Below are 55,551 nucleotides of genomic sequence, written 5' to 3'. Positions count from 1 at the left end.
CTGTCTTCCGTCGTCATTCTCGGGCGTAGCGAAGCGAAGACCCGAGAATCTCAGGACGGTAAGGCGCTGGTTTCCGAGATGGCCGGGTCAAGCCCGGCCATGACGCCAATCCATTCACTTCATCATGGTGAGCCACAGCCGCGGCTTGTTGTCCGAGGCCTGCACGGTGGAGGTGACCGTGCTGCGCATCGCCCAGGCCATCGGCTGCTGGTGCAGCGGGATGAAGAGCTGCTCGGCCTTGGCGATCTTCAGCGCCTCTTTCATCAGCGCGATGCGCTTTGGCGTATCGAGCTCGACGCCGGCCTTGTCGACCAGCGCGTCGATGCGCGGATCGCCCCAATTGCCCCAGTTGAACACGCCGCCCGTGCCGCTCTTGGAGCGCAGCACCTGCACCAGGATCGAATAGGCGTCGATCATCGGCTCATTGGCCCAGCCGAAGGAGATCACGTCGAAATCGCCCTTGACCCGCTTCGGCGTCTGCTGGCTGCGCGGCGCCAGGCTGAGATTGGGCTTGAGGCCGGCGCGCGACCACATCGCCGCCACCGCCTGGCAGAACTCCTCCTCGTTGACGAGCGAGTCGCTCTGGCAGTTCATCAGGAAGGAGAAGCCATTGGGATAGCCGGCCTCGGCCAGCAGCTTCTTGGCGCCGGCGAGATCGAAGGGCAGGCGCTCATCCTGCGAGGGCTCGTAGCCGGGGATCGCCGGAGCGACGAGCGCGCCGGTGTTGCGCGAGAGGCCGCGCATCGCCCGCTTCTGCACGGCGTCGATGTCGATGGCGCGGTAGAGCGCCTCGCGCACCTTGATGTCCTTGAGGGGGTTCTTGTCCTTGACGTCGCTCTCGACCAGCTTGTCGGTCAGGTTGAAAGCGAAGAAGACCGAGCGCAGTTCATTGGTCTGCAGCACCTTGACCTCGTTGGAGGCCGAGAGGCGCGGCAGATCCTGCAGCGGCGCGACATTGGTGTAGTCGATCTCGCCGGAGAGCAGCGCCGCGACGCGGGTCGAGGACGAGGTGATCGGCGTGAACTCGATCACGTCGATATTGTGCTGCGGCTTGTCCCACCAGTCCGGGTTCCTCGCGAAGACCGTCTTGGCGTCGACGCGGCGGCTCTCGATCTTGAACGGACCGGTGCCGTTGGCGTTGTCGGTGGCGTAGCCCTTCACGCCCTTGCCGGAATCGGTGGGGAGCAGCGAGTTGTTCGCCTCCATCCACTCCTTGTCGAAGATGAAGATGTTGGTGAGGTCGTTCAGCAGCAGCGGATAGGGGCCGTTGACCTCGAGCTCGACCGTGTAGTCGTCGATCTTCTTCGAGCTCTTATAGGCTGGCAGATTGCCCTTGAGCGGCGAGGTGTCGTGGGTGACCCGCGCCAGCGAGGCTATGACGTCGTCGGCCGTGAACGGATTGCCGTTGTGGAACTTGACGTTCTTGCGCAGCTTGAAGCGCCAGGTCGTCGGCGTCACCGTCTCCCAGGATTCCGCCAGCGCCGGCTCGATCTTGAGATCGCCGGTATAGCGCACCAGCCCTTCATAGACGTGGTTCAGCACGGCGAGCGTGAAGGTCTCGCCATAGGAATAGGGGTCGAGCGAGGCGATCTCGCGCGACGCGCCCCATTTCAGCGTCTTCGCTTCGACCGCGCCATTCAGCGCAAAGGCGGCAACGGCCGCCAGCAGCCAGGCCTTCTTCATCGAACTCTCCCCTTTTTCGTTGCTCGCCGCCGGCCCGCGCTGCGTACCGGGGAATGCCGTTTCGTTGCCGCCTCTGTGACCATCGTGGCGCTTTCCGCGCCATCTCGTGTGCGATAATTCATCAAACTTGCATACGATACAAGAACCGTATTGTATGCGATTATTGAAGACAAGCGGAAACTCGATTCATGCCGCGCCCTGCCCGCCCGCTCGCTGCGAACAAGTCCGACCCCAACGGCAAGATGCCCGAGAAGGGCGCGCCGGTGCCGCGCGCGCAAGCGGTCTACAAGGCGCTGCGCCGAGCCATCATCGAGCAGGCGCTGAAGCCCGGCATGAAGCTCCCCGAGGATTCGATCGGCGAGCAGCTCGGCGTCAGCCGCACGCTGGTGCGCGAGGCCTTCGGACGGCTGGCCGTCGAGGGCCTCGTCGAGCTCAAGCCCAATCGCGGCGCCAATGTCGCCTATCCGACACTGGAGGAGGCGCGCGACGTCTTCGAGGTCCGTCGTGGGCTGGAGCGGCTCGTCGCCGAGAACCTCGCGGGACGGCTGACCGCGGCGCAATCGGCCGAGCTCGAGGCGCATGTGCGGCTGGAAGAAAAGGCGCATGAGCAGGACGGGCCTGAATCGATCCGCCTCTCCGGCGAATTCCACATCAAGCTCGCCGAGATGACCGGCAATGCGCTGCTGCTGCGCTATGTCCAGGAGGCGTCGTCGCGCTGCTCGCTGATCCTGGCGATCTATGGCCGGCCGCACTCCTCCGAATGCGCCGTCTCTGAACACCGCCAGCTGATCGAGGCGCTGCGCGCCGGCGACGCCGGCCGCGCTGCGGCACTGATGGACCACCACCTGCAATCCGTCGTCACCCGCGCCCTGCTGGCGCCGCGCGGCGAACGCGACATCCGCGACGTGCTCGCACCCTATGCCTTGAGTGAAGGATTGACCCCATCGTGACCCAGCCCCTCACCCAGGACCGGTCGGCCGCCGCCGAGATCGTCACCTTCGACTTCGCTGCGCTGACCCCGCGCGAGCGCTACAAGCTGTTGATCGGCGCGGTGGTGCCGCGCCCGATCGCGCTGGTGACCACGATCGACGCCAACGGCGTCGTCAACGCCGCGCCGTTTTCCTTCTTCAACTGCCTCTCGGCCGATCCGGCGATCCTGGCGCTCGGCGTCGAATACCGCCAGACCGGCGGGCAGAAGGACACCGGCCGCAATGTCCGCGAGAGCCTCGCCTTCACCGTCAACATCGTCTCCGACGCGCTGCTCGACGGCATGAACGCCTGTGCCGTGCCGTTCGAGCCAGGCACGGACGAGCTCGCTGAAGCCGGCCTCACCGCCATGCCCGGCGTCAAGGTGCCCTGCCCCTGGATCGGCCAGGCGCCGGCCGCTTTCGAATGCCGCCACCACACCACGCTCGGCATCGGCAATTCGCGCGAGATCATCCTGGGCGAGGTCGTCTACGCGCATTTCCGCGCCGATACGGTCGATCAGGTGAAGCACTATGTCGACCCGGTCGCGCTCGACGCGATCGGCCGCATGGGCGGGCATGGCTATGCGACGACACGCGACTATTTCGACCTGCCGACCATGTCGGTCGCCGATTGGCGCGGCGACCGCTCGAAGGCGCGGCGTACCCGGCCCGGCAAGCGCTGAGCGAATGCGTCACCCGCAACGGAGCGGTTGACCCGGACAGCATTTCGGCCAGCAATGCGGCCTCTTAAAATCACTTCGACGAGGCCCCATGAACAAGCACGTCTCCGGCATCGATGCCACCAAGCTCGATCGTTTGGCCGAGGTCGCGATCAAGGTCGGCCTCAACCTGCAGCCGGGGCAGGACCTGTTCCTGACCGCGCCCGTCGCGGCGCTGCCGCTGGTCCGGCGTATCGCCGAGCACGCCTACAAGGCCGGCGCAGGCCTCGTCACACCGATCCTCTCCGACGAGGCGCTGACGCTGGCGCGCTACCGTTTCGGCCAGGATGCCAGCTTCGACCGCGCCCCGTCCTGGCTCTATGAGGGCGTCGGCAAGGCTTTTGCGGCGAACACGGCCCGCCTCGCCATCGTCGGTGACAATCCGATGCTGCTCGCCGAGCAGGATCCGGCCAAGGTCGCGCGCGCCAACAAGGCGAACTCGATCGCCTACCAGCCGGCGCTGGAGAAGATCGCCAATTTCGACATCAACTGGAACATCGTGTCCTATCCCGGCGCGGCCTGGGCCCAGCAGGTTTTCCCAGGAGATGCCGAGGACGTCGCGGTTGCCCGTCTCGCCGAGGCGATCTTCGCGGCCTCGCGCGTTGACCGCGACGACCCGATCGCCGCATGGGCGGAGCACAATGCGGCACTGGCGCAGCGGACCAAATGGCTGAACGGCCAGCGCTTTTCCGCACTGCACTTCACTGGCCCGGGCACCAACCTCACCATCGGGCTCGCCGACGGCCATGAATGGGAGGGCGGCGCCTCCACCGCGAAGAACGGCATCACCTGCAACGCCAACATCCCGACCGAGGAGGTCTTCACCACCCCGCATGCCCGCCGTGTCGACGGCCATGTCTCCTCGACCAAGCCGCTTTCCTACCAAGGCACGCTGATCGACAACATCCAGGTGCGCTTCGAGGAAGGTCGCATCGTCGAGGCCAAGGCGAGCCGCGGCGAAGAAGTCCTGAACAAGGTGCTCGACACCGACGCGGGCGCGCGCCGGCTCGGCGAGGTCGCGCTGGTGCCGCACTCCTCACCGATCTCGCGGAGCGGCATCCTGTTCTACAACACGCTCTTCGACGAGAACGCCTCCTGCCACATCGCGCTCGGCCAGTGCTATTCGAAGTGCTTCATCGACGGCACCAAGCTGACGCCGGAGCAGATCGCAGCGCAGGGCGGCAATAAGAGCCTGATCCATATCGACTGGATGATCGGCTCCGGCGAAGTCGACATCGACGGCATCAAGCCGGACGGCAGCCGCGTCGCAGTCTTCCGCAAGGGCGAATGGGCCTGAGGAGAGCTCGTCTTTCCGGGGCTTCGCGGAGCGAAGAGCCCGGAACCCAGAACCGAGGCGGATCCGGAAAGGTGCTGCCATGGCCGCGCCCTAGTACCGACACGCATCGGTTCTGGATTCCGGGCTCGCTGCTGCGCAGCGCCCCGGAAAGACGGCGAGGTTCAGGAGCGCAGGCTTTAGTCGATCTGCCCGAGCGCCTGCTCGATCGCGGCGAAAATCTCCTCGATCTCGGCGGGCGCGATCACCAGTGGCGGCGACAGCACCAGCGTGTCGCCGGCATTGCGGATCAGCACGCCGGCATCGAGGCAGAGTGTGTTCGCCTCGGTGCCTCTTGCGCCATCCGCACCGGGACGCGGCGCAAGGTCGATCGCGCAGAGCAGGCCGGCGGTGCGGATATCGACGACATGGGGCGCCCCCTTCAGCCGGTGCGCCCGCTCCTCCCAGAGCGTCAGCACCTTGGCGAGGCCGCCCAGGATGTCCTGCTCGGCGAAGACGTCGAGCGTCGCAAGACCAGCGGCACAAGCGAGCGGGTGGGCCGAATAGGTATAGCCGTGTAGGAGCTCTATCGCCTCGGGCGGCCCGGCCATAAAGGCATCATAGACATGGCCGGCGACGAGGACGCCGCCCATCGGCACGGCGCCATTGGTCATGCCCTTGGCGCAGCTCATCAGATCCGGCCTGACGCCATAGGCCTGCGCCGCGAAGGGCGCTCCCAGCCGGCCAAAGCCGGTGATGACCTCATCGAAGATCAGCAGGATGCCGTGCTTGTCGCAGATCGCGCGCAGGCGTTCGAGATAGCACAGCGGCGGCGGATAGACCCCGCCCGAGCCGGTCACCGGCTCGACGATCACGGCTGCAACCGTCGCGGGATCGTGGATCTGCAGCAGGCTCTCCAGCGCTTCGGCCGCAGCGAGCCCGCCTTCCGGCCGGCCGCGCGAGAAGGCCATGCTGGCGCGATCATAGGGCGAGGGCAGATGCGCGACATCGGGCAGGAGCGGTCCGAAGGCGGCCTTGTGCCGGCCGATGCCTGAGACCGAAAGGCCGCCCCAGCCCATGCCGTGATAGCCCTTGGCCCGGCCGATCAGCTTGGTGCGTCCGGCCTGGCCGCGGGCCTGATGATAAGCGCGGGCGATCTTCAGGGCGGTATCGACCGCCTCAGAGCCGGAATTGACGAAGAAGACATGGTCGATGCCCTCCGGCGCGAAGTCGCAGAGCCTGGCAGCATAGGCCTGCGCATCGGGATGGCTCATCTTGAAGGAGGAGACGAAATCGAGCCGGCCCGCCGCGGCACGGATCGCTTCGGTGATCTTCGCCTGGCCGTGGCCGGCATTGACGCACCAGAGCCCGGCCATGCCGTCGAGCACGCGCCGCCCGTCCGGGGTGATGTAGTGCATGCCCTCCGCCCGATCGAACAGCAGCGGCGCCTGCCGGAAGGCCCGCATCGGCGTGAACGGCATCCAGAACGCATCGGGAGCGTTGTCGCGGCGGCTTTCAGCGGCAGATGCAGGCGCGGTCATCGGCGGGTCCTCGCTATGGATCGCCGCATAATGTCTTTCTTAAATTCAAAAGACAACAGCGAGGGTACCGATCAGTTTCAGTCCAGCCCATCCGGCCGGCGCAATTGCATGGCGCGCTGGAGATGGCTGCGCATCAGGGCGCTGGCGAGCTGATGGTCGCCAGCCTCCAGCGTCGCGAGCATCTGCAGATGCTCGCGACTGTTCACCACGACGCGCTCATAGCCATAGGTCCAGTCGTAATTGGAGAGCCGGCGCATCTGGTTTTGTCGGCGGATGGCGGAATGGATGAAGCGGTTGCCCGAGGCCGCCGCCAGCCCCTCATGGAAATCGGCGTTCATCTCGTAGAAGCCGATCGCCGAGCTCTCTTTCCAGGGTTGCGACAGGGTTTGCTCGTGGCGGACCCGCATCTCGTCGATCCAGCCTTGCTCCAGCGAAAAGCCGGGCTCGAGGAAGACCATCGGCTCGATCAGCAAGCGAAAGCGGTAGCGCTCGTCATGCGCCGACTGGTCGCGCGCCTCGTGCAGGAAGCGCCAACCATAGCCGCGCTTGCGCTCGACCATGTCGAGATCAGCGAGCCGCGCCATCAGGCGCTGCACCTCCGGCCGACCAAGCTCGTAGCGCCGCATCAGCTCCAGCTCGGAGATCTCGTCAGGCAGGCGCCCGCCATGGCGATCCTGCGCCACCTTGACCATGGCGAGCTCGGTCGCATCTGCGCCGGCGCCAGTATCGGTAGACGCTTCGGGCGCGCTCAGCAGTTCGACGCCCTTGTTCGGATGCCGACGCACCAGCCCCTGCCGGGCGAGATGGTCGATCGCAGCCCGCACCGGCGTGCGCGAGACGTTGAGGCGGCGCGCCGCGCTGTTCTCGTTGAGCCAGGCGCCAGCCCCGAGCCCGTCCTCGCGGACCATGCGCAGGATCCGGTCGGCGATCTCCTGCTGCAATCGTGTCGGCGTCGCCATGAAAAGACTCTTGATTGTCTTAGTTTGAAATGAAATACATCATGACTTGACGCGGCGCCAGCGCCAACACGGAGATCCGGTCATGGTCGAACCCTTCCCTTTCGTCGATGTCTCGGGCACGCCCTATGAGCGTGGCCGCCAGCATGGTGCGGCGGTGCCGGGGCGCGTCAAGCGCTCGATCGAGCTCTATGGCGGACAGCTCGGTGATCTCGGCTATGACGCCGCGGCCAAGTCGCGCCTGATCGGCGAGTTCGCCCGCGAGATCGAGGCCTTCGGCACGCACTACATCGAGGAGATGCGTGGCATCGCGGATGGAGCCGGCGTCACGCTCGAAGACGTCATCATGATCAATGCCCGCACCGAGGTGATCGCCAAGGCGAAGCTGGAAAAGAGCAAGCCGGTCGGAGCGGAAGAAGAGCTCGACGACGGCTGCACCGGCGCGATCATCCTGCCCGAGCGCAGCGCCTCGGGCGAACTGATCCACGGCCAGAACTGGGACTGGAAGGCCGAATGCGCGGAGACGGCGATCGTGCTGCGCGTGCGCCGCGAGGACGGCCCGGACTTCCTGACCTTCGTCGAGGCGGGCGGCCTTGCCCGCTGCGGCATGAACGCCGCTGGCATCTCGATCACCGCCAACTATCTCGAAAGCGAGCGCGACTTCACGCAAGTTGGCGTGCCGCTCGCGCTTATCCGCCGCAAGGTCTTGGAGCAGGAGCATTTCGCGTTCGCGATCAAGGCGGTCGCGACGACGCCCAAGGCCTGCTCGAACAACATGATGCTCTCGACCGTCGCCGGCTTCGGCATCGACTTCGAATGCGCCCCCGACGCCGCCTTCCCGCTCTATCCCGAGGACGGGCTGATCGTGCACGCCAATCACTGGGTCGGCCAGGTCGCGCTGGCCAAGATCACCGACACCGGCATCCCGCGCGTGCCCGAGAGCTTCTACCGCGACTGGCGCGTCAAGAAGCTGCTGAACGAGGCCGGCCGCAAGCTCACTGTCGATGACCTCAAGCAGGCCTTCTTCGACGATTTCCTGACCCCGCATTCGGTCTGCCGGCCGCCGCGCCTCAACGACACCGGCAATCTCTCGGCCACCGTCTCGATGGTGATCATGCAGCCGGCCAAGGGCACGATGGAGGTCGCCCCGCTCCCGGCCCTCAACCGCATCTTCACCCGCTACAGCCTCACCGATGAACCAATGACGCTCGCGCAAGCCGCCGAATAAGGCGGCAGCGACGCGTCCAGATCATAAAACAAGGGGAACCTGCCGATGCACAGCCGACGCCGCCTTTCCCTCGCCCTCGCCGGATTGGGCCTTGCGACCGCAGCCATAATGCCGGCCGCGGCCGCGACGCTGAAGGTGCACCTCAATGCCGACATTCGCGGCATCAATCCGGGGGTCAACCGCGACGACAATACCGACTCGGTCATCCTGCATGTCGTCGAGGGTCTCGTCGCCTATGGCGAGGATTCGGCCGTGAAGCCGCTGCTGGCCGAGACGATCGCGGTCTCGCCGGACGGGCTCAGCTACACCTTCACCCTGCGCAAGGGCCTGAAGTTCCACAACGGCGCCGACGTGACCTCGGCCGACATGGTCTGGAGCTGGAACCGCTATATGGACGCGAAAGCCGACTGGCGCTGCCTGTCGGAGTTCGACGGGCGCGGCCGCGTCAAGGTCGAGGCGGTGACGGCGCCCGATCCGGCGACCGTCGTCTTCAAGCTGGACAAGCCGAGCTCGCTCTTCCTCGCCAATCTCGCCCGTACCGACTGCGCGATGACGGCGATCCTGCACAAGGACTCGCTCAAGCCCGACGGTTCCTTCGACAAGCCGATCGGCACCGGCCCCTACAAGTTCGCCGAGTGGAAACGCGGCGAGTTCGTCCGCCTGACCCGTAACGAGGCCTATGCCAGCCTGCCGGGCGCGCCGGATGGCTATACCGGCGGCAAGCGCCCGCTCATCGACGACATCCGCTTCATGGTCATCCCGGACGGCGCCACCGCCAAGGCGGCACTGCTGCGCGGCGATGTCGATGTGATCCCGGACGTCGCCAATGCCGAGGTCAAGGAACTCAAGAAGGACCAGCGCATCGGGCTCTCGATCACGCCGAACATGGGCCTGGTCGGCATCCTCTTGCAGACCCGCGATCCGCTGCTGGGGAACGTCAAACTGCGCCAGGCGATCGCGGCGGCGATCGACACCGAGGAACTCGTCGCGCAGGTCACCGACGGGCTCGGCAAGCGCAACAACTCGATCGTGCCGTCGATGTCCTCCTATTACGGCCCAGTCCAGGCCAAGGGCTACACATACGATCTCGCCGCTGCCAAGAAGCTGCTGCAGGAAGCCGGCTACAAGGGCGAGCCATTGGTGATGCTGGCCAATAAGCGCTACCCGCAGAGCTTCGACGCCGCCGTCGTCTCGCAGCAGATGCTGCAGGCGGCCGGCATCAACGTCCAGATCGAGGTGCTCGAATGGGCGACGCAGCTCGACCGCTATACCAAGGGCAACTACCAGCTCCAGGCCTTCCCCTATTCGGCCAGGCTCGACCCCGCTCTCAGCTTCGAATCGATGACCGGCCCGAAGGCGACGCAGCCGCGCAAGGTCTGGGACACGCCGGAGTCCCAGGCGCTGCTCGACAAGTCGATGGTCGTCTCGGACAAGGCCGAGCGCCAGAAGCTGTTCGACGAACTGCACCAGCGCTTCATCGCCGAAGTGCCGATGGTGATGCTCTATAACGGCATCGACGCCGGCGCCTACGGCAAGCGGGTCAAGGGCTACAAGTCCTCGATCCTGTCGAAGCCGCGGCTCTGGGAAGTCACCGTCGCGGATTAAGCCGCACCGCTGACCTCGATCAGGTCCTTGAGGATGTGCTGGCTGATCAGCTCGGCCAGCCGCTCGCCATCCCCGGCACGGATCGCCGCGACCATGGCGTGGTGGTCGGCGTCGCTGGCGAGCAGGGCCTGATGCGAAGCCCAGACCGTGACCGCCGAACCACGCGAGCGGTCGCGCAGGCTCCAGATCGTCTCCACCAGCACCGGATTGCCGCAATGGGCATAGATCAGGCTATGGAAGGCGCGGTTGATCTCGCTCTGCTCGACGCGCGTGCCGCTCTGCACCGCTTGGCTGAACTCATGGGCGAGTGCATCGAGCCGGGCGACGGCCTGGTCGTCCACCCTGCCGATCACCAGGCGGGACGCGGCGCTCTCCAGGATGATGCGGGTATCGCGGATCGCGCGGTAGGTGGCGAGATCGACCTCGATGACACGGTAGCCGCGATTGGGCACGTGCTCGATCGTCTTGCGTACGGCGAGCTCGTCGAGCGCGGTGCGGACGTCGAAGCGCGTCGCCTGGAAAGCCTCCTCGAGATCGATCTGCCGCAGCCACTCGCCCGGGCGATAGGCGCGGATATGGATCGCCTTGGCGATCTCGTTGGCGAGTTCGCCCTTGGCGCGCTGGCGGGTTTTTGGACGGCTGGCCATGACGGGTCTCTAGAGCATTGGAGCGATGCTTGCGAGCCGGTTCGCTTGCCTCGCGCACAGCCGGCGCTGCCCCTGTCGAATCCGGCTTGCAGGCCTGATCGTATCATGCAACAAAATTGGCGCCAATCTTATAGCCAATAAGGAACCGCCGCATGACTGCTCCCGTCGCAAGCCAGACCAAGCAGGACGATGCGGCCGCGATTGCGCGCGCGCTCTATGATCTCGGCCCGACCCCGGTGATCGCCTGCAAGGCCGATCCGCGCTTCAGCTATTGCCTCTACGTGCCGAAGACTCTCGGCAAGGGCGGACAGGCGCCCGAACTCGTCGTCACCATGCACGGCACCGGCCGCGGCTTCACCGGCTATCGCGACGCCTTCGAAGCCTTCGGCCGCTGGAACAACTGCATCATCCTCGCCCCGCTCTTCCCGATCGGCGTGATGGGCGACGGCAACCGCAACGGCTTCAAATACATGCGCGAAGGCGAGGTCCGCTACGACCACATCCTGCTCGCCATGGTCGAGGAGGTCGCCCAGCATTATGGCCTGCGCTTCGACCGCTTCGCCCTGTTCGGCTATTCCGGCGGCGGCCATTTCACCCACCGCTTCCTGATGCTGCAGCCGGACAGGCTCTGGGCCGCCTCGATCGGCGCGCCGGGCTCGGTGACGCTGCTCGACCCGACGCGCGACTGGTGGGTCGGCACCCGCAACATGGCCGAGCTCTTCGGCACCGCCCCCGACATCGAGGCGATCCGCAAGGTCGCGGTGCAGATGATCGTCGGCGCCGCCGATCTCGAAACCTGGGAAATCACCCATCAGCCCGGCAATGCCAGCTGGATGCCGGACGCCAACCACGCCGGCAAGAACCGCCCGGAACGGCTCGACAGCTTGCGCCGCAACTTCGAGGAGCACGGCATCAGCGTGCGCTTCGATCTGGTGCCGAACATGCCGCATGACGGGCTGAAGGCTGTCTCGCGGGTCGAGGACTTCTTCGCCGACGTGCTGGCCAGGCGCCGATCCGGGGCGGCCAAGGCCGCCTGAGGCCAGCGATCGCACGCACAACGACAAGACCGAGACAACAAGACAAAAAGGGGAATTGCCGATGAACCGCCTGCTCGCCTCCGCCTTCACTTTGCTGGCGCTCGCCAGCCCCGCCGCAGCACAATCCATCACCGTCGCAGTCGCCGCCGACATCCGCAGCAACAATCCCGGCGTCAATCGCGACGACAACACCGACGATTTTGCGCTGCAGCTGGTCGAGGGCCTCGTCGGCTACAATGAGGGTGGCGTCGCAACGCCGCTGCTCGCCGAGAAGGTCGACCTCTCCACCGACGGCAAGACCTACACCTTCACGCTGCGCCAGGGCGTCAAGTTCCACAACGGCGCCGAGCTCTCCTCGGCCGACGTGCTGTGGAACTGGACCCGCTATATGGACGCCAAAACCGACTGGCGCTGCACCTCGGAATTCGACGGCCGTTCCGGCCTCAAGGTCGAGTCCGTGACGGCGCCTGACGCCCGCACCGTGGTGATGCAGATCGACAAGCCGAACGCGCTCTTCCTCGACACGCTCGCCCGCACCGACTGCGCCATGACCGCGATCCTGCACAAGGATTCGGTCAAGGCCGACGGGTCATGGGACAAGCCGATCGGCACCGGCCCCTACAAGTTCGGCGAATGGAAGCGCGGCGAGTATTTCACCATGACCGCCTTCGAGGGCTACAAATCGCCGAAGGATGGCGCCAAGGCCGACGGCTATGTCGGCTCCAAGCGGCCCCTGCTCAAGGACATCAAGTTCCTGGTCGTCAAGGACCCGGCGACGGTGAAGGCCGGCCTGATCTCCGGCGCGCTCGACATGGCCGAGATCCTGCCGAGCGACGCGGCCGAACTGAAGAAGAACCCCAAGCTCTCGGTGGCGGCCGAGCCCAATGCCGTCAGGCACGTCTTCCTGATCCAGACCAAAGACGCCGTGATGGGCAACCAGAAGCTGCGCCAGGCGATCGCGGCGTCGCTCGACATGGATGAGATCGTCGCGTCCTTCTACAACGACCTCGGCAAGCCCAACACCTCGCCGATCTATTCCGGCTCGAGCTATTTCGGCGAGGTCGAGAAGAAGGGCCATGTCTACGACTTGGCCCGCGCCAAGACCCTGCTCAAGGAGGCCGGCTACAAGGGCGAGAAGATCGTCATCCTCGCCAACAAACGCCCGACCGTGCCGAGCTTCCCGGCTGCGGTGGTGGCCCAGCAGATGCTGCAGTCCGTCGGCGTCAATGCCGAGATCGAAGTGCTCGACTGGGCGACCCAGCTCGACCGCTTCAACAAGGGCAACTACCAGATGCAGTCCTTCTCCTTCTCGGCTCGCTTCGATCCCGCCATCGCCTTCGAGCAGTTCTCCGGGCCCAAGGACAAGCAGCCGCGCAAGACCTGGGACAACCCGGAAGCGCAGAAGCAGATCGACAAGCTCTACGTGACCTCCGACCGGGCCGAGCGGCAGAAGCTCGTCGACGAGCTGCACAAGCGCGTCATCGACGAAGTCCCGATGATCTTCGCCTTCAACGGCCTCGACATCATCGCCCATGCCAAGCGCGTCCAGGGCTTCAAGCCGTGGCAGTCGAAGCTGCGCATGTGGGAAGTGACGCTGGCGAACTGACGTCACCCCTACCGTCCGCACACCGGGAGGAAGCCGATGCTGCGCTTTGCGCTGACGCGCATTCTGATGTCCGTACCGACACTGCTCATCGTGTCGGTGTCGGTCTTCGGGTTGATCCGTTTGATCCCGGGCGATCCGGCCTCGCTGATGCTGGGGGATCTGGCGACCCCAGCCTCGATCGCCGATCTTCAGGCCAGGCTCGGCCTCGACCAGAGCCTGCCGGTCCAGTTCGGCATCTGGTTCGGCAACCTACTCAAGGGCGATCTCGGCCAGTCGATCAACTCGCAGCAGGCGGTGCTGCCGCTGATCCTGCAGCGCTTCTGGATATCGGCCCAGATCGTGCTCGTCGCGGTCGCGCTGGCGAGTCTCGTCGCGGTTCCCGCGGGCGTGCTCGCCGCCTGGAAGCAGGATACCTCGCTCGACTTCAGCCTCGTCGCCGTCGCGACGCTGCTGCTCTCGATCCCGACGTTCTGGCTCGGCCTTTTGCTGCTGCTGTTCTTCGGCCTCAAGCTCGAATGGCTGCCGGTGGTCGGCTACGTCTCGATCGCCGAAAGCCCCTTGGCCGGCATCCTCTACCTGATCATGCCGATCATGACGCTGTTCCTGCACGAGATCGGCGTGATCCTGCGCATGGCACGCGCCTCGACGCTGGAAGTGCTCCGGCTCGACTACATCACTCATGCCCGCGCCAAGGGCCTGACCGAGAGCGCCGTGCTCTGGAACCACGCCTTCAAGAACGCCTTCGGGCCGACCTGGACGCTGATCGGCCTCGTGCTCGGCAACCTGCTCGGCGGCATCGCGGTGGTCGAGACGGTCTTCACCATCCCCGGCCTCGGCCGCCTGCTGGTCGATTCGATCTTCGCCCGCGACTATCCGGTGATCCAGGGCTGCATGCTCTTCGTCGCCTTCACCTATGTGCTGGTCAATCTCGTGATCGACCTCTGCTATCCGATCTTCGATCCGAGGGTGACGGCGCAATGAAGCTCCCCGCTCCCAATGCTTTGGTCGGTGGCACGCTGATCGGCTTCCTCGCCATCGTCGCAAGCGTCAGCTCCGTCTGGACGCCCTATGACCCGTTGCGGCTCTCCTTCCGCGCCAAGCTCGCAGCGCCCTCGGCAATGCACTGGCTCGGCACCGACGAGTTTGGCCGCGACGTGCTCTCGCGGCTGATGGCGGGCGCCGCCACCTCGGTCTGGATCAGCCTTTTGACGGTCGCGCTCGCCGTCTCGCTCGGTACCGTGATCGGCCTGTTCTCCGGCTATGTCCGCGGCTGGGTCGACCGCACCATCATGGCTTTCAACGACGCCCTGCTCGCCTTCCCCGGCATCCTCCTGGCGCTCGGCCTGCTCGCCGTGGTCGGCGCCAACAAATATGGCATCATCCTGGCCCTCGGCATCGCCTATGCGCCCTCGGTCGCCCGCATCGTGCGCGGCACCGTGCTCTCGCTGCGCGAGCGGGAGTTCATCTCGGCCTCGCGAGTGATGGGCAATTCCGAGGGCTTCACCATGCTGCGCCACATCCTGCCGAACTGCATCGCACCGCTGACCGTGCTGGCGACCTCGATGTTCGGCTGGGTACTGCTGGCCGAGAGCTCGCTCTCCTTCCTCGGCCTTGGCGTACCGCCGCCGGCGCCGACCTGGGGCAACATGCTGGCGGGTTCGCGGCCCTATATCGGCCAGGCCGTCTGGCTCGGCATCTTCCCGGGTCTCGCCATCTCGCTGACGCTGCTCGGCATCAACCTGCTCGGCGACGCACTGCGCGACAAGCTCGACCCGCGGATGAGGGGTGCGCGATGATCTCCACCAAACCTCTGCTCGAGGTCGATGGCCTGACGCTCAGGATCGGCTCATCCGGCCGCACCGTCGTCAACAATGTCAGCTTTTCCGTCTCGCCCGGCGAGATCGTCGGCATCGTCGGCGAGTCCGGCTCGGGCAAGACGCTAGCGGCTCGTGCCGTGATGGGCTTCATTCCGCCGGCGGTGCGTCTGATCTCCGGCTCGATCCGCTTCGATGGCGAGGAGGTCACGACCATGGCCCCGAAGCGCCTGCGGGCGATCCGCGGCGCCAGGGTCGGCATGGTCTTCCAGGAGCCGATGACCTCGCTCAACCCCTCCATGCTGATCGGGCGGCAGCTCGACGAGGGGCTGGCGCTGCACCGCAAGCTCGACGCCAACGGCCGGCGCGAGCTCATCCTCGACATGCTCCGGCGCGTCGGCATCCGCGATCCCGAGGGCGCCTTCAACGCCTATCCGCACCAGTATTCCGGCGGCATGCGACAGCGCATCATGCTCGCCTCGGTCATGCTGCTGAAGCCGGCCCTGCTCCTCGCCGACGAGCCGACCACCGCGCTCGACGCCGTCGTCCAGCGCGACGTGATGGAGCTGATGGTCGAGCTGACCAAGGAGAACGGCACCGCCGTGCTCCTGATCTCGCATGATCTCGGCATGGTCGCGCGCTATTGCAGCCGCATCGTCGTGATGTGCCAGGGCGATGTCGTCGAGCACGGCAAAGCTGAGGACCTCCTCGCCCGGCCGCAGCACCCCTATACCCGCAAGCTGCTCGCCGCGATGCCGCATCGCGAGCCGGCGCGCGACCTGCCGGAGGCAAAGACACCACTCGTCGCGGTCAACGATCTCGTCGTCGACTATGGCGGCCGCCAGGGCTTCTTCCGCAAAGAACAGCCCAAGCGGGCGCTGCACGGCATCAGCCTCTCGGTGAAGCCCGGCGAGGTCGTCTCGGTCGTCGGCGGCTCGGGCTCGGGCAAGACCACGCTCGGCCATGCCATCGCCGGCCTGATCAAGCCGAGCGAAGGCGCGATCCTGTTCAACGGCAAGCCGATCGACAAGAGCGATGCCGCCTATTGGGACTATCGGTTGAACTGCCAGATGGTCTTCCAGGACCCCTATTCCTCGCTCGATCCGCGCATGACCATCGGCGAGCTCGTCGGTGAGCCCCTGCGGCTGGTCAAGGGCATGGGCTCGGCCGACAGGAAAGCGCGGCTCGCCGAGGTGCTGGGCGAGGTCGGCCTCGGCGACGGCTTTGCCGAGCGCTATCCGCACGAGCTCTCCGGCGGCCAGCGCCAGCGCGTCGCCATCGCCCGCGCCATCATCCGCCGGCCGAGCTTCGTCATCGCCGACGAGCCGGTCTCGGCGCTCGATGTGACGGTGCGCGCACAAGTGCTGGAGCTCTTCGCGCAATTGCAGAAGAAGCACGGCTTCTCCTGCCTGTTCATCAGCCATGATCTCGGCGTGGTCGAGCAGGTCTCCGACCGCGTCATCGTCATGCAGGACGGCCGCATCGTCGAGGAAGGCACGCGCGACCAGATTTTCGACGCGCCGCAGCACGACTACACAAGAAAGCTCCTCTCCGCCGTCCCCGGGCTGGAGAGCACGCAGGATGGCGGTGTCAGGCTGTTCTGGCGTCTGGCTGAGCCGGCGTGAGCGACTATCGAGAATGAGGCCTTCAGCATGAAGAACGGAATGATCGTCGCTCCGCAGCCGGAAGCGGTCGAAGCCGGTGCGGCCGTGCTGGAGCGTGGCGGCAATGCGATCGATGCGGCGATCGCCTGCGCCTTCATGCAAGGCGTGGTCGATCCGCTGATGTCGGGGATCGGCGGCTTCGGCTCGATGCAGCTCTACATGCCCGGCAAGGGCGTGCATGAGATCGTCGAGTTCTACGCCCGCGCCTCTTACTCCGCGAAGCCGGACATGTGGCTCGACAAATTGCGCGGCCAATCGCGCGACGGCTTCGCCTTCCTGCTCGAAGGCGGCATCAACGAGTTCGGCCATCTCGCCGTCTGCACGCCCGGCAGTGTCAAGGGCTATGACTACGTACTGTCACGCTTCGGCACGATGGACTGGGCGGATGTCATGGCGCCGGCGATCAAACAGGCACGCGAGGGCGTGCTGGTGCGCCCGCATATGCACTGGTTCTGGACGCAGGATCAGAGCGGCTCAGGCCAGGTCAACACATCGGACAAGCTGCGCTACAGCGAGGCCGGCAAGCGCCTCTATTTCCGCCCGGATGGCAGCGCGAAGCGCCCCGGCGACGTCATCGTCAACGCCGACATGGCCAACACGCTGGAGCGGGTGGCGAAGGGCGGCGCCGATCTGTTCTATCATGGCGAACTCGCGGAGGAGATCGCCGCCGACTTCGCGGCGCATGGCGGGCTGATCTCGCGCGAGGACCTCGCCAGATACGAACTCTCCGTCGCCAAGCCGATCTGGGGCTCCTATCGCGGCCACCGCATCTCGACCTCGCCGCCGCCGGCGAGCGGCATGTCGATGCTGCAGATCCTGCACATGCTGGAGGCCTTCGACATCGGCTCGCTGCCCCATGGCAGCGCCGAGCATGTCCGCCTGCTCGCAGAAGCCATGAAGCGCATGACCATCGACAAGGATCAGTTCATGGGCGACCCGGCCTATGTCGACGTCCCGGTCGAGCGCCTGATCTCGAAGGAGCATGCAGCGGAGCAGGCCGAGAGCATCCGCCGCGGCGAGCGTGCCGATGTGAAGCGGCTGGAGCGCTCCTCCTCGCGCGAGACCACCCACGTGACCGTGGTCGACCGCCATGGCAACGCGGTCGCGCTGACTCACACCCTCGGCAGCCCGTCGGGCGCGATCACCGAAGGTCTCGGCTTCATCTATAACGGCACGATGAGCCGCTTCGACCCGCGCCCCGGCCGCGCCGGCTCGATCGCTCCCGGCAAGCGCCGCTCCTCCTCGGCGGCGCCGACCATCGTCTTCAAAGGCGAAAAACCCTTCATCGTCATGGGCGCGCCGGGCGGCAGCTATATCGCCCCGGCCATGGCACAAGGCATCAGCAACGTCATCGATTTCGAGATGTCGATGCTGGAGGCGGTGGCAGCGCCGCGCGTCATGGGCGTCTCTAACTCCATTGACATCAGCAACCGCATCCGCCGCAGTGTCGAGGCAGAGCTCAAGTCCGCCGGCTACGACGTCAAGCGCTCGGCCCAGAGCTACCCCTTCGCTGCACTCCATGGCGTCAAGGTCGAGGATGGGCTCGCGACCGGCGGCGCCGACCCGCAGCGCGACGGCATGGCGATCTCGGTGCCGGCCTGAAGGCTGCTCAAACCGGCGCGATCTGCAGCGGGTCGACCGAGATCGCCCGCTTCAGCGCGCGCAGGCCGAAGGTCGTGCGCGACTGCCGCATGCCCGGCAGGCGGTAGATCTTCTCGCGCAGGAAGCGCTCATAGTGCTCGGTGCCGCTGACCACGGCCTTGACCAGATAGTCGTAGTCGCCGGTGACGAGATAGGCCTCGACCACCTCGGGAATCCGCGCCAGCGCCTCGCCGAAGCGGTCGAGGAGCTTGTCGTCATGCTTGTCGAGCGTGATCTCGATGAAGACGACATTGTCGAGCCCGAGCGCGCGATGGTTCAGCACCGCGACATACTTCTCGATCGCGCCGCTCTCCTCCAGCCGCTTCACCCGGGTCCAGCATGGCGAAGGTGAGAGCCCGACCTTCTCGGCCAACGCATTGATCGTCAGCCGGCCATCCTCGTTCAGGGCCGAGAGGATGCGCCGGTCGATCTGGTCTAGCTCCTCGCTGCGCCGCGCTTTGATCGCCATCGGGTGAATTTTCCGCACTAGGCCAAGATGGCAGAATAATCCTCCGAGCAGAGCCGATTCTCAAGGCCATTTCGGCAAGAAATCGATGTGTCACCACCCTAACATGCCCGAATAACGACGGCGTCTCGACGGACGCCCCTGCAAACGTGCCTTGCGGCGAGAGCCGCATGGCGAAATGCTGGGTCGGACTAGAGCCTAGGGAGCGTGGACATGACAGACCCCTCACCGCTTCGGTTCCATGTTCCCGTCCCGGCCAGTCGCCCCGGCGAGAAGCCCGACTTCTCCCATGTCGTGATCCCGAAGGCCGGCTCGGTGCAGCGCCCGCCAGTCGATGTCGACCCCAGGGAAATCCGCGACCTCGCCTATTCGATCATCCGCGTCCTCGACCGCGAGGGCGAGGCGGTCGGCCCCTGGGTGCCCGAGCTCTCCAAGGACGATCTGGTCCGCGGTCTGCGCCACATGCTGACGCTGCGCGCCTTCGACGCCCGCATGCAGATGGCTCAGCGCCAGGGCAAGACCTCGTTCTACATGCAGCACACCGGCGAAGAGGCGGTCTCCTGCGCCTTCCGCATTGCGCTCGGCAAGGGCGACATGAATTTCCCGACCTATCGCCAGGCCGGGCTGCTGATCGCGCACGATTATCCGCTCGTCGAGATGATGTGCCAGATCTACTCGAACGAGCGCGACCCGATGAAGGGCCGGCAATTGCCGGTGATGTACTCCTCCAAGGAGAACGGCTTCTTCTCGATCTCGGGCAACCTCACCACCCAATACGTCCAGGCGGTGGGCTGGGCGATGGCCTCGGCGATCAAGGGCGACAACAAGATCGCGGCTGCCTGGGTCGGCGATGGCTCGACCGCCGAGTCGGATTTCCACGCCGCCCTCGTCTTCGCCTCGACCTACAAGGCTCCCGTCGTCCTCAACGTCGTCAACAACCAGTGGGCGATCTCGACCTTCCAGGGCATTGCGCGGGGCGGCTCCGGCACCTTCGCCGCCCGCGGCCTCGGCTTCGGCATCCCGGCGCTGCGCGTCGACGGCAACGACTACCTTGCCACCTACGCCGTGGCGCAATGGGCGATCGAGCGGGCCCGCCGCAATCTCGGCCCGACGCTGGTCGAATACGTCACCTATCGCGCCGGCGCGCATTCGACCTCGGACGACCCTTCCGCCTACCGGCCCAAGCACGAATCCGACGACTGGCCGCTGGGCGACCCCATCGTCCGGCTGAAGCAGCACCTGATCGCGATCGGCGCCTGGACCGAGGAGCGCCACAAGCAGGCCGAGGCCGAGATTCTGGCGACCGTGATCGCCGCGCAGAAGGAAGCCGAGAGCTTCGGCACGCTGCATGCCGGCGGCAAACCCTCCTCGCGCGACATGTTCGAGGACGTCTATGCCGAGCTGCCGCCGCATCTGCGCCGCCAGCGCCAGCAGATCGGAGTCTGAGCCATGGCCCGCATGACCATGATCGAGGCGATCCGCTCGGCCCTCGACGTCTCGATGGGCCGTGACGACAACGTCGTCGTCTATGGCGAGGATGTCGGTTTCTTCGGCGGCGTCTTCCGCTGCACCCACGGCCTGCAGCAGAAATACGGCGTCAACCGCTGCTTCGACGCGCCGATCAGCGAGCTCGGCATCGTCGGCACCGCGATCGGCATGGCGGCCTATGGCCTGCGCCCCTGCGTCGAGATCCAGTTCGCCGACTACATGTACCCGGCCTACGACCAGATCGTCTCGGAGGCGGCGCGCCTGCGCTACCGCTCGGCCGGCGACTTCACCTGCCCGATGGTGATCCGCATGCCGACCGGCGGCGGCATCTTCGGCGGCCAGACCCACAGCCAGAGCCCGGAAGCGCTGTTCACCCATGTCGCCGGGTTGAAGACGGTGGTGCCGTCCAATCCACGCGACGCCAAGGGCCTGCTGATCGCTGCGATCGAGGATCCCGATCCGGTGATCTTCCTCGAACCGAAGCGGCTCTATAACGGGCCGTTCGACGGTCATCACGACCGCCCGGTGACACCCTGGTCGAAGCACGAGCTCGGCGAGGTCGACGAGGGACATTACACCATCCCGCTCGGCAAGGCCGCGATCCGCCGTGAGGGTCAGGCCGTCACCATCGTAACCTACGGCACCATGGTCCATGTCGCGCAGGCCGCCACCGAGGAGACCGGCATCGACGCCGAGATCATCGACCTGCGCACCCTGCTGCCGCTCGATCTCGACGCGATCGTCGCTTCGGTTTCGAAGACCGGCCGCTGCATCGTCCTGCACGAGGCGACGCTGACGTCAGGCTTTGGTGCGGAGCTGGCCGCGCTGGTGCAGCAGCACTGCTTCTACCACCTGGAGGCGCCGGTCGTGCGCGTCACCGGCTGGGACACGCCTTATCCGCACGCCCAGGAATGGGCCTATTTCCCCGGTCCGGGCCGCGTCGGCGCCGCGCTGCGCGACATCATGGAGAGCCGCTGATGGCCGAGCGCATCATCAAGCTGCCCGATGTCGGCGAGGGCATCGCCGAGGCGGAGCTGGTCGAGTGGCACGTCAAGGTCGGCGACATCGTCCGCGAGGACGATCTCATCGCCGCGGTGATGACCGACAAGGCGACCGTCGAGATTCCCTCACCGGTCGAGGGGGAGGTCACCTGGGTCGGCGCCGAGATCGGCGACACCGTCGCGATCGGCTCGGCGCTGGTGAAGCTGAAGGTCTCGGGCGGGACTGCGAGCGAGGAGCCGGCCAAGGCCGAGGCGCCTGTCGAGCCGCCGAAGGAAAAGCCCGCTGCTGCGGCTGCCCCGGCCACGCCGGCGGCAGCTCCGGAGCCCGCTCCCAAGCAGATGCCGACGCCAAAGCCGGCGGCTCCGGCCCGCCCGGCCCCTGTCATCACCACGCCCGCGCCGCGCCGTCCGGTCGGTGAGAAGCCGCTGGCATCGCCTGCCGTCAGGCTGAAGGCGCGCGAGGCCGGTATCGACCTGCGCCAGGTCCAGGGCTCCGGCCCGGCCGGCCGTGTCACTCATGAGGACATCGACGCCTTCATCCTGCGCGGCCCCGAGGCTCCGGCCAAGGGCGGGCTCGTTGCGAAGACTGCGATCACCGACGTAAAGGTGGTCGGGCTGCGCCGCCGCATCGCCGAGAAGATGGCGCTGTCGAAGTCGCGCATCCCGCACATCACGATTGTCGAGGAGGTCGACGTCTCCGCTCTCGAAGACCTGCGTGCCGCGCTCAACAAGAAGCCGACGGCCGAGCGGCCGAAGCTGACGATACTGCCCTTCCTGATGCGGGCCATGGTCAAGGCGCTCGGCGAGCAGCCCAACCTCAACGCGCTCTATGACGACGAGGCCGGCATCGTCCACCAGCATGCCGGCATCGATATCGGCATCGCCACGCAGGCGCCGTCCGGCCTGATGGTCCCGGTCGTCAAGCATGCCGAGGCCCGTGATCTCTGGGGCTGCGCCATCGAGCTCTCCCGCCTTGCCGAACGAGCCCGCGACGGCTCGGCGACGCGCGACGAGCTCACCGGCTCGACCATCACCATCACCTCGCTCGGGGCGCTCGGCGGCATCGCCACCACCCCGGTGATCAACCATCCCGAGGTCGCGATCGTCGGCGTCAACAAGATGATGGTCCGTCCGGTCTGGGACGGCACCACCTTCGTGCCGCGCAAGATGATGAACCTCTCCTCCAGCTTCGACCACCGCGTCATCGACGGCTGGGACGCGGCGGTCTTCGTGCAGCGGCTGAAAGAGCTGCTGGAGACCCCGGCGACGCTGTTCGTGGACATGTGAGCGGCGGGAGCAAGCCATGACCGACATCACCTGCAAGCTCCTCGTCATCGGCGCCGGCCCCGGCGGCTATGTCTGCGCCATCCGCGCCGGGCAGCTCGGCATCGACACCGTCATCGTCGAGAGCGGCAAGCTCGGCGGCAGCTGCCTCAATGTCGGCTGCATCCCCTCCAAGGCGATGATCCATGTCGCCGAGGAATTCGAGAAGGCCGCCCATGCCGCCGCCGGCAAGACGCCGTTCGGCCTCACCGCCGCCGAGCCGAAGCTCGACCTGAAGCAGGCCATCGCCTGGAAGGACGGCATCGTCCAGCGCCTCAACAACGGCGTCGCCGGCCTCTTGCGCAAGGCCAAAGTCAAGATCGTCCACGGCCAGGCCCGCTTCCGCGACGGCAAGACCGTCGCGGTCGAGACCGAGACCGGGCCGAAGACCATCAAGGCCGAGACGATCGTGATCGCGACGGGCTCTCATCCCGTCGAGCTGCCCTTCCTGCCCTTCGGCGGCAACGTCATCTCCTCGACCGGCGCGCTCGCGCTGACCGAACTGCCGAAGCGCCTCGTCGTGGTCGGCGGTGGCTATATCGGGCTCGAGCTCGGCACCGCTTTCGCCAAGCTCGGCGCCAAGGTCACCGTGGTCGAGGCACAGGACAAGATCCTGCCGCTCTACGATGCCGAACTGACCGCACCGGTCGCCAAGAGCCTCTCGGCCCTCGGCGCCGAGGTCCTGCTCGGAGCCAAGGCGCTCGGCCCGACCGCCAAGGGAGACGGCCTGCGCATCGAGACGGCCGACGGCAAGGAGCGCGAGCTGCCGGCCGACAAGATCCTGGTCACGGTCGGCCGCGCTCCCGCGACGGCCAAGCTTGGCCTCGACGAGCTCGTGCTCGACATGGACGGCCGCTTCATCCGGATCGGCGAGCGCTGCGAGACCTCGATGCGGGGCATCTACGCCATCGGCGACGTCACCGGCGAGCCTATGCTGGCCCATCGCGCCATGGCGCAGGGCGAGATGGTCGCCGAGATCGTCGCCGGCGAGCCGCGCATCTGGGACAAGGCCTGCATCCCGGCGATCTGCTTCACCGATCCCGAGATCGTCTCGGCCGGCCTGTCGCCGGCGGAGGCGAAGGCGGCCGGCTTCGAGACCAAGATCGGCCAGTTCCCGTTCCAGGCCAATGGCCGCGCCATGACCCGCCATGGCGAGGCCGGCTTCGTCCGTATCGTCGCCCGGGCCGACAACCATCTCGTGCTGGGCATCCAGGCGGTCGGACAAGGCGTCTCGGAGCTCTCCGCCGCCTTCGGCCTCGCCATCGAGATGGGCGCAAGGCTCGAAGACGTCGCCGGCACGATCCACGCCCATCCGACCTTGGGCGAGGCGTTCCAGGAATCGGCGCTGAAGGCGCTCGGCCACGCCTTGCACATCTGAGCCTTGCACATCTGAGGCGAACGCAGGCCGGGGTTCAACCCGGCGAGGGTTGACGTAGCGGCTGATGCCGCTTCGACTGGCAGGACGGGTCAGGACGGACCCGCCCTGACTGCCGGAGCTTTCTGCCGTGACCGAACCCTGCGATCTCGATGCCGTCACCGCCCGCCGCCTGATCGGCGAGAAGAAGCTCTCGGCGACCGAGCTGCTCGAAAGCTGCCTCGCCCGGATCGACGCCGTCGACCCGGCCGTCAACGCCATGGTGGCGCGCGACGACGAGCGGGCGCGAGCGACCGCGAAGGCCGCCGATGCCGCCACCATGCGCGGCGACGCTTTGCCGGCGCTGCACGGCCTGCCGATCGGCATCAAGGATCTCGAGGACGTCGCGGGCCTGCGCACCACCTATGGCAGCCCGCTCTTCGCCGATCATGTCCCGACGCAGGACCAGGGCATCGTCGCCTCCGTGCGCAAGGCCGGCGCGGTCATCGTCGGCAAGACCAACACGCCCGAATGGGGCGCCGGCGCCAACACCCGCAATGCCGTCTACGGCGTCACCGGCAACCCGTTCGATCCCTCGCGCTCGGCCGCCGGCTCCTCCGGCGGCTCGGGCGTCGTGCTCGCAACCAACATGGTGCCGATCGCGACCGGCTCGGACACGGGTGGCTCGCTGCGCAACCCGGCCGCCTTCAACGGCATCGTCGGCTTCCGGCCGACGCCAGGGCTGGTGCCCAGCGACAAGCGCCCGCTAGGCTGGAACCCGCTCTCGGTGCTCGGCCCGATGGCGCGCACCGTGCCCGATCTCTGCCTGCTGCTCTCGACCATGGTCAGCGACGACGCCGTCGACCCGCTGGCGACGACGATCCATGGCAAGCAGGTCAGGCGGCCCGAGGATTTCACCCGGCCGGACCATTGCGATCTCGCCTCGCTGAAGGTCGCAATCACCCCGGATTTCGGCTTCACGCCGACCGAGAAGCACATCCGCGAGGTCTTCGCCGACAAGATCGGCCGCTTCAGCAAGGTCTTCGGCCGGGCTGACGAGACTACGCCGAACTGCGCGGGCACCGATGAGAGCTTCGAGGTGCTGCGCGCCGTCTCCTTCCTCGCCAGCCATCACGACCGCTCGATCAAGACGCCCGACAAGGTCGGCCCCAATGTCCGCGCCAATGTCGAGGAAGGCCTGCGCTACAGCGCGCTCGACGTCACCCGAGCCCTGAAGCAGCAGACCGTGCTCTACCATGAATGGCAGCGCTTCTTCGAAAACTACGACGTCATCCTCTCGCCAGCGATGACGCTGTCGCCGCGGCCCTGGTCCGAGCTCTACCCGGCTGAGATCGACGGCAAGCCGACGCGGACTTACTTTCACTGGCTGGCGAATGCCTATGCGGTGACGATCGTCGGCCATCCCGCGATCTCGCTCCCGGTCGGGCTCGACCGCAACGGCATGCCCTTCGGCCTGCAGATCGTCGGCCCGCGCGGCGGCGACGCCAAGGTGCTTGCGGTTGCAGCGGCGCTCGAGTCACTCTTGGCCGGTGATCCGCTGACCGCGCGCCCCGTGCCCGACATCGCCAGGCTGAAGGCCGCGCCGAAGCTCGCGGACAGCCCGAATTTTCTTGGCTTCGACTAGGCTGTCATTCCGGGGCGACCCGAAGGGTCGAGCCCGGAACCCAGAACCGATGCCCGTTCAGGATGGACATACCGCTTCCGGAGGTTTCACGATCGACATCTCGGTTCCGGATTCCGGGCTCAGGCCTACGGCCTGCCCCGGAATGACGGAGAATTTCCGCACCAACCAATCATAAAAGGGGAGAGACCATATGAAGCGTCGTCAGTTCCTGCAGGGCACGGCAGCCGCCGCCCTGTTCGCTCCAGCGCTCGCCCGGGAGGCCTGGGCTCAGGCACCGAGCGCAGCCGTGCTCAAGATGGCGCCGCAAGCCAACCTCACCTCGCTCGATCCGATCTGGACGACGGCGACCGTGACCAACAATCACGGCTACTACGTCTACGACACCCTCTATGGCGGCGATCTCGACCTGAAGCCGCAGCCGCAAATGGCTGAGGGCCACGAGATCTCCGCCGACGGCAAGGTCTGGAAGATCAAGCTGCGCGAGGGCCTTGCCTTCCATGACGGCCAGCCGGTCCGCTCGGCCGACTGCATCGAGAGCCTGAAGCGCTGGTGCCAGCGCGACCCCTACGGCCAGTTGCTGGCTAAGGCGGTTGAGGCCTGGGGTGCGCCGGACGAGCGCACCATCGAGATCAAGTTGACCCGGCCCTTCCCGATGATGCTCGACTGCATGGCCAAGGCCGACAACCCGCCCTTCATCATGCCGGAGCGCCTGGCCAAGACCGAGGCGACCAAGCAGGTCACCGAGATGACCGGCTCGGGCCCCTATAAATTCGTCGCCAGCGAATATGTCTCGGGCAGCCGCGTCGTCTACGAGAAGAACGAGGCCTACAAGCCGCGCAGCGAGCCGCCGAGCCGCAATGCCGGCGGCAAGGTCGCGCATTTCAAGCGGATCGAATGGCCGATCCTGCCCGACCCGGCGACCGCAGCCGCCGCGCTGACCAAGGGCGAGATCGACTGGTGGGAGCGCCCGCTCGCCGACCTCCAGCCCTTGCTGGCCAAGAGCCCGGATGTCGTCCGCGAGGTCATCGACAAGAACGGCCGCGGCTCGATCATGCGGCTGAACCATCTCCAGCCGCCCTTCAACAATCCGAAGGTCCGCGCCGCGGTCCGCCTGGGCGTCAACCAGGAAGACTATATGCGGGCGTCGCAGGGCGACGACACCACGGCCTGGCAGGTCTGCCGGAACCTTTGGTGGCGCGGCACGCCCTATTACACCGGCGAGCTCGAGGACCTGATGCCGCAGAGCCTCGACAAAGCCAAGGCAGCGCTGAAGGAGTCCGGCTACAACGGCGAAAAGGTCGTCATCATCAACCCGACCGACTTCCCCGATATCGGCCCGCTCGGCGACGTCACCTACGAGCTGCTGAAGTCGATGGGCATGAATGTCGAGATGGCCGCCAGCGACTGGGGCACCGTGATCCAGCGCCGCAACAGCCGCGAGCCGGTCGAGAAGGGTGGCTGGAGCATCTTCCACACCACCGGCGCGGCCGTCGGCTGGGGCAACCCGGCGCTGTCAAATATCGTCCGCGGCCCGGGCGAGAAGGGCTGGTTCGGCTGGTGGACCAACGCCAAGGCCGAGGAGATGGCCGAGGAATGGCTCTACGCGCCGGACGAGGCCAAGCAGAAGCAGGTGGCGGTCGCGCTCGGGCGGCTGGCTCTGGAGGAATGCGCCACCATCCCGCTCGGCCAGTTCGTCATCAAGACGGCCTATCGCAAGGGCCTGACCGGCATGCTGCCGGGCTCGGCGCCGTATCCATGGGGGCTGAAGCGGGGGTAGCGCCCGCCGTCATTCTCGGGCGGCGCCCTCGGGTCCGGCCTTTGGCCGGCCCAAGGATAAACTCCGCGCCGACCCGAGAAACTCATAACGAGGAGGCTCCAGTCAGAGCCTCCTTCAGCCTGAGAGGCTCGGGTCAGGCCCGAGCATGACGCCTACCTCAATTCGCTGCCACCGCCGCCGACCAAGGCGAAGCGGCGTCGCTGATACCTTCCTGCCCGTCCTGCGCCGTCCGCACCATGTTCGGGCAGGCAAAGTTGAGCGGCAGCACGCCGTGCTCGACCACCGTCAGCGGTCCGGCAGCCGCCAGCGCATCGAGCGTGCCATCAGGCAGGCGCGCATCGGCGCTGGTCCCGTCGGGACCTGAGACGTCGATGCGCGGCTGGTGCGCGGCGTCCTCCAGGCTCATGCCACTGTCGAGGGTGAAGGCCAGCATCTGGTAGACGCTGGCGAGGATGCGCCGCCCGCCCGAGGCGCCGGCGCCATGGCGCGGAAAGCCGCCATCGGCGGGGGTCACCACCACCGGGCACATATTGCACAAGGGGCGAGCGCCCGGCGCGATGGCATTGGCGCTGCCCGGGCGCGGGTCGAACCACATCATGCCGTTGTTCATCAGCACGCCGGTCTCGGGCAGGACGAGGCGACTGCCCATCGAGGAGAGCAAGGTCGTGGTCAGTGCGACGATGGTGCCCTCGCCGTCGACCACCGTGAGATGCGTGGTGCAGGTCTCGCCTGGCTCCTTCGCAGCTTGCGCCGCGCCGAGCCCTTCGAGCCGGCTGGCATAGGCTTCGCGCATCACCTGCGAGAGCCTGGCGAACCAGGCCGAGTCCGGCCCGCCCTCCGGCGGCGGACTTGCCGCCATGCCCTCGACCACCGCCTGCAGGGTTGGCGCCGCCGTCAGCCCGCCGGCGGTATGGATGCGATGCGTGCCGCGCCAGTCGATCACCGGCGCCTCGCGTACGGTCGCGCGGCAACCGGCGAGATCCTGCGCATCGACCACACCGCCGACCGCGGCGATGTCGGCCGCCAGCCTCTTCGCCAGCTCGCCGCGATAGAAATCGTCGAGCCCGGCTTCGGCGAGGTGCTCCAGCGTCGCACCAAGATTGCCGAGCGTCCGGAAGCCCGGCACGCCCTGATAGGGCGGCACCGGCGGCAAGCCGCCGGGCAGATAGATGCGCGCGCTCTCCTCGTAGAGCCTGAGCACCGCGGCCGAGGAGGCGATCTTCAGCGTCGTGTACCAGTCCTGCGCCAGGCCGCGCTTGGCCAGGGCGATCGCAGGCTGAAGCAGCTCGGAAACGGGCATGCTCGTCCCGAACGTCTCCTTCAGCCTGGCGTAGCCGGCGACGGAAGACGGGATGCAGAAGGACAGCGGTCCATGGATGTTGCGATCGCCTTCGACCTCCGGCCAGGCGAACAGGTCGAACTTCATCGCGCCGGTCAGCGGGTAGTCGGCCGGATCGGCGCGGCGCGGCGCGACAGGGCCGAAATCGACGACCTGGGCTTTGCTTTCGCCGGCCTTGAGCACAACGCCGAAGCCGATGCCACCGAGCCCGCTGTTCCAGGGCTCGACCGCCGCCAGCGCGAAGGCGGTGGCGACTGCGGCATCAGCGGCATTGCCGCCGGCTTCCAGGATCGCCGCCCCGGCGGCGGCGGCCTCGTGGTTCTGCGAGACGACGACGCCCTTGCGTCCGCGCGCCGAAGGCTTGGTCAGGCTCCAGTTCTGGGTGCGATAGGCCTTCGCGCGGCTCGGCTCGGTCATCATTGGGCAGGATCCGGTCTCGATAGGGACGCCCATCGTGGCATGCCGCTATCCGGGCGTCACTTGAGGATGCCTCAAGCCTGCCCCGCGACCGGCGCTGGCCTTGCGCCCGAAAGCCGGCCCGGCAGCCACGGCGGATGCCGCACCGCCGGACCGGCCAAGTCGGCGTCACCAAGTCGGCGTCAGGCGGCCGACCGCAGCTTCACGCCCGGGAAGTCCACAGGCACGTCGAAGGCGACGTTGACGTAGTTGGTGAACAGGTTGAGCGCGACATGGGCCATGATCTCGACGATCTCGCCATCGTCGAAGCCGGCCGCCCGTAGCGCGGCGACATCGCCCTCGCCGATCGCGGCGCGGTTCTCGACGACCTTCAGCACGAAGGCGAGCGCCGCCGCGGTGCGTGGATCGCTGGAGAGACCAGCCTGCGCCTCGCTCATCTCGGCAGCGCTGGCACCGGCCTTGCGGCCGAGCGCAGTATGGGCGGCGAGGCAGTAGTTGCAGGCGTTGCGGTCGGCGATCGCAACCGCAATCTGCTCGCCGAGCTTGGCGCCGAGGCGGCCGCCGCCCAGCGCGCCGAAAGAGCCCCACATGCTCGCCAGCGCAGCCGGCGAATTGGCGACGGCGCGGAACATGTTCGGCGTCACGCCGAAGGCGTTCTTGATCTCGGCGAGGAGCGGAGCGGCCTCGGCCGACGCGGCGGCTGGATCGGTCAGGTTGATCCATGTCATGATGATGGTCCTTCTCTATCGTCTGGAGGGGGAAACCGGGCGGTGCGCCGATGGCAGTCGACGCGCCGCCCATCCGGTCGGATCGCCGGCGGATATCTGCCGGCGTCACTTCGCCGGCGCGACCTTGCCGGGCAGGCTGAGATTGCCCGAGGCGACCTTGAAGACATTGGCGACGCAGAGCAGCGGCGCATGCAGGTTGGCGTTGACGCGCAGGCCTGCGGTGACGCCGTCGAAGGAGGCGCCCTTCAGCGCCCCGAGCTTGTCGAGCGGCACATGGACCTCGACCACGCTGCCGGAAAGCGCGGTCTTGTAGGCCGGGCTGTCGATCAGGAGCGGCACGCCGGGCCAGGTCTCGGGCACACGTGGCTTTGCCCCATCGGGAATATCGCGCACCTTCAGCCCGCCACCGCAGGCCTTGTCCTCGGCCAGCACGACCCAGTGCGGGTGCCAGACGTCGCGATTCCTGGCACCCTTGGCGCCGTCGTCGAAATCGGGGTGGAAGGTCACGGCGAGCGCGACGATGCCCTGGCCCTTGTCGAAGCCGACCTCGGCGCTGTCGAGCGAGGTCGGCCAGACATAGGCATAGACCTCGGAGCCGGCGAACTTGCCGGTCGCGGCGGGCTTGGCGGCGCCGGCATCGCCACGCAGGCGGCTGCGGAAGATTGCATGGCCGTGATCGGTGGTGATCCTCGTCTCGACGATGTCGGACGAGGCCTGCACGGCCTGATTGCCGGCGCTCTTGATCTCATATGCCCCGGCGGCGCCGGCCAGGCACAGCGCGGCCGTTGCGGCGAGGCCGATGCCCCGCAGCCCAAAACTCTTCATGGTGTTTGATCCTTCCTAGCGGTTCGTCTGGAGGGGTGCGGAAGCCCTTGTGAAAGCCCGCCAGGTGGCAGCCTGGGCGGACGGCTCCGCGGTTTCATGCTCGCCGCAATCGAGCCGGAGATGCCGGGTCCCGAAAGCGGCGTTCGCGAAGGCGCAATGATGCGGCATGTCAGTGCCGGGATGGGCATTCGGCTGGAAATGGCGACAGGTCACGCATGTCCGTTGCTCCGGCAGGGCGCCTGCAATCTGCAGCGAGCGGATCAGCTTGACGACGAGCAGGAGCAGATCGGCCTGCTCGGCGGCGGACAGGCCAGCCAACGCAGTATCGGTCGCCATGATGGAAAGCCCGATCGCCTTGACCGCATCGCGTCCTGCCTCGGTGACCCGTACCGCGACGGCGCGCGCATCGCTGGCATCCGGCCCCTTGGTGATCAGCCGCTTGCGCTCCAACGCCGCGATCGAATCCGTCGCGGTCGGTTGCGTCACGCCGAGATGCTCGGCGATCGCCTTGACCCGCATTCCCGCTTCACCGCGACCGGCCAGGAATGAGAGGACATGGGCCTGGGTCGGGTTGAGCCCGGCCGCATTGGCCGCCGACCACTGATCAGCCTTCAGCACGCTCGCCAGCCGCTCCAGCCCATCCCGGAGACGGCGCGGCAGGGGTTCGGAGCTGGCATCGAAGAACGACATGTCTATTGAATAGGACTCCTATTTAAAATCGTCAAGCCGATTAGTAGCCCGCCCGCTCTCAGCCGACAGATTGCTCTAATGCGCCTGGCGATCCTCGCCCGGCAGATGCACAACCGCCTTGATCGGCAGGTGATCGGAGGCCAACCGCGACAATTCGGTGTCGTGCAGCTGGACCTGCGTGATCGTCTCGGCGGGATAGGCGACGATGCGGTCGAGCGCCCAGATCGGGAAGCGCGCCGGGAAGCTCGGGATCGCCGCCTGCAGCGGCCCGAACTTCGGCGCCAGCCCGTGCAGGCTCGACTTCTTGCCGATCCGCCATTCGTTGAGGTCGCCCATCAGGAAGATCGGGCGCCCATCCGTCGGCTTGGAGGCGTTGATCAGCGTCTCGACCTGGCGCGAGCGCGAATGGCGCAGCAGCCCGAGATGCGCCGCGACCACCCGGATCGGCGAGCCGCAGACCGTGAGATCGGCGATCAGCGCTCCGCGCGGCTCGACACCGGGCAGGACGAGCTGGCGCGTCGCGGTCACAGCCCCATCGCGGAAGAGCACGACATTGCCGTGCCAGCCATGGCCCTGCCAGGCGCTCTGTACCGGCACCGGCTTCAGGCCGGTGCGACGCTCGAGGCGGGCAAGGTCGAGCAGCCCGGAGCGCTCGCCGAAGCGCTGGTCAGCCTCCTGCAGCGCCACGACATCGGCGTCGATCTGGCGGATCACCTCGATGATCCGGTCAGGATCGAAGCGGCGATCGCGGCCCACGGCCTTGTGGATGTTGTAGGAGGCGATCCTGAGCTCCGCGGCCGGCGGCGTGCTGGCGAGCGCCGGCTGGCCAGCAGCCTCGCGCGTCCAGCTCGACATCTGCGGCGGCCGCAGCACCCTGATCCGACGCAAGCCGCGCCCTTCGAATTCCAGCATCCGGCCGGCATCTCCAATCGCTCGCCCAGGCTCGCTAGCAAGAGCCTTGCCAAGATCAATCCCCGAAAGGCGCGACGGTTCGATCGGTCCCGGGCAAACGACTCGCCTGACTGAGCGTTAGCGGAAAAGCCAGGCTGGCGCAGCATGTCGATCAACCAGTCTCGACCTGTTGATCGCGACCGAGATGGCAGGCGCTACGATACGGACAAAACGTCTGCGGTGATGAATTGCGCCGGCTCGCCTGCCGCCGGATTGCGCACCAGGCGCGGCGCGGTCGCATCGAGCAGCGGCAGAGCCGCCGCCCCGAGCGCAGCGGTCAACTGACCGGTGGTGCCGCGCTGGATACGCGGGATGGCGCGGTCGCCACGCCGGGCGACGGTGAGCGGCAGCGGTTCGGCCGCCGCGATCAGCGCGTCGATGACGCTGTCCGGCAGCGCACCGCCGAGGATGATCGTCTCCGGGTCGAACAGGTTTTCCAGCATGGCGAGCACCGGCGCGAGCAGCGGTCCGGCCTGGGCGATCCAGCCGATCAGGGCCGGGTGCCCCTCGGCATGAAGCCGCGCAATGCTGGCCGGGTCGACCTGAACGATACCGGCCTGGCGCAGGATCTCCTGCAAGGCCGAAGGCGAGACATAGCGCTCAAGGCAGCCTTCGCGGCCGCAGACGCAGGGCAGGCCCTGCGGTACCGCCGGAACATGTCCGAGCTCGCCGGCATTGCCCTGGGCGCCTCGATAAGGCTCACCCCCGAGCATCAGTCCGAGACCGAGACCGAGGCCGAAATAGACCAGGCAGAAATGCCGGAGATTGCGACCGACGCCATAGAGATGCTCGCCGACCGCCGCGGCCGTCGCATCGTTCTCGACCGTCACGGAGGTCGCGAGCGCAGCGCTCATCAACGCCGTCACGTCGCGCCCAGTCCAGCCCGGCAGCGCCGTCGAGCCGACTGTGATCGTCCCCTCGAAATCGAACGGCCCGGGCATGACGACGCCGCAGCCGAGCAGGCGCTCCGGCAGGCCCCTCGTCGCTCGCGCCCGCTCAAGCTCCGCGGCCGCCAGAGCCTGCACAGCCTCGACCGAAAGGTCCGGCAGGGGCACGACCCGCTGCGCCCTGACCTCACCGGCGAGGTCGACAAGGACCGTGGTGATATGGTCGGCGGCGATCTCCATGCCGGCGGTCACACCGCCATCGGCGTTGAGGGCGAACTCGACCGGCGGCTGGCCGCGTGCCGTGCGCCGGCGCCCGAGCTCGATCAGGAAGCCCTCTTCCAGCAGCTCGGCGACGATGTTCGAGACCGCCTGTGCCGTCAGCCGGGTCAGATTGGCGATGTCGGAGCGGCCGAGCCGGCCATGCTGGCGCAACGTCTCCAGCACGACCCGCCGGTTATGGCGACGCGCCCGCTCGGGGTTGGTGCCGAGGGCGGCGCTGTGCGCGGCCGGAGGCTTGCGATGCGGCATGGTAGGCGGCCTCTCCTGTTCGCACAGGCTGCGCCGGCCATTAAACCAATTCAAGTGAATTAATATGTTGACAGCGGATGAGCGCCGGGAAAGCATGCCCGCTGAACGTCCGGCAGCCGGGAGCGAGCATGCGGGCGGGCGTCGCAACCAGACGGGGAGGAAGATCCATGCGCGGCTTTCGCGGACTAGTCCTGGGCATTGCCATGTCGATCGGCGCCATTGCCGGCGCGCGCGCCCAGGCGGTCGAGATCGAGTATTGGCAATATGTGTTCGACGCCCGCATCAAGGCGATGAACGAGCTGATCAAGCGCTTCGAGGTCGCCAATCCCGGCATCAAGGTCAAGCACACGACCTTCCCCTATGCCGACTACCAGACCAAGATCGCCGCCGCCGTACCGGCCGGCCAGGGGCCGGACGTGGTCCAGCTCTATTATGGCTGGCTCGACAATTTCGTCTCGGCCAAGTTCATCCAGCCGCTGCCGCGCGACGCCTTCCCGCATGATGTGATCGAGAAGGAATTCTACCCGATCGTCCAGACGATGAAGCGCGACGGCGAGTATTACGGCCTGCCGACCGCGGTGCGCACCCTGGCACTGTTCTACAACAAGAAGCTGTTCCAGGAGGCCGGGCTCGACCCGAACAAGCCGCCGCAGACGCTCGACGAATATCTCGAAGCCGCCAAGAAGACGGTCAAGCGCGACGCCGCCGGCAACATGCTCTCGGCTGGCGCCGTGATCGACATGCCCGGCCAGGACCTGCACTGGTGGCGCGAGGTGCTGCTGCGCCAGATGGGCGGCAAGCCCTATTCCGACGACAACAAGACCGTCGCCTATGACAGCGAGGCCGGCGCCAAGGCGCTTAACTGGTATGCCGACCTGCAGCGCGTTCACAAGGTCGGTCAAGCCGGCTTCATGGATGAGGGCCAGGCCGCCTTCCGCGCCGGGCGCGCCGCGATGACGGTCGACGGCTCCTTCCGCCTCGGCGCCTTCGGCGGCATCAAGAATTTCGAATGGGGCGTCGCCGAGCTGCCGGCGAGCGCCGACGGCAAGCGCTCGAACTTCGCCAGCTACTGGGTCAACGCCATCACCGCCAAGCCGACCGGCGCCAAGCTCGATGCGGCCAAGAAGTTCATGGCCTTCACCACCTCGCCGGAAGCGATGCAGGTCTGGCTCGACATGGTCGGCGAGCTCCCCGCCCGCAAGGCTGCGGCCGAAACCGAGAAGAACCTCGCCCACCCGGTCTACGGCCCCTTCCTCAAGGCGCTGAACTACTCGCAGGCCACCATCTTCGTCGACGAATTGGCGCAGCGCCAGGTCGGCCTCGACATGGCCAACCGGGTGTTCATCCAGAACCAGGACGCCAAGGCCTCGCTCGCCGAGGCGGCCAAGGCCGAGCAGGCGATCCTCGACCGCTTCTACAAGAAGTGATCGCGCAAGACGCGATCGCGACAGCCTGAAGCATCCCAGCACGGCAGGACGCGCCATGACCGCCGACACCGACGTTGCCCGCTCCGGCGGGCGCCTCTGGCAGGGCCTCACCTTGCAGCAGAAGCAGGTGGTCTGGGCCTGGGGTTTCCTTGCCGTGCCGATCCTGTTCTACGGGCTGATCCGCTTCTACCCGACGGTCGAGGGTTTCATCATCTCGACCACGAACTGGAACCTGATGAATTCGCCGTCCTTCGTCGGACTGGCGAACTTCAAGCGGTTGATGGCCGATCCGGTGTTCTGGCAGGTGTTCCGCAACACCTTCCTCTACCTGATCATCGGCACGCCGCTCAGCCTCGTGCTCGCCTTCACCATCGCCTACCATCTCGACCGCGTCCGCTTCATGCACGGCTTCATCCGGGCGCTGTATTTCCTGCCCTTCCTGACCACGGCGACGGCGATGGCCTGGGTCTGGCGCTGGTTCTACCAGCCGGTGCCGATCGGCCTGATCAATGACCTGCTCTCCTCAGTCGGCCTGTCGCAGCAGCCCTTCCTGCGTTCGACCACGCAGGCACTGCCGGCGGTGCTGGCGCCGGCGATCTGGGCCGGCCTCGGCTTCCAGGTCGTGATCTTCCTCGCCGGCCTGCGCGCCATTCCGACGACCTATTACGAGGCGGCACGCATCGACGGCGTTTCCAACTTCGCCATCCTCAGAAAGATCACGCTGCCCCTGCTCAAGCCGACGATCATCTTCCTGGTCGTCTTCTCCTCGATCGGGTTCCTGCGCATCTTCGACCAGGTCTACAACATGACCAGCGGCGATCCCGGCGGCCCGCTCAACGCGACCAAGCCGCTGGTGCTGATGATCTATCAGACCGCGTTCTCCTCCTTCGACATGGGCTATGCGGCGGCGCAGACCGTCGTGCTCTTCCTTGTCCTGCTCAGCATCTCGCTGGTGCAGCTGCGCCTGCTGAGGGACCGTTGATGACCGGCGCCACCCTCTCCCCCCGCTTCGCGCCCGGCCGCGTCATCGCCTGGCTGCTGCTGCTCGCCGGCGGCCTGCTGATGCTGACGCCGCTGCTCTTCATGTTCTCGACCTCGCTGAAGGACTCCGCCGACATCTACGATCTCCGGCTGATCCCGGCGGCACCGACGCTCGACAACTACCGGACTGTGCTCTCGGACGGGCGCTTCCTGCGCTGGTTCTGGAACTCGCTGGCGATCGCGACGATCGTCACCCTGTCGAACGTCTTCTTCGACAGCCTGGTCGGCTACACGCTCGCCAAATTCCAGTTCCGCGGCCGCTATCTCGTCTTCCTGGCGATCCTCTCGACCCTGATGATCCCGACCGAGATGCTGGTCATCCCCTGGTACGTCATGGCCAAGAACTTCGGCTGGCTCGACAGCTATTGGGGCATCATGTTCCCGGGGATGATGACCGCCTTCGGCACCTTCCTGATGAAGCAGTTCTTCGAGACGGTGCCGACCGACTTCCTGGAAGCTGCGCGCGTCGATGGCCTCAACGAGTTCACGATCTTCTGGCGCATCGCCCTGCCACTGGTGACGCCGGCGCTGTCGGCGCTGGCGATCTTCACCTTCCTGAGCAACTGGACCGCCTTCATCTGGCCGCTGATCGTCACCACCAGCAAGGAGCTCTACACGCTCCCGGTCGGGCTCGCCTCCTTCGCGGTGGAATCGCAGATCCAGTGGGAGCTGATCATGACCGGCGCCGCGCTCGCGACGCTTCCGACGCTCGCCATCTTCCTGCTGCTGCAGCGCTACATCGTCCGCGGCGTCGTGCTCGCCGGGCTCAAGGGATGAACAGGATGACCGCCCACACCGATCCGCGCGTCAGCGACAAATCCGTCTTTCCCGATCCGGTCTACAAGGAAACGGTGCTGCGTCCACTCTTCGACGCAGTGAAGACACATCACGTGGCGGGCTTCCGCGCCGTCGACCGCGCCCATCTCGTCATGCTGGCCGAGACCGGCATCCTCTCCCGCGAGACCGCGTCGAGCATCGCCCGCGCCCTGATCGAGATCGAATGCGAGATCGACCCGGCGACGCTGACCTATACCGGCGAGGTCGAGGACTATTTCTTCCTGGTCGAGGCCGAACTGCGCAAGCGCCTGAAGCCCGACGATAATGGCCGCCTGCACACCGGCCGCTCGCGCAACGACATCGAGCACACCCTGTTCAAGCTCGCGCTGAAGCCCAGGCTCGACAAGCTTGCCGCCCAGTTGCGTGCGCTGATCGCGGCGGCGCTGACGCTGGCCGAGCGCGAGAAGGAAACCCTGATCGTCGCCTATACCCATGGGCAGCCGGCCCAGCCTTCGACGCTCGGCCATTACTTCTCCGCCGCGATCGAAGTGATGCTGCGTGACCATCAGCGCCTGGTGCAGGCGCGCGAGCTGCTCGATCTCTGCCCGCTCGGGGCCGCCGCGATCACCACCTCCGGCTTCCCGCTCGACCGGCACCGCACCGCCCATCTCCTCGGCTTCAAGGCACCGCTGCAGAACTCCTATGGCTGCATCGCCGCGGTCGATTACGTCACCGGCGTCTTCGGCGCGGTGGAACTCGTCTTCCTGCATCTCGGCCGGCTGATCCAGGACTTGCAGTTCTGGACCGCCTTCGAGGTCGGCCAGGTCTATGTCCCCAACGCCTTCGTGCAGATCTCCTCGATCATGCCGCAGAAGCGCAATCCCGTCCCGATCGAGCATCTACGCCATCTCGCCTCGCAGAGCGTGAGCCGTGCGCGCATGGTCCGCGACATCGTCCACAACACGCCGTTCACCGACATGAACGACTCGGAGGGCGAGACCCAGGAAGCCGGCTACCAGACCTTCGAAAGCGGCGGACGCGTGCTCGACCTGCTCGCGGCGCTGCTTCCGGCGCTCTCGGTCGACAGCCGCCGCGTCGCCGAGACCATCCGGCGCTCCTGCATCACCATCACCGAGCTCGCCGACACGCTGGTGCGCCAGGAAGGGCTCTCCTTCCGTGCGGCGCATGAGGTCGCCTCGGCGGTCGCCCGCGCCGTCGTCGCGAAAGATGGCGACCTGCCGCGTGACGGCTACGAGCCTTTCAGTGAAGCCTTCCGGCACGCCGCAGGCCGCGAGCCGCAGCTCAGCCGCGAGGACTTCGCCACCGCCGTCTCGCCGGAGAACTTCGTCGTCTTGCGCGAGCGCTTCGGCGGGCCGGGGCCGAAGGTGCTGGGCGAGGCCCTCGCCGGCTATCGCAACGAACTCGCCGCAGCCGAGGACGCAGCAGCCGCGATCGCCCAGCGCGAGGACACGGCACGCCGCGAGCTCGACGCCGCCTTCACCGCCCTCGCAGGAGCCGCCTGATGGCCGGGATCGCGATCGACAAGCTGGTCAAGCGCTATGGCACGACGCAGGTCGTTCATGGCATCGATCTCGACATCCAGGACGGCGAGTTCGTCGTCTTCGTCGGCCCCTCCGGCTGCGGCAAGTCGACGACCCTGCGCATGATCGCCGGCCTCGAGGAGATCAACGACGGCACGATTTCGATCGGCGGGCGCGTCGTGAACCGGCTCGAGCCGAAAGAGCGGAACATCGCCATGGTGTTCCAGAACTATGCGATCTACCCGCATATGAGCGTCGCCGAGAACATCGCCTTCGGCCTCTACACCTCGAAGCTCGACAAGGCCGCCAAGCGCAAGCGGGTCGAGGAGGTCGGCGAGGTGCTCGGCCTGACCAAGCTGCTGGAACGCCGCCCCTCCGCCCTCTCCGGCGGCCAGCGCCAGCGCGTCGCCATCGGCCGCGCAATGGTGCGCAACCCCGCCGTCTTCCTGTTCGACGAGCCGCTCTCCAATCTCGACGCGCAATTGCGGGCCCAGATGCGGCTGGAGATCAAGCGCCTGCACCAGCGGCTCGGCACCACCATCGTCTTCGTCACCCATGACCAGGTCGAGGCGATGACGCTCGCCGACCGGATCGTGGTGATGCGCGACGGCCATATCCTCCAGGTCGGCGCACCGATGGAACTCTACGAGAAGCCGGCCGATGTCTTCACTGCCCGCTTCATCGGCTCGCCAACGATGAACATCATGCCGGCCAAGGCTGGTCACGGCACGCTGCAGCTCGGCGAGAAACCGCTGGCATGGCCCGCCGCGCTCCCGGCCGATGTGCTCGTTGGCGTCCGGCCACAGGAGCTGCGCGTACTGGGCGAGGGCGAAGCCGCCGACCTCACCCTCACCGGAACAGTGGCCGTGGTCGAGCCGCTGGGGCCCGAGACCTTCGTTCATGTCGAGGCCGCGGGCGGGCTGCTGCTCGCCTCCGCCCCAGCCAAGAACCCGCCGGCCGTCGGCAGCGCCGTCAGGCTCGGCGCCTCGGCCTCAGGCTTGCGTCTGTTCGACGCCAAGAGCGAGCGCGCCCTGTGACCTCCAGGTGCTCCCGACCGGACGGGCTCGTGCTCAGCACCGGACGGCTCTATTGCGACCTCGTCTTCCGCGGGCTCAGCGCGATGCCGCGCCTCGGCGAGGAACGTTTCGCCGACGATGTCGCGATCGTTCCCGGCGGCGGCGGCTTCATCACAGCAGCCCATCTCGTCGGGCTCGGGCGGCCCGCTGCCCTGTTGGCGCGCCTCGGAGAAGACCCGCTTTCGCAATCGCTCCTGCCGGCGCTCGGCCGCAGCGGCGTCGAGCTCGCCTTCCTGGAGCGCGCCGCCGATGCCGGCCCGCAGCTCACCGTCGCGATGGTGCAGGACGGCGAGCGCGCCTTTCTCTCCCGCCGCGCCGGACCGGCCCGCCCGGCAACGCTCCCCACCGCGCTCGGCGATGTCCGTGCGGCCCATCTCCACATCGCTGAGTTCGCGACCTTGGCCGAGATTCCACATCTGGTGACCGATGCCCGGCATCACGGCCTCACCGTCTCGCTCGACCCGAGCTGGGACGATGCGCTGATCCGCTCGCCCGAGCTCGTCGCGCTCTGCAACGGCGTCGACCTCTTCCTGCCAAACGCCTCCGAAGCGCGTGCGATCGCCGATTGCGACGATCTCGACACGGCCGGCCGGCGACTCGCCCAGCACTTCGCGCTGGTCGTGATCAAGGATGGCGGCGACGGCGCCCGCCTCTACGAAGGGCGGGAGAGCCTCGCGCTCCCCGCCGCGCCCTGCCAGGGCGTGCTCGACACCACCGGCGCGGGCGATGCCTTCAACGCCGGCTTCCTTGCGGCCTGGCTCGGTGGAAGCTCCCCCGAACGCGCCCTCGCCGAAGGCATCGCCTGTGGTACGCTCTCGGTCCAGAGCGTCGGCGGCGCCGGCCATGAGCTCGATCCGCGCCAGGTCGCCCGTATCGCCGACCAACTGCTTGAAGAGCCCCTGCGCCACCATGGTTGAAGCCCTGCTCACTCGCGAGGCGGCCGAAGCCGCCGCCGTCGCACGCCGCCAGCATGCGGAGAATGGCGCAGTCATCGCCGATCTCGTCGCGCGCCTGCGCATCAAGCGCCCGGCCTTCGTCGCGACCTGCGCGCGCGGTTCCTCCGATCATGCCGCGACCTATGGCAAATACCTGATCGAGCGCACGCTCGGCCTGCCCGTCGCCTCGCTCGGCCCCAGCCTCGCCTCGGTCTATGGCGGCGAGCTCGACCTCTCCCGCGCCGTGTTCATCGCCGCCTCGCAATCCGGCCGCAGCCCCGATGCGTTGCTGCTGACCGAGGCAGCGAAGCGGGCCGGAGCGCTCGTCGTCGGCTTCGTCAACGACGAGGCCTCGCCGCTCGCCGGCATGGTCGATGTGCTCGTGCCGCTGCGGGCCGGCGCCGAGCGCAGCGTCGCCGCGACGAAGAGCTTCCTCGCGACTTGCCTCGCTTTCCTGCATCTGACGGCGGAGTGGGCACAGGACGAAGCCCTGAACACTGCCCTCGCGCAGGCTCCCGAGGCGCTCGACACCGCCGGGCGCTGCGACTGGACGCCGGCCCTGCTCTCCTGGCGCGAGGCCAGCAGCCTCTATGTGATCGGCCGGGGGCTGTCCTTCGGCATCGCCCAGGAGATCGCGCTCAAGTTCAAGGAAACCTGCCGTATCCATGCCGAGGCCTTCAGCGCTGCCGAGGTGCTGCATGGGCCACTCGCATTGGTCGGCCCCGGTTTCCCCGCACTCGCGCTCGACCCGGGCGACGAGGGCAGCGAAAGCGTCAGAGCTGCAGCAGCAGCGTTCACCAGGCTCGGCGCCGATCTGCGCTTTGCCGGCAGTCCCGCCACAGGCGAAGCCCTGCCGCTGCCGCCTGATCTGCCGGCCGCCTTGCTGCCGCTGGCACAGGTCCGTGCCTTCTATGGCGCACTCGCTGCGCTCGCGCAGAGCCGCGGCCTCGATCCCGACCGCCCGCCCCACCTCTCCAAGGTGACGCGGACGGTCTGATCCACCTCACGTCGTCGGTTATTTGCCGAGCATCAGGTTCGGCAGCCAGGTCGAGAGCGGCGGCCAGAGCGTGATCGCCACCAGCGTCGCCAGCAGCGGTACAAGCCAGGGCATGATCGCCTTCGACATCGCCTCGAAGCTGATATTGGCGATCTTGGCGGTGACGAAGATGACCACGCCGACCGGCGGGTGGATCGTCCCGAGGATCAGGTTGAAGATGAACATCATCCCGAAATGCACGGGGTCGATGCCGTAGGAATTTGCGGCCGGCACCAGGATCGGGATCAGGATCAGCATCGCCGCCAGCGCTTCCATGAAGCAGCCGACCACCAGCAGCAGAATGTTGCAGACCAGCAGGAAAACCAGCGGGTTGGTGATGTTCTCGACAATCGCAGGCGTCAGCGTCTGCGGCACGCGCGAGATCGACATGCACCAGCCCAGCGCTCCGGCGACCATGACTAGGCACATCACGACGCCGGTCGTCTCGACGGTGTCGACGATGATCTTCGGCAGCTCGCGCAAGTCGAAGTCGCGATAGACGAAGAGGCCGAGGATCAGCGCATAGACCGCGGCGACAGCCGCAGCCTCCGTCGGCGTGAAATAGCCGCTCATCATGCCGCCGAACAGGATGACCGGCGCCATCAGCGCCCAGAAAGCCTCGCGGAACGCCTTGACCACGCCCATGAAGCCCGGGAAGGGGTGACGCGGCAGGTTCCGCTTGGTCGCGATGTACCAGACCATCACCATCATCGCGCCGGCCATCAGGAAGCCTGGAATGACGCCGGCGAGGAAGAGCGCGCCGATCGAGACATCGGCGCTGACGCCGTAGATCACCATTGGCAGCGAGGGCGGAATGATCGGCCCGATCGTCGCCGAGGCCGCTGTGATCGCCGCCGCGGTCGGCCGGTCATAGCCCTCGTCGATCATCGCCTTGATCTCGATCGTGCCAACGCCGGCGGCGTCCGCCACGGCCGAGCCCGACATGCCGGAGAAGATCACGCTGGCGATGATGTTGGCGTGGCAGAGCCCGCCGCGCATCCAGCCGACGACCGCGGTGGCGAAGGCGAAGATCTTCTCGGTAATCCCGGCCGAGTTCAGGATGTTGCCCATCAGGATGAACAGCGGCGCCGCCAGCAGCGGGAAGGAGTTCGCCGCCTGGGCGATCTTCTGCGGCACGATCGAGAGCGTGAGGTCGCCGAAAAAGACGAAGGCGAAGGCGGCAAGGCCCATCGAGGCGAAGAGCGGAACACCCGCCAGCATGGCGAGGAGCCAGACCCCGCCGATCTGGAACATCAGCGTGGTCATTCGATCACCTCGCTGGCGACCGGCGAGACGAAACGGCGCCCGGCGAACGCGTCACTGCATTCGACCAGCGCCTGGAACACCACGTAGACGCCGACCAGCACCATCGGCGCGTAGATCCAGCCGACCGAGATCGGCATCGCCGTCGCCTCGAGATCGTAGTTGCGCTCGACCAGCTCGGCGCCCTGCCAGATCATCAGGAGACCGAACAGCGCGACCGCGAGCTGGATGATCACCTCGGCGAGGCGGTGCAGGCGCTCCGGCAGGAAGTCGATGAAGAAGGTGATGCGGATGTGGACGCGCCGACGCGAGGCCAGCACCCAACCGAGCGCCGCGGCCCAGACCAGGAGATAGCGCGAGAGTTCGTCGGTCCAGATCAGCGGGTCGTCGAGCGCCCGTGTGATCACGCCGAGCATGACCGCCGTCAGCATGGCGATGAGCACGATCACGGCGAGGGCTTCGATGGCCCGGTCGGACCATCGGGCGAGGTGCTGGAGCATGATGGTTGTTCCGGTGGGAGCGCGTTTGATGTCGTCCCGGGGGACCGAAGGAAGACCCGGGACCCATGCCGGAACGGTTCAGGCATGGGTCCCGGATCGGCGCCGCTAGCGCGGCTTGTCCGGGACGACCCGTCGTCGCAGGCAGTATGTCAAAGACCCTGGATGCGATCCCAGAGGCCCTTGCCCCATTTGCTCTCGAACTTGGCCGGCAGGGTCGCCAGCACCGGCTTGCGGAAGCTTTCGAGGTCAGGCGTGATCACCGTCATGCCGGCCTTGCCGAGGGTGTCGGCGAGGCCGCTCTCCTGGGTGATGATCTCCTTGTCCTGCCAGGCGGCGGAGGCGTCGACCGCAGCCTTCAGTACGGCCTGATCGGCGCCTGAGAGCTTCTTCCAGGCCGCCTCGTTCACGATCACCAGCCGCGGCGTGATGATGTGGGCGCTGAGGATCAGGTACTTCTGGACCTCGCCAAGCTTGGCAGAGGCGATGGTCGGCAGCGGGTTCTCCTGGCCGTCGACCGCCCCTTGCGAGAGCGCCAGATAGAGCTCGCTGAAGTTGAGCGGCGTCGGCTTGGCGCCCCAGGCCTCGGCCATCGCCTTGAAGGTGTCGACCTCCGGCACGCGCAGCTTGAAGCCCTTCATATCCTCGGCCGAGCGGATCTCCTTCTTGCCGCTCGTGATGTGGCGCACGCCGTAATAGTTGACGCCGATGACGCGCATACCGCGCTTCTCGACCAGGGCCTTGTTGAGCTCCTCCATCAATGGCGAGGAGAGCGCGCGGGTCATATGGGCCGGATCGCGCCAGATATAGGGCGCCTCGATGATCGAGAGCTGCGGCACGAACTGGCCGAGCTGGGCGGCGCCTTCCGTCACCATGGTCAGCGCGCCAGAGGCGACCGACTCGACCATGTCGCGGGACGAGCCAAGCTGGCCGCCCGGAAAGCTCTGGATCTCGATGCGCCCGCCGGTCTTCTCCTTGATCTCGGCGGCCGCCTTGAGCGCCGCCTGCGGCGAGGGATGCGTCACCGGCTGGCCATCGCCCCAGCGCAATACGGTCGCCTGCGCGCGCAGCACGCTCGGCATCGCGATCATGGCGCCGGCTGCGGCCGAGCTCGCGAGAAAGGCGCGTTTCGTCAGCTTAATCATCGTGTTCTCCTCCCTGAACGGCCGGTTTTCCGGCTCGCTGTCCCAGCGCCTTGGTCTCGATCGGCGCCTGATCGCTCGTCAGTAGCTCATCGCCCTCGTCCGGGCGTTGTTGATATGCGTGCTCATCTCCGCCGCAGCCGCCTCGGGATCACGCGACTCGATCGCGGCGATGATCTTGAGATGGTCCTGCATCACCGGGATCAGGATGTGATTCTGGATCCGCGTCTCGTATTGCCGGATCAGCCGGATCTTCAGCCAGGTGACGCGAAAAGCCTGGCTGACGATGTCGTTGTCGAGATGGTCGATGATCATCTCGTGCATCAGCCGGTCGACATTCTCCGCGTCCTCGATCAGCGTCTCGTCGCCACCGGCCTCGGCACGACGGATAATCGCCTCATGGCGCTGGCGCTGCTCGGCGACCTCCTCGTCGGTCGCGGTCCGCGTATAGGCGGCCGTCGCCTCCTTCTCGAGGAAGAGGCGGAACTGGAAGGCGTTGCGGATCAGGTTGAGGTCGACATGGGCGACCTGCATGCCGCGCTGCGGCACGGTCTTGATCAGCCCCTCCGCCTCCAGCCGCGGGATCAATTCGCGGATGGCGCCGAGCGGATAGCCCGTCATCGCGACGAGCTCGCGCTGGGTGACGAACTGGCCCGGCCGGATCTCGCGAGCGAGCAGCCGCTCGGTGAAGCTGGCATAGGCCCGCTCCCTGAGCTTCAGCGGTTCGCCGTCGCGGTCCGGCTCGGACTGGCTCATCGCATCCTCCTTCAGGCCGCCCTGGCGCGAGTGATCCGGTCGAAAGCGGCGAACAGCGCCTTGCGCTGGCCCTCGTCGAGCGCAACCAGCGGCGCCCGCATCGGGCCATAGCCGTCATCGCCATGGAGATGGCCGACCAGCGCCTTGACCGCCGGCAGCACCGGATAGGAGCAAATCTCATCGACCAGCGCGTTCACCGTCGCATCCTCGGCGCCCTCATAGACGATCGGGCGCAGCAGATGCGGCACCAGATTGGCGACGCCGCAGATCGAGCCCTGCGCGCCGGCACGAACGGCGCGGCCGAGCAGGCGCTCGTCGCCGACCAGGATGGCGAGCTCGCCATGCGCCTTCAGGAAAGCCTCGGTCGTCGGGTAATCGCAGGAGGAATCCTTGACGCCGGTGACGACGCCTGGAAACGCCTTCTTCAGCCGCTCGACCAGCCCGACGGAGATGTCGACCGCGGTTACCGAGGGGATGTGGTAGAGGATGGTATTGCGGGCGGAGGGGCCGAGCTTCTCGAAGAACTGCGAGAACCAGGCATAGAGCCCCTCGTCGCCGACGCCCTTGAAGTAGAAGGGCGGCGCGACCAGCAGGCCCTTGGCGCCGACATTGAGCGCCGTCTGCGCCTGGTCGACCGCCTCGTGCAGTGAAGACGCGGCGACGCCGGCATAGATCTGCCTGGCCGGGTCGATGCCGGCGCCGACCAAAGCGCCGAGCATGGCGGTGCGGGCCGGGCTGCCGAGCGCCGCGCCCTCGCCGGTGGTGCCGAACAGCGTGACGCTGTCGCAGCCATTGGCCAGCACATGCTTGGCATGGTGGACGAGCCGCGGCAGGTCGACGGCGCCGCCTTCCCGCATCGGCGTGGTGATGGCGCAGGAGAGGCCGAAGCGGTTGGGATTCAGAGCCATTTCGAAGTGTCTTTCCGTGAGATGTGCGACTGGGAGATTGGGCAGGCGATATCAGCCATCCTTGAGACCTCCGGCGGAGAGGCCGGCGACGATCTCGCGCTGGGCGAGGACGGTCAGCAGCAGGACGGGCAAGGTCACGAGCAAAGCGGCGGCCGCGAGCGGGCCCCAGGAGATCTGCTCGAAGGTCAGCGAGTTGTAGACGGCGGACGGCAGCGTGCGGCTCGCCTTGCCGCCGAGCACGACCGAGAAGATGAAGTTGTTCCAGGAGAAGATGAAGGCGAGGATGCCGCCAACGACGATGCCGGGCCGGGCCAGAGGCAGCGCGACATGGCGGAAGGCCTGCCAGGTCGTGGCGCCGTCGATACGGGCCGCGTCCTCCAGCTCCATCGGCACGTTCTCGAAGTACCCGATCATGATCCAGACGATGATCGGGATGGTGATGACGAGATGGGTGATCACCAGCGCCGTCACCGTGCCGACGAGGCCGGTGATCTGGAAGAGCAGGAAGAGCGGGATCAGGTAGGACAGCGCCGGCGTCATCCGCGCGACCAGGATCAGGATCGCGAACTTGTGGGCCTTGCCGCGGGCGATGCCGTAGCCCGCCGGCACGCCGACAGCCAAGCCGACCAGCACGGCGCCGCCCGTCACCAGGATCGAATTCCAGAGATAGAGCGCGAAATTGTTCTTCTCGAACACGTCGAGATAGTTGGCGAAGGTCGGCGGGCTCGGGATGAACACCGGCGGGAAGGCGGTGTTGTCGAGCTCGTTCTTCAGCGAAAGCGAGATCATCCAGAGGAAGACCAGCACCGCCGGCGAGACCAGCACGAAGACCGAGGCGTAGAAGCCGAATTTGGAGAGGAGCCGCTTCATCACGCGTTCCACTTCGACTTCTGGCGCGCATAGAGCAGCAGCAGCGACAGCATGATGATGATGACGAAGAAGATCACCACGACCGCCGAGGCGTAGCCGATCTTGTAGAACTGGAAGGCCTGCAGATAGAGGAAGATGTTGAGCGTCTCGGACGCCGTCCCGGGGCCACCCTGGGTGATCACGAAAATCGTGTCGAAGGCCTTCAGCGCATCGATGGTGCGGATCACGATCGCGACCATGATGAAGGGCCAGACCAGCGGCAGGGTGATGTGCCGGAACATGTGCCAGGCATTGGCGCCGTCGATCAGAGCGGACTCGTAAGGTTCTCGCGGCAGCCCGGCCAATCCGCCGAGCACGATCAGCATGACCAGCGGCGTCCAGTGCCAGACCTCGACCAGGATCAGCGTCGGGATCACGGTACCCGGCGAATAGACCCAAGCCTGCGGGCCGATGCCGACCAGCGAGAGCAGGTAGTTCAGCACGCCGAGCTGAGGATGGAACATCATCGTCCAGACCAGCGCGACCGCGACCGGCGTCGCCATCATCGGCATGACGAAGATGGTGCGCAAAAGGCCGCGGAACGGGAATTCGCGATGGAAGACCAGCGCCGCAGCCGTGCCGAACAGGATCGGCAGCACGACCGCGAGCACCGTGTAGTAGAAGGTGTGCCCCATCGACTCGATGAAGCGCGGATCGCGGGCGAGCTCGACGAAGTTCTGCAGGCCGACGAATTCCTGGCCGCCGCCGATCTTCCAGTCCTGCGTCGACATGTAGAGCGTGAACAGCCAGGGGAAGACGATCACGCTGGCGATGATCAGCACCGCCGGCAGGGAGAACAGCCAGTAGCGCGGCGTGAAATCCCGCGAATCCGCCGCAGAAGCTTGCGCCGGGCTCGTCAGGCTACTGGCTGGCAAGGTGGTGCTGGTCATGTGTTGGAACCGTCATGCTCGGGCTTGACCCGAGCATCTCTTGGAAAATGCACTCTGGTCACGTCATGGCCGGGTCAGGCCCGGCCATGACGTGCAATGACTAGCCCTCAGCCCTGCTCGCTCTTGGCCAGCACCGGCGCGAAGGCTTCCGTCGCCTTCTTCAGCTCGGCTGCGACATCCGCGCCGCCGATCGCATTGGTCAGCGCCACCCCGAAGACGTCACGGAACTCGGTGACCGGAACGATCTGCGGCAGCGCGGCGCGGGCGATCTTGGCCGAGTTCAGCAGGCAGTCGAAATACTGCTTGCCGAATTTCGAGGCCTCGATCGTTGCCGTGTCGAGATAGGCCGAAGAGCGGGCCGGAGCGCCGGCGCCGGCCTTCAGCATGGCGAGCTGCTGGACCTTGTTGGTGATGAACTGGATGTAGAGCCAGGCCGCCTCCTTCTTGGAGGAGCCGCGCGAGATGCCGATGCCGTCGCCGAACATGCCGGCATGATGCGCCTTCGGCCCAGGCGGAGTGACGCCATAGCCGACCTTGCCGACGATGCGCGACTTGCTGGGGTCCTCGAGCGGCGTCGCAAAGCCGATGCCGTCGAGCCACATGGCGGCGCGGCCCTGCATGAAGGTGGTCTGGCATTCGTTCCAATTGAAGCCGACCGAGCCGACCGGGCCGGTGTCCTTGTTGAGCTTCTTGTAGAGCTCGGCGGCCCAGATCGCCTCGGGCGTATCGGTCAGGAGTTTGCCATCGGCCGAGGTGGTCTCGACGCCTTGGCCGAGCAGCAGGCAGGCCCAGACCGGGACGTTGGCATTCTTCAGGCCGCGCGAGACGAAGCCGGCGACACCCTTGGCGGGGTCGTGCAGCTTGGCGGCGGCGACCGCCATCTCGTCCATGCTCTTGGGATAGGCGACGCCCTTCGCGTCGAACAGCTCCTTGTTGTAGTAGAGCATCCAGTAGTCGACGAAATAGGGCAGCGTATCGAGTGCCCCATCAGCCTGGCGGGCATAGGCCACCGCGCCGGCGCCGAAATCCTCGAAGTTGAAATCAGGCGAGGTCAGCGAGGCGTCCTTGATCATGGGCGAGAGGTCGGCGAACCATTTGCCCTTGGCCGCCATGCGCTTCTGCACATGCAGTGAGATCGCGCTGACGTCGAAGCTCGGCTTGCCGGAGGCGAACTCGATCACGGCCTTCTGGCGCTGCTGCTGCTCCGGCACCTGCTCGGAGGAGACCTTGATGCCAGTGAGCTCGGTGAATTCCTTCTCGGCGGCCTGGAACAGATCCGAGCGCGGGTTCTTGACCAGCAGCACGTCGATCGACTGGCCGGAGAAGCGCTTCCAGTTGAAGGCGGACTGGGCATGCGCCTCGCGCAGCACCAGCGGCGAGGCGATGGCGCCGGTCGCGCCGAGCGCGGCGGCGCCGCGCAGCAGGCCACGCCGCGTCGGCTTCAGAATCTCGGTCATGGATGTCCTCCCCTGGACTGATGCGCGGCTATTACGGGCCGTCTTGATCCGGTTCCGGCAGGCAGGCTCAGCATCGCCCGCACCCACCGGAATGGTGCGCACGCTAGTCCGGAACGAAGGCGGTTGCAAGCTAACATGTTGACGTGCACATAGTGATGCAACACGACCGAGCATCCGGGCTTCAATGACGACTTCCACGCTTCCCATTCGCCCTCTCGGCCGCTCCGGCCTGAAGGTCACGACGCTCGGTTTCGGCGGCGCGCCGCTCGGCGATCTCTATGGCCATCTCGACGAAGCCGGCGCGATCGCGACGGTCGAGACGGCGCTCGCATCGGGCATCAACCTGATCGACACGTCACCGCTCTACGGCCATGGCCTCTCCGAGCACCGGATCGGCGCTGCGCTGCGGCGCTCCGGCCGAAAGGACGTGGTGATCTCGACCAAGGTCGGCCGCGTCGCCGAGCCCTTCGCCGGACGCGGTAACGGTTCCGGCTATCTCGGCGGCCTGCCGCACGGCTTACGCTTCGACTATTCCTATGACGGCGCCATGCGCTCGCTGGAGCAGTCGGCGCTACGCCTCGGCATCGACCGCATCGATGTCGTGCTGATCCACGACGTCGATGTCTGGACCCATGGCAAGGACGCGATCGAGGCCCGCTTTGCCGAGGCCATGGGCGGCGCCTATCGCGCCCTCGAGAAGCTCCGCGCCGCCGGCGCGGTCAAGGCCATCGGCGTCGGCGTCAACGAAGCCGAGATGTGCGAGCGTTTCGCGAATGCCGGCGATTTCGACACGATGCTGCTCGCCGGGCGCTACTCCCTGCTGGAGCAGCCGGGGCTCGCCTCCTTCATGCCGCTGGCGCAGCAGAAAGGCATCGGCCTGATGCTGGGCGGCGTCTTCAACTCCGGCATCCTCGCCACCGGCCCGATCGCAGGCGCCAAGTACAACTACCAGCCGGCGCCGCCCGCCATCCTCGCGCGCGTGGCGGCGATCGAGGCGGTCTGCACCCGCCATGGCGTGCCGCTGCGCCGTGCCGCCCTGCAGTTCCCGCTCGGCCATCCCGCGGTCGCGAGCCTGGTCATGGGCGCGGTCAAGCCGGAAGAGGTCGCCGATCAGGTCATCGAGATCTCAGCCCCGGTTCCGGCGGCCCTCTGGACAGAGCTGAAAACCAAGGGTCTGCTTGGCGCCGATGTCCCGGTCCCGGCCTGACCTCATGCGCATCGACGCCCACCAGCACTTCTGGAGCCTCGCCCGCGGCGATTATGGCTGGCTGACGCCGGCGCTCGGGCCGATCTATCGCGATTTCGGCCCGGCCGATCTCGCGCCGCTCGTTGCTGCCCATGTCATCGAACGCACCATCCTGGTCCAGGCGGCCCCGACGGAGGCCGAGACCGTCTACCTCCTCGACATCGCTGCGAAGACGCCTTTCGTCGCCGGCGTCGTCGGCTGGACCGATTTCGATGCACCCGACGCAGCGAAGCGCATCACAGCCCTGGCCGGCGATCCGCTGCTCGTCGGCCTGCGGCCCATGGTCCAGGACATCGCAGACGACAACTGGCTGGCGCGCCCGGAACTGGCGCCAGCCTTCAAGGCGATGGTCGTAGACGGCCTCGTCTTCGACGCGTTGCTGAAGCCGCGCCATATCCCCGCGATGCTCATGGTGCTGGAGCGGCATCCCGATCTCGCCTGCGTCATCGACCATGGCGCCAAGCCCGATCTCGTATCCGGTGATCTCGCCGCCTGGCGCAACGGCATCAGCGCCCTTGCCGCGCATCCTGGCCTCTTTTGCAAGCTCTCAGGTCTCGTCACCGAAGCTGGCCCGGACTGGACGCTCGCGACACTGGCGCCGGTCGTCGAACACCTCCTCGCCAGCTTCGGTCCGGAGCGCTTGATCTTCGGCAGCGACTGGCCGGTGGTGACACTACGCGCCTCCTATGCGCATTGGGTCGAGGCGGCCGAAATTCTCCTCGCCAGCCTCACAGAAGCGCAGCGCATTGCCGTCTTCGGCGGCAATGCCGCAAAGCTCTATCTCTCGCAGCGCGGACGTCAGTGACATGCTTAGGGATATCGACCCGGTCCTCTCCGCCGACCTGCTCTGGGTCCTCGCCGCCATGGGCCATGGCGACGATCTCGCCCTCGTCGACGCCAATCACCCAGCCGAAAAGATCGCCCGCGCCACCACCAGCGGTCGCCTGGTGCGCCTGCCCGGGCTTTCCATGGCACGGGCGGCGCGCGCCATCCTCTCGGTGCTGCCGATCGACGACTTCGAGCCGCAGCCGGCACGGCGCATGCTGGTTGTCGGCGATGCCGCGGCGATCCCCGAAGTGCAACATCAGGTCCAGGCCGAGCTCGACCGCGCGCTCGGGCGTCCGGAGCCGCTTGCCGGCATCGAGCGCTTCGCCTTCTACGAGGCGGCGAAGCAGGCCTTCGCCGTGGTGCAGGTCGGCGACCCCCGCCCCTATGGCTGCTTCCTGTTCCGCAAGGGCGTGATCGCCGGCGAGCCGGGCTGAGCGGCTCAGGCCTGGCCGATCAGCCCGAGGATGCCGCCGGCGATCGCGATGTTGGCGACGAAGCCATTGAAGCGGTTGGCCCGGTCCAGCCCCTGATGATCCCAGAAATTGTTGAACATCGGCGTCGCCGCGACGAGGAAACCGAGCAGCATCAGCGCGGCCAGCGAGACCTGGATGCCGCAGATGATCATCAAGCCGGCGATGGTCTGCAAGGCGATCCCGAGCCACAGGGTGACGGCGGGCAACGGCACGCCGCGGGCGCCCATCAGGCTCGCCAACAAGCCCCTGTTGACGATATTGCGCAGGCCGGCGAAGGCGAAGGCCCCGCCCAGAAGCAGCCGCCCTGCGACGGCGGCGCTCTCCGCGCCGGCCAGAATGATGTCCGTTGCCATGTCCGTCCTCGTCCGGTGAAGCGCGCTTCACAGGACGGCATGGCCGCTGCAGCGCTCTCCAACAGGACGAACCGGCTCGGCCAGATGTGACATGCCAGCCGAATTTTTTCTTCGGCGGATGCGAGCTACCGTTTCGGCCGGCAACGGGAGCTAGGGCTTCGCGCCTGCCGCCCCCGGCATCGAGATGACCTTGCCATCGGGCATGATGATGTCGCCGGGCTTCTGGCCCGGGCCGCAATCGCCGACACGCTTGGCTTCGACCACGAGCTTGCGCTCGACCGTCCCCGCCTGTCCGGGCATGCCAGTGAGCTTGGTGCCCCCCTCGGTGCGCACGCTCGTCTGGAAATCGCCGGTGACGACGCTGCTGCCGACAGCCTTGATCTGGCCGATCGTGCACTCGGTCGCAACGGCATAGCCGGTCGCGGTCTTCGTCACCTCCATCTTGGAGCAGGCGGCGCCAGCCATGCCGCCGACCATGGCGCGGTCGGTGCCGGGACCGACACATTGCTTGGCACTCGTCTCTCCCTCGGCGCTCGTCGACTTGCTCTCCCAGAGGCCCGGCCTGCGCTGCGGAAGCTCGTCGGCGAACGCCGGAACGGCCCCGAGAACGCTGGTTGCGACGGCGATGGCGGCTATCCTCATGCTGAGTCTCCTCGGCTGCCCGTAAGGATCGATTCGGGGCGGCAAGACAGAGCGGGGGCGAGCGGCGATTTTAGGGCGAGCGGCCTATGCAACGGGAGAGCGGCAAGCTGCCGTGGAAAAATGGTGCCCCTGGCCGGGATCGAACCAGCACTCCTTGCGGAACTCGATTTTGAGTCGAGCGCGTCTACCAATTCCGCCACAGGGGCCCTTTTCAGGCGGGGCGGACTATAGCGATAGCCGAAGGCCGGTCAATCTCGCGTGAACGGCTTTTCCTACGACGTCGCAGCCATGGACGGAAGGCTCGGCGCCCGCTAAGGGGCGGCATGTTCGAACGCCTCTATCTCTGGACGCTCTCGCTTGCTGCCCGCCGCAGCGCGCAGGTCTGGCTCGCCGTCGTCGCCTTCATCGAGAGTTCCTTCTTCCTGATCCCGGCCGACGTGCTGTTCGTGCCGATGGCACTGGCCAAGCCCGAACGAGCCTATCGCCTCGCCCTGATCGCGACGGTGTTCTCGACGCTCGGCGGCATCGCGGGCTACGCGCTCGGCTACTACGCCTTCGACGCGCTGGCGCGGCCGGTCCTCGCCTTCTACGGCAAGCTCGGCGCCTTCGAGCAACTGCGCGCCTGCGCCGGCCCCGACACCACGCTGCTGCTTTTGACCACCTCGGGCCTGGCACATCTGCCGCCGATCAAGGTGGTGACGATCCTGGCCGGCGCCGTCCATATCGGTCTCGGCTTCTTCGTGCTCTCCTGCGTGCTCGCCCGCGGCGCCCGCTTCTTCGCCCTCGCCTTCCTGCTGCGCCGCTATGGCGAGACAATCCGCCACTTCATCGAGAAGCGGCTGAAGCTGATCGCGCTCGGCGGCGCCGCCCTCCTGATCCTGCTCTATTTCGGCCTCAAGCTGCTGACAGGGTCGGGCCAATTGCTCTCCTGCTGAGTACCGCCATGACCGGCCCTGCCTCGCGCCTCCTCGCCGATCCCCGCCGCCTGATCGCCCTGATCGGGCTCGCCAGCCTCGCTTTGATCGGCGGCGCCTGGTTCTTCGAGCTGGTCCTGCATCTGCGCCCTTGTAAACTCTGCCTTGAGCAGCGGGCACCGCATTACGCCGTGATCGGCCTGACGACGCTCGCACTGATCTTCGTCCGCTCGCGCCGGCTGCAGATCGCGGTCCTGATCGTCCTCGCTTTGCTGATGGCCTGGAGCACCGGGCTCGGCGTCTACCATTCCGGCGTGGAGTGGGGGATCTTCGCCGGCCCGAACGATTGCGGCGGCACGCCGGCTCCGGCGGCCGCCGGCGTCCAGGACCTGATGAAGCAATTGCAGACGACCCGGATCGTCTCCTGCACGGAAGCCGCCTGGCGCTTCCTCGGCCTCTCCCTCGCCGGCTGGAATGCGCTCGCCTCGCTCGGGCTGCTGGCCATCGCCCTGCTGGGGCTGCGGAACGCCTCGCAGCGTCCGGAAGCATCGCAGGGCTGACGCTCCACAGCAATTTCGGTCAGTCCGAAACGGCGTTTCAGCGGCGGCCCTGGCCGCCACATCCCGTCGCGATGAGCCCCTCTTTCAAGGCGGTAGCTTGCCTTGATTCGCCTCTGCCCGACGGCCATCGAGCGGCCGATGCACGGCCTGCCGGCATGATCGGCGGTTGGAATAGCCGCGCGAATCATCTGTATTGCACCCAAGAATCGGGTGCTCAGGCCACATTTCTGGCGGGTAGCGGGACAGTAAGGTCGCGTTAACCTTTATTAATCGATGGTCAACATATGACGATGCCGACCAGATACGGACCGGCGCGCCGATGAACGTCGCAGGGCAGGGTCCAGCCATACGTTCCGCACGGCGCCCCCCAGCGCAGAGGCGGGCAGTGATATCTGTCGCGGCCGGCTGCCTAAGCTTGGCCATGGCCGGGTGCGGCGAGCAAAGACTTTCCGAATCGGAACTGGTGACGGCGACGCGCTCGCTCTCGGTCGATCCGAGCCGGGCGATGATCGTGCTGCCGCCCGGCAGCCCACCGGTGATCGGCATCACCCAGCGCAGCTACGAGAACGCGATCGCGCAGACGATCTCGCTGGCGACGCGCGGCCGCACGCCCGGCGAGAACATGATCGAGGTCGCCTTCTTCACCGCGGCCGACCTGCCGGACAGCGCCGGCGTCGAGGGCAATCTGCTCAAGCTGCCGGGGATCGACGACTTCGCCGTCGCGCAGGACATGGAGGAGCGCCTGCCGGGCGTCGCCATGGCGCCCTCCGCCGTCTTCGTCCAGAACAAATACGGGCCGTTCGGCTACGCCTTCGGCCGTGGCACCGGCGGCGAGGCCTGCCTCTACGCCTGGCAGCGCATCGCCGATGGCGACAGCATCTTCCGGCCGAAATCGGGCGCGGTCTCGGTCCGCATGCGCATCTGCGACCCCAAGGCGAGCGAAGCCTCGCTACTGCGCCTTGCTTACGACTATTCGCTCAACGCCTCGCTGCGGCGCAGCGGCTGGGGCCCGGCCGGGGATGCGCCGGCGCCTGCGCCGGGGCTCGGCCAGGCCGGCGCGCCGATCTACCCGCTGCCGC

General features: G+C 66.9%; 51 protein-coding genes and 1 tRNA gene. 30 read left to right on the top strand and 22 right to left on the bottom strand.

The features are described 5' to 3' along the window. Window positions 1-114: 114 nt before the first annotated feature. Window positions 115-1,683 (bottom strand): ABC transporter substrate-binding protein, encoded by a 1,569-nt coding sequence (locus AC1DS0_RS26855; RefSeq protein ID WP_476817278.1) that lies wholly within the window; start codon window positions 1,681-1,683, stop codon window positions 115-117. Window positions 1,684-1,925: 242 nt separating this feature from the next. On the opposite strand from AC1DS0_RS26855, the gene AC1DS0_RS26850 reads away from it, so the two are divergent. The 3 genes from AC1DS0_RS26850 (at window position 1,926) to AC1DS0_RS26840 (ending at window position 4,667) form a co-directional block, all read left to right on the top strand. After that, window positions 1,926-2,633, top strand: coding sequence for a GntR family transcriptional regulator (locus tag AC1DS0_RS26850; RefSeq protein ID WP_476817370.1), 708 nt, complete (start codon window positions 1,926-1,928; stop codon window positions 2,631-2,633). Beyond that, window positions 2,630-3,334 carry a flavin reductase family protein gene (locus AC1DS0_RS26845; RefSeq protein WP_476817277.1) on the top strand — a complete coding sequence of 235 codons (705 nt, stop codon included), beginning with the start codon at window positions 2,630-2,632 and terminating at the stop codon, window positions 3,332-3,334. Before AC1DS0_RS26850 ends, AC1DS0_RS26845 begins: the two co-directional genes overlap by 4 nt. 88 nt (window positions 3,335-3,422) lie before the next feature. Further along, on the top strand, window positions 3,423-4,667 hold the full coding sequence (locus tag AC1DS0_RS26840) for an aminopeptidase (protein ID WP_476817276.1): 1,245 nt from the start codon (window positions 3,423-3,425) through the stop codon (window positions 4,665-4,667). 176 nt (window positions 4,668-4,843) lie between these two features. On the opposite strand, the gene aptA is transcribed toward AC1DS0_RS26840, so the two are convergent. Then, a complete protein-coding gene (gene aptA, locus AC1DS0_RS26835) occupies window positions 4,844-6,184 on the bottom strand; it encodes an omega-aminotransferase AptA (protein WP_476817275.1) in 1,341 nt (446 codons plus the stop codon). Window positions 6,185-6,261: 77 nt separating this feature from the next. After that, window positions 6,262-7,143 carry a GntR family transcriptional regulator gene (locus AC1DS0_RS26830; RefSeq protein WP_476817274.1) on the bottom strand — a complete coding sequence of 294 codons (882 nt, stop codon included), beginning with the start codon at window positions 7,141-7,143 and terminating at the stop codon, window positions 6,262-6,264. Between the two features lie 82 nt (window positions 7,144-7,225). On the opposite strand from AC1DS0_RS26830, the gene AC1DS0_RS26825 reads away from it, so the two are divergent. Then, window positions 7,226-8,368 (top strand): C45 family autoproteolytic acyltransferase/hydolase, encoded by a 1,143-nt coding sequence (locus tag AC1DS0_RS26825; RefSeq protein ID WP_476817273.1) that lies wholly within the window; start codon window positions 7,226-7,228, stop codon window positions 8,366-8,368. Between the two features lie 45 nt (window positions 8,369-8,413). Beyond that, complete coding sequence (locus tag AC1DS0_RS26820) at window positions 8,414-9,973, top strand: ABC transporter substrate-binding protein (RefSeq protein WP_476817272.1); 1,560 nt, start codon at window positions 8,414-8,416, stop codon at window positions 9,971-9,973. On the opposite strand, the gene AC1DS0_RS26815 is transcribed toward AC1DS0_RS26820, so the two are convergent. Beyond that, a complete protein-coding gene (locus AC1DS0_RS26815; protein WP_476817271.1) occupies window positions 9,970-10,620 on the bottom strand; it encodes a GntR family transcriptional regulator in 651 nt (216 codons plus the stop codon). The genes AC1DS0_RS26820 and AC1DS0_RS26815 overlap by 4 nt on opposite strands. A 152-nt stretch (window positions 10,621-10,772) precedes the next feature. Between AC1DS0_RS26815 and AC1DS0_RS26810 the strand changes: the two genes are divergently transcribed. The 6 genes from AC1DS0_RS26810 to ggt all read left to right on the top strand — a co-directional run bounded on the left by AC1DS0_RS26810 (window position 10,773) and on the right by ggt (window position 18,343). Beyond that, window positions 10,773-11,657, top strand: a complete 885-nt coding sequence (locus tag AC1DS0_RS26810) for an alpha/beta hydrolase family protein (protein WP_476817270.1) — start codon at window positions 10,773-10,775, stop codon at window positions 11,655-11,657. Window positions 11,658-11,718: 61 nt separating this feature from the next. Continuing rightward, entirely contained in the window at window positions 11,719-13,263 is a 1,545-nt protein-coding gene (locus AC1DS0_RS26805; RefSeq protein ID WP_476817269.1) for an ABC transporter substrate-binding protein, read from the top strand. A gap of 36 nt (window positions 13,264-13,299) precedes the next feature. Then, window positions 13,300-14,244, top strand: a complete 945-nt coding sequence (locus tag AC1DS0_RS26800; RefSeq protein ID WP_476817268.1) for an ABC transporter permease — start codon at window positions 13,300-13,302, stop codon at window positions 14,242-14,244. Beyond that, window positions 14,241-15,059 (top strand): ABC transporter permease, encoded by an 819-nt coding sequence (locus AC1DS0_RS26795; RefSeq protein WP_476817267.1) that lies wholly within the window; start codon window positions 14,241-14,243, stop codon window positions 15,057-15,059. The genes AC1DS0_RS26800 and AC1DS0_RS26795 overlap by 4 nt, the downstream gene beginning before the upstream one ends. Beyond that, window positions 15,059-16,702 (top strand): ABC transporter ATP-binding protein, encoded by a 1,644-nt coding sequence (locus AC1DS0_RS26790; protein WP_476817369.1) that lies wholly within the window; start codon window positions 15,059-15,061, stop codon window positions 16,700-16,702. The genes AC1DS0_RS26795 and AC1DS0_RS26790 overlap by 1 nt, the downstream gene beginning before the upstream one ends. 27 nt (window positions 16,703-16,729) lie before the next feature. After that, window positions 16,730-18,343 carry a gamma-glutamyltransferase gene (gene ggt, locus AC1DS0_RS26785; protein WP_476817266.1) on the top strand — a complete coding sequence of 538 codons (1,614 nt, stop codon included), beginning with the start codon at window positions 16,730-16,732 and terminating at the stop codon, window positions 18,341-18,343. A gap of 7 nt (window positions 18,344-18,350) precedes the next feature. Here the strand turns inward: ggt and AC1DS0_RS26780 are convergent, their stop codons facing one another. Then, on the bottom strand, window positions 18,351-18,851 hold the full coding sequence (locus AC1DS0_RS26780) for an Lrp/AsnC family transcriptional regulator (protein WP_129157374.1): 501 nt from the start codon (window positions 18,849-18,851) through the stop codon (window positions 18,351-18,353). A gap of 210 nt (window positions 18,852-19,061) precedes the next feature. Between AC1DS0_RS26780 and AC1DS0_RS26775 the strand changes: the two genes are divergently transcribed. From AC1DS0_RS26775 to AC1DS0_RS26750, 6 genes are all read left to right on the top strand, one after another. Next, window positions 19,062-20,294, top strand: coding sequence for a thiamine pyrophosphate-dependent enzyme (locus AC1DS0_RS26775; protein ID WP_476817265.1), 1,233 nt, complete (start codon window positions 19,062-19,064; stop codon window positions 20,292-20,294). 3 nt (window positions 20,295-20,297) lie between these two features. After that, entirely contained in the window at window positions 20,298-21,314 is a 1,017-nt protein-coding gene (locus AC1DS0_RS26770; protein WP_476817264.1) for an alpha-ketoacid dehydrogenase subunit beta, read from the top strand. Continuing rightward, window positions 21,314-22,624: a dihydrolipoamide acetyltransferase family protein gene (locus tag AC1DS0_RS26765; protein WP_476817263.1), complete on the top strand. Its 1,311-nt coding sequence runs from the start codon at window positions 21,314-21,316 to the stop codon at window positions 22,622-22,624. Before AC1DS0_RS26770 ends, AC1DS0_RS26765 begins: the two co-directional genes overlap by 1 nt. Before the next feature lie 16 nt (window positions 22,625-22,640). Next, on the top strand, window positions 22,641-24,038 hold the full coding sequence (gene lpdA / locus AC1DS0_RS26760) for a dihydrolipoyl dehydrogenase (RefSeq protein ID WP_476817262.1): 1,398 nt from the start codon (window positions 22,641-22,643) through the stop codon (window positions 24,036-24,038). Window positions 24,039-24,165: 127 nt separating this feature from the next. Beyond that, window positions 24,166-25,659 carry an amidase gene (locus AC1DS0_RS26755; RefSeq protein WP_476817261.1) on the top strand — a complete coding sequence of 498 codons (1,494 nt, stop codon included), beginning with the start codon at window positions 24,166-24,168 and terminating at the stop codon, window positions 25,657-25,659. 190 nt (window positions 25,660-25,849) lie between these two features. Continuing rightward, window positions 25,850-27,436, top strand: a complete 1,587-nt coding sequence (locus AC1DS0_RS26750) for an ABC transporter substrate-binding protein (RefSeq protein ID WP_476817260.1) — start codon at window positions 25,850-25,852, stop codon at window positions 27,434-27,436. 157 nt (window positions 27,437-27,593) lie between these two features. On the opposite strand, the gene AC1DS0_RS26745 is transcribed toward AC1DS0_RS26750, so the two are convergent. From AC1DS0_RS26745 to AC1DS0_RS26720, 6 genes are all read right to left on the bottom strand, one after another. Then, entirely contained in the window at window positions 27,594-29,192 is a 1,599-nt protein-coding gene (locus tag AC1DS0_RS26745; RefSeq protein ID WP_476817259.1) for a gamma-glutamyltransferase, read from the bottom strand. Window positions 29,193-29,374: 182 nt separating this feature from the next. Further along, window positions 29,375-29,920 carry a carboxymuconolactone decarboxylase family protein gene (locus tag AC1DS0_RS26740; protein ID WP_476817258.1) on the bottom strand — a complete coding sequence of 182 codons (546 nt, stop codon included), beginning with the start codon at window positions 29,918-29,920 and terminating at the stop codon, window positions 29,375-29,377. Window positions 29,921-30,025: 105 nt separating this feature from the next. After that, window positions 30,026-30,745, bottom strand: a complete 720-nt coding sequence (locus AC1DS0_RS26735; protein ID WP_476817257.1) for a hypothetical protein — start codon at window positions 30,743-30,745, stop codon at window positions 30,026-30,028. A gap of 15 nt (window positions 30,746-30,760) precedes the next feature. Beyond that, window positions 30,761-31,435 carry a MarR family winged helix-turn-helix transcriptional regulator gene (locus tag AC1DS0_RS26730; protein WP_476817256.1) on the bottom strand — a complete coding sequence of 225 codons (675 nt, stop codon included), beginning with the start codon at window positions 31,433-31,435 and terminating at the stop codon, window positions 30,761-30,763. A gap of 75 nt (window positions 31,436-31,510) precedes the next feature. Then, window positions 31,511-32,347, bottom strand: coding sequence for an endonuclease/exonuclease/phosphatase family protein (locus AC1DS0_RS26725; RefSeq protein WP_476817255.1), 837 nt, complete (start codon window positions 32,345-32,347; stop codon window positions 31,511-31,513). Window positions 32,348-32,541: 194 nt separating this feature from the next. After that, window positions 32,542-33,801 (bottom strand): ROK family transcriptional regulator, encoded by a 1,260-nt coding sequence (locus AC1DS0_RS26720; protein WP_476817254.1) that lies wholly within the window; start codon window positions 33,799-33,801, stop codon window positions 32,542-32,544. A 167-nt stretch (window positions 33,802-33,968) separates the two neighbouring features. Here AC1DS0_RS26720 and AC1DS0_RS26715 point away from each other — a divergent pair, with 167 nt between their 5' ends. The 7 genes from AC1DS0_RS26715 (at window position 33,969) to AC1DS0_RS26685 (ending at window position 41,595) form a co-directional block, all read left to right on the top strand. After that, window positions 33,969-35,228, top strand: coding sequence for an extracellular solute-binding protein (locus AC1DS0_RS26715; protein WP_476817253.1), 1,260 nt, complete (start codon window positions 33,969-33,971; stop codon window positions 35,226-35,228). Between the two features lie 55 nt (window positions 35,229-35,283). Further along, on the top strand, window positions 35,284-36,210 hold the full coding sequence (locus AC1DS0_RS26710; RefSeq protein WP_476817252.1) for a carbohydrate ABC transporter permease: 927 nt from the start codon (window positions 35,284-35,286) through the stop codon (window positions 36,208-36,210). Next, window positions 36,210-37,046, top strand: a complete 837-nt coding sequence (locus AC1DS0_RS26705) for a carbohydrate ABC transporter permease (protein ID WP_326872657.1) — start codon at window positions 36,210-36,212, stop codon at window positions 37,044-37,046. The genes AC1DS0_RS26710 and AC1DS0_RS26705 overlap by 1 nt, the downstream gene beginning before the upstream one ends. 5 nt (window positions 37,047-37,051) lie before the next feature. Continuing rightward, a complete protein-coding gene (locus tag AC1DS0_RS26700; protein WP_476817251.1) occupies window positions 37,052-38,569 on the top strand; it encodes a lyase family protein in 1,518 nt (505 codons plus the stop codon). Beyond that, window positions 38,569-39,624, top strand: a complete 1,056-nt coding sequence (locus tag AC1DS0_RS26695) for an ABC transporter ATP-binding protein (protein WP_476817250.1) — start codon at window positions 38,569-38,571, stop codon at window positions 39,622-39,624. The genes AC1DS0_RS26700 and AC1DS0_RS26695 overlap by 1 nt, the downstream gene beginning before the upstream one ends. A gap of 83 nt (window positions 39,625-39,707) precedes the next feature. Beyond that, entirely contained in the window at window positions 39,708-40,580 is an 873-nt protein-coding gene (locus tag AC1DS0_RS26690) for a carbohydrate kinase family protein (RefSeq protein ID WP_476817368.1), read from the top strand. Beyond that, entirely contained in the window at window positions 40,573-41,595 is a 1,023-nt protein-coding gene (locus AC1DS0_RS26685; protein ID WP_476817249.1) for an SIS domain-containing protein, read from the top strand. The genes AC1DS0_RS26690 and AC1DS0_RS26685 overlap by 8 nt, the downstream gene beginning before the upstream one ends. An 18-nt stretch (window positions 41,596-41,613) precedes the next feature. On the opposite strand, the gene AC1DS0_RS26680 is transcribed toward AC1DS0_RS26685, so the two are convergent. The 8 genes from AC1DS0_RS26680 to AC1DS0_RS26645 all read right to left on the bottom strand — a co-directional run bounded on the left by AC1DS0_RS26680 (window position 41,614) and on the right by AC1DS0_RS26645 (window position 49,456). Continuing rightward, window positions 41,614-42,900, bottom strand: a complete 1,287-nt coding sequence (locus tag AC1DS0_RS26680; RefSeq protein WP_476817248.1) for a TRAP transporter large permease — start codon at window positions 42,898-42,900, stop codon at window positions 41,614-41,616. Then, entirely contained in the window at window positions 42,897-43,397 is a 501-nt protein-coding gene (locus tag AC1DS0_RS26675) for a TRAP transporter small permease (protein ID WP_476817247.1), read from the bottom strand. Before AC1DS0_RS26675 ends, AC1DS0_RS26680 begins: the two co-directional genes overlap by 4 nt. 149 nt (window positions 43,398-43,546) lie before the next feature. Beyond that, window positions 43,547-44,539 (bottom strand): sialic acid TRAP transporter substrate-binding protein SiaP, encoded by a 993-nt coding sequence (locus AC1DS0_RS26670; RefSeq protein ID WP_476817246.1) that lies wholly within the window; start codon window positions 44,537-44,539, stop codon window positions 43,547-43,549. Between the two features lie 78 nt (window positions 44,540-44,617). Continuing rightward, entirely contained in the window at window positions 44,618-45,292 is a 675-nt protein-coding gene (locus AC1DS0_RS26665; protein ID WP_476817245.1) for a GntR family transcriptional regulator, read from the bottom strand. 11 nt (window positions 45,293-45,303) lie between these two features. Continuing rightward, window positions 45,304-46,200, bottom strand: a complete 897-nt coding sequence (locus tag AC1DS0_RS26660; RefSeq protein ID WP_476817244.1) for a dihydrodipicolinate synthase family protein — start codon at window positions 46,198-46,200, stop codon at window positions 45,304-45,306. A 51-nt stretch (window positions 46,201-46,251) separates the two neighbouring features. Beyond that, complete coding sequence (locus tag AC1DS0_RS26655; protein WP_152013382.1) at window positions 46,252-47,070, bottom strand: carbohydrate ABC transporter permease; 819 nt, start codon at window positions 47,068-47,070, stop codon at window positions 46,252-46,254. Beyond that, window positions 47,070-47,999 (bottom strand): carbohydrate ABC transporter permease, encoded by a 930-nt coding sequence (locus AC1DS0_RS26650; protein WP_476817243.1) that lies wholly within the window; start codon window positions 47,997-47,999, stop codon window positions 47,070-47,072. The genes AC1DS0_RS26655 and AC1DS0_RS26650 overlap by 1 nt, the downstream gene beginning before the upstream one ends. Window positions 48,000-48,106: 107 nt before the next feature. Then, the gene (locus tag AC1DS0_RS26645) at window positions 48,107-49,456 is read right to left on the bottom strand and encodes an ABC transporter substrate-binding protein (protein ID WP_476817242.1); all 1,350 of its coding nucleotides are present in this window, start codon (window positions 49,454-49,456) and stop codon (window positions 48,107-48,109) included. Window positions 49,457-49,640: 184 nt separating this feature from the next. Between AC1DS0_RS26645 and AC1DS0_RS26640 the strand changes: the two genes are divergently transcribed. Genes AC1DS0_RS26640 through AC1DS0_RS26630 form a run of 3 tightly spaced genes read left to right on the top strand, consistent with a single transcriptional unit; the run spans window position 49,641 to window position 51,964 of the window. Beyond that, window positions 49,641-50,663 carry an aldo/keto reductase gene (locus tag AC1DS0_RS26640; protein WP_476817241.1) on the top strand — a complete coding sequence of 341 codons (1,023 nt, stop codon included), beginning with the start codon at window positions 49,641-49,643 and terminating at the stop codon, window positions 50,661-50,663. A gap of 4 nt (window positions 50,664-50,667) precedes the next feature. After that, window positions 50,668-51,507 carry an amidohydrolase family protein gene (locus tag AC1DS0_RS26635; RefSeq protein ID WP_476817240.1) on the top strand — a complete coding sequence of 280 codons (840 nt, stop codon included), beginning with the start codon at window positions 50,668-50,670 and terminating at the stop codon, window positions 51,505-51,507. Between the two features lies 1 nt (window position 51,508). Then, window positions 51,509-51,964, top strand: coding sequence for an RbsD/FucU family protein (locus AC1DS0_RS26630; protein ID WP_476817239.1), 456 nt, complete (start codon window positions 51,509-51,511; stop codon window positions 51,962-51,964). Between the two features lie 5 nt (window positions 51,965-51,969). Here AC1DS0_RS26630 and AC1DS0_RS26625 read toward each other — a convergent pair whose 3' ends face one another. The 3 genes from AC1DS0_RS26625 to AC1DS0_RS26615 form a co-directional block, all read right to left on the bottom strand. After that, a complete protein-coding gene (locus tag AC1DS0_RS26625) occupies window positions 51,970-52,356 on the bottom strand; it encodes a DoxX family protein (protein ID WP_476817238.1) in 387 nt (128 codons plus the stop codon). A gap of 150 nt (window positions 52,357-52,506) precedes the next feature. Beyond that, the gene (locus tag AC1DS0_RS26620) at window positions 52,507-52,998 is read right to left on the bottom strand and encodes a DUF3617 domain-containing protein (protein WP_476817237.1); all 492 of its coding nucleotides are present in this window, start codon (window positions 52,996-52,998) and stop codon (window positions 52,507-52,509) included. Window positions 52,999-53,119: 121 nt separating this feature from the next. Beyond that, window positions 53,120-53,204, bottom strand: a tRNA-Leu gene (locus AC1DS0_RS26615). Between the two features lie 117 nt (window positions 53,205-53,321). Here AC1DS0_RS26615 and AC1DS0_RS26610 point away from each other — a divergent pair. The 3 genes from AC1DS0_RS26610 to bcsN all read left to right on the top strand — a co-directional run. Next, the gene (locus AC1DS0_RS26610) at window positions 53,322-53,933 is read left to right on the top strand and encodes a YqaA family protein (RefSeq protein WP_152013390.1); all 612 of its coding nucleotides are present in this window, start codon (window positions 53,322-53,324) and stop codon (window positions 53,931-53,933) included. Between the two features lie 8 nt (window positions 53,934-53,941). Next, window positions 53,942-54,472 carry a disulfide bond formation protein B gene (locus tag AC1DS0_RS26605; protein ID WP_476817236.1) on the top strand — a complete coding sequence of 177 codons (531 nt, stop codon included), beginning with the start codon at window positions 53,942-53,944 and terminating at the stop codon, window positions 54,470-54,472. 463 nt (window positions 54,473-54,935) lie between these two features. Further along, the coding region (gene bcsN / locus AC1DS0_RS26600; RefSeq protein ID WP_476817235.1) for a cellulose biosynthesis protein BcsN at window positions 54,936-55,551 on the top strand (616 nt) is incomplete at its 3' end.

The organism is Allobosea sp. P4_H5, from assembly GCF_056400825.1.
The sequence above is the reverse complement of the archived record's forward strand: the minus strand, read 5'-3'. Positions and strand labels throughout refer to the sequence as shown.

Excerpts from the sequence above, each read along its gene's own strand:
- AC1DS0_RS26855 (WP_476817278.1), bottom strand. The coding sequence starts at position 1,683 with ATGAAGAAGGCCTGGCTGCTGGCGGCCGTTGCCGCCTTTGCGCTGAAT.
- AC1DS0_RS26850 (WP_476817370.1), top strand. The coding sequence starts at position 1,926 with ATGCCCGAGAAGGGCGCGCCGGTGCCGCGCGCGCAAGCGGTCTACAAG.
- AC1DS0_RS26840 (WP_476817276.1), top strand. The coding sequence starts at position 3,423 with ATGAACAAGCACGTCTCCGGCATCGATGCCACCAAGCTCGATCGTTTG.
- aptA (WP_476817275.1), bottom strand. The coding sequence starts at position 6,184 with ATGACCGCGCCTGCATCTGCCGCTGAAAGCCGCCGCGACAACGCTCCC.
- AC1DS0_RS26830 (WP_476817274.1), bottom strand. The coding sequence starts at position 7,143 with ATGGCGACGCCGACACGATTGCAGCAGGAGATCGCCGACCGGATCCTG.
- AC1DS0_RS26825 (WP_476817273.1), top strand. The coding sequence starts at position 7,226 with ATGGTCGAACCCTTCCCTTTCGTCGATGTCTCGGGCACGCCCTATGAG.
- AC1DS0_RS26820 (WP_476817272.1), top strand. The coding sequence starts at position 8,414 with ATGCACAGCCGACGCCGCCTTTCCCTCGCCCTCGCCGGATTGGGCCTT.
- AC1DS0_RS26815 (WP_476817271.1), bottom strand. The coding sequence starts at position 10,620 with ATGGCCAGCCGTCCAAAAACCCGCCAGCGCGCCAAGGGCGAACTCGCC.
- AC1DS0_RS26810 (WP_476817270.1), top strand. The coding sequence starts at position 10,773 with ATGACTGCTCCCGTCGCAAGCCAGACCAAGCAGGACGATGCGGCCGCG.
- AC1DS0_RS26805 (WP_476817269.1), top strand. The coding sequence starts at position 11,719 with ATGAACCGCCTGCTCGCCTCCGCCTTCACTTTGCTGGCGCTCGCCAGC.
- AC1DS0_RS26800 (WP_476817268.1), top strand. The coding sequence starts at position 13,300 with ATGCTGCGCTTTGCGCTGACGCGCATTCTGATGTCCGTACCGACACTG.
- AC1DS0_RS26795 (WP_476817267.1), top strand. The coding sequence starts at position 14,241 with ATGAAGCTCCCCGCTCCCAATGCTTTGGTCGGTGGCACGCTGATCGGC.
- ggt (WP_476817266.1), top strand. The coding sequence starts at position 16,730 with ATGAAGAACGGAATGATCGTCGCTCCGCAGCCGGAAGCGGTCGAAGCC.
- AC1DS0_RS26780 (WP_129157374.1), bottom strand. The coding sequence starts at position 18,851 with ATGGCGATCAAAGCGCGGCGCAGCGAGGAGCTAGACCAGATCGACCGG.
- AC1DS0_RS26775 (WP_476817265.1), top strand. The coding sequence starts at position 19,062 with ATGACAGACCCCTCACCGCTTCGGTTCCATGTTCCCGTCCCGGCCAGT.
- AC1DS0_RS26770 (WP_476817264.1), top strand. The coding sequence starts at position 20,298 with ATGGCCCGCATGACCATGATCGAGGCGATCCGCTCGGCCCTCGACGTC.
- AC1DS0_RS26765 (WP_476817263.1), top strand. The coding sequence starts at position 21,314 with ATGGCCGAGCGCATCATCAAGCTGCCCGATGTCGGCGAGGGCATCGCC.
- lpdA (WP_476817262.1), top strand. The coding sequence starts at position 22,641 with ATGACCGACATCACCTGCAAGCTCCTCGTCATCGGCGCCGGCCCCGGC.
- AC1DS0_RS26750 (WP_476817260.1), top strand. The coding sequence starts at position 25,850 with ATGAAGCGTCGTCAGTTCCTGCAGGGCACGGCAGCCGCCGCCCTGTTC.
- AC1DS0_RS26745 (WP_476817259.1), bottom strand. The coding sequence starts at position 29,192 with ATGACCGAGCCGAGCCGCGCGAAGGCCTATCGCACCCAGAACTGGAGC.
- AC1DS0_RS26740 (WP_476817258.1), bottom strand. The coding sequence starts at position 29,920 with ATGACATGGATCAACCTGACCGATCCAGCCGCCGCGTCGGCCGAGGCC.
- AC1DS0_RS26735 (WP_476817257.1), bottom strand. The coding sequence starts at position 30,745 with ATGAAGAGTTTTGGGCTGCGGGGCATCGGCCTCGCCGCAACGGCCGCG.
- AC1DS0_RS26730 (WP_476817256.1), bottom strand. The coding sequence starts at position 31,435 with ATGTCGTTCTTCGATGCCAGCTCCGAACCCCTGCCGCGCCGTCTCCGG.
- AC1DS0_RS26725 (WP_476817255.1), bottom strand. The coding sequence starts at position 32,347 with ATGCTGGAATTCGAAGGGCGCGGCTTGCGTCGGATCAGGGTGCTGCGG.
- AC1DS0_RS26720 (WP_476817254.1), bottom strand. The coding sequence starts at position 33,801 with ATGCCGCATCGCAAGCCTCCGGCCGCGCACAGCGCCGCCCTCGGCACC.
- AC1DS0_RS26715 (WP_476817253.1), top strand. The coding sequence starts at position 33,969 with ATGCGCGGCTTTCGCGGACTAGTCCTGGGCATTGCCATGTCGATCGGC.
- AC1DS0_RS26710 (WP_476817252.1), top strand. The coding sequence starts at position 35,284 with ATGACCGCCGACACCGACGTTGCCCGCTCCGGCGGGCGCCTCTGGCAG.
- AC1DS0_RS26705 (WP_326872657.1), top strand. The coding sequence starts at position 36,210 with ATGACCGGCGCCACCCTCTCCCCCCGCTTCGCGCCCGGCCGCGTCATC.
- AC1DS0_RS26700 (WP_476817251.1), top strand. The coding sequence starts at position 37,052 with ATGACCGCCCACACCGATCCGCGCGTCAGCGACAAATCCGTCTTTCCC.
- AC1DS0_RS26695 (WP_476817250.1), top strand. The coding sequence starts at position 38,569 with ATGGCCGGGATCGCGATCGACAAGCTGGTCAAGCGCTATGGCACGACG.
- AC1DS0_RS26690 (WP_476817368.1), top strand. The coding sequence starts at position 39,708 with ATGCCGCGCCTCGGCGAGGAACGTTTCGCCGACGATGTCGCGATCGTT.
- AC1DS0_RS26685 (WP_476817249.1), top strand. The coding sequence starts at position 40,573 with ATGGTTGAAGCCCTGCTCACTCGCGAGGCGGCCGAAGCCGCCGCCGTC.
- AC1DS0_RS26680 (WP_476817248.1), bottom strand. The coding sequence starts at position 42,900 with ATGACCACGCTGATGTTCCAGATCGGCGGGGTCTGGCTCCTCGCCATG.
- AC1DS0_RS26675 (WP_476817247.1), bottom strand. The coding sequence starts at position 43,397 with ATGCTCCAGCACCTCGCCCGATGGTCCGACCGGGCCATCGAAGCCCTC.
- AC1DS0_RS26670 (WP_476817246.1), bottom strand. The coding sequence starts at position 44,539 with ATGATTAAGCTGACGAAACGCGCCTTTCTCGCGAGCTCGGCCGCAGCC.
- AC1DS0_RS26665 (WP_476817245.1), bottom strand. The coding sequence starts at position 45,292 with ATGAGCCAGTCCGAGCCGGACCGCGACGGCGAACCGCTGAAGCTCAGG.
- AC1DS0_RS26660 (WP_476817244.1), bottom strand. The coding sequence starts at position 46,200 with ATGGCTCTGAATCCCAACCGCTTCGGCCTCTCCTGCGCCATCACCACG.
- AC1DS0_RS26655 (WP_152013382.1), bottom strand. The coding sequence starts at position 47,070 with ATGAAGCGGCTCCTCTCCAAATTCGGCTTCTACGCCTCGGTCTTCGTG.
- AC1DS0_RS26650 (WP_476817243.1), bottom strand. The coding sequence starts at position 47,999 with ATGACCAGCACCACCTTGCCAGCCAGTAGCCTGACGAGCCCGGCGCAA.
- AC1DS0_RS26645 (WP_476817242.1), bottom strand. The coding sequence starts at position 49,456 with ATGACCGAGATTCTGAAGCCGACGCGGCGTGGCCTGCTGCGCGGCGCC.
- AC1DS0_RS26640 (WP_476817241.1), top strand. The coding sequence starts at position 49,641 with ATGACGACTTCCACGCTTCCCATTCGCCCTCTCGGCCGCTCCGGCCTG.
- AC1DS0_RS26635 (WP_476817240.1), top strand. The coding sequence starts at position 50,668 with ATGCGCATCGACGCCCACCAGCACTTCTGGAGCCTCGCCCGCGGCGAT.
- AC1DS0_RS26630 (WP_476817239.1), top strand. The coding sequence starts at position 51,509 with ATGCTTAGGGATATCGACCCGGTCCTCTCCGCCGACCTGCTCTGGGTC.
- AC1DS0_RS26625 (WP_476817238.1), bottom strand. The coding sequence starts at position 52,356 with ATGGCAACGGACATCATTCTGGCCGGCGCGGAGAGCGCCGCCGTCGCA.
- AC1DS0_RS26620 (WP_476817237.1), bottom strand. The coding sequence starts at position 52,998 with ATGAGGATAGCCGCCATCGCCGTCGCAACCAGCGTTCTCGGGGCCGTT.
- AC1DS0_RS26610 (WP_152013390.1), top strand. The coding sequence starts at position 53,322 with ATGTTCGAACGCCTCTATCTCTGGACGCTCTCGCTTGCTGCCCGCCGC.
- AC1DS0_RS26605 (WP_476817236.1), top strand. The coding sequence starts at position 53,942 with ATGACCGGCCCTGCCTCGCGCCTCCTCGCCGATCCCCGCCGCCTGATC.